Source organism: Nodosilinea sp. P-1105, assembly GCF_012911975.1.
Taxonomy (GTDB): domain Bacteria; phylum Cyanobacteriota; class Cyanobacteriia; order Phormidesmidales; family Phormidesmidaceae; genus Nodosilinea.
The window spans coordinates 57,672-115,342 of record NZ_SMDQ01000010.1; the positions used below are offsets into that span (position 1 = coordinate 57,672).

Annotated in this window: 46 protein-coding genes (2 of these 46 cut by a window edge); 40 read left to right on the forward strand and 6 right to left on the reverse strand. The window is 52.9% G+C overall.

From position 1 onward, the window contains the following. From E1H13_RS06680 to E1H13_RS06800, 25 genes are all read left to right on the forward strand, one after another. On the forward strand, positions 1–1,288 hold the 3' portion of the coding sequence (locus E1H13_RS06680; RefSeq protein ID WP_169612630.1) for an O-antigen ligase family protein. The gene continues 35 nt to the left of window position 1, outside the view; 1,288 of the gene's 1,323 nt are visible here — the last part of the coding sequence; its start codon lies off the left edge, out of view; its stop codon occupies positions 1,286–1,288. Between the two features lie 44 nt (positions 1,289–1,332). Next, positions 1,333–2,589, forward strand: coding sequence for a glycosyltransferase family 4 protein (locus E1H13_RS06685; protein ID WP_169612631.1), 1,257 nt, complete (start codon positions 1,333–1,335; stop codon positions 2,587–2,589). A gap of 108 nt (positions 2,590–2,697) precedes the next feature. Next, entirely contained in the window at positions 2,698–3,399 is a 702-nt protein-coding gene (locus tag E1H13_RS06690; RefSeq protein ID WP_169612632.1) for a hypothetical protein, read from the forward strand. A 48-nt stretch (positions 3,400–3,447) separates the two neighbouring features. After that, positions 3,448–4,392: a sulfotransferase gene (locus tag E1H13_RS06695; protein ID WP_169612633.1), complete on the forward strand. Its 945-nt coding sequence runs from the start codon at positions 3,448–3,450 to the stop codon at positions 4,390–4,392. Positions 4,393–4,504: 112 nt separating this feature from the next. Next, a complete protein-coding gene (locus tag E1H13_RS06700; protein ID WP_169612634.1) occupies positions 4,505–5,287 on the forward strand; it encodes a glycosyltransferase family 2 protein in 783 nt (260 codons plus the stop codon). Positions 5,288–5,312: 25 nt separating this feature from the next. Further along, a complete protein-coding gene (locus E1H13_RS06705; RefSeq protein ID WP_169612635.1) occupies positions 5,313–6,512 on the forward strand; it encodes a glycosyltransferase in 1,200 nt (399 codons plus the stop codon). A 46-nt stretch (positions 6,513–6,558) separates the two neighbouring features. After that, positions 6,559–7,755, forward strand: coding sequence for a glycosyltransferase family 4 protein (locus E1H13_RS06710; protein WP_169612636.1), 1,197 nt, complete (start codon positions 6,559–6,561; stop codon positions 7,753–7,755). Then, positions 7,727–9,295 carry a glycosyltransferase family 39 protein gene (locus tag E1H13_RS06715; RefSeq protein WP_169612637.1) on the forward strand — a complete coding sequence of 523 codons (1,569 nt, stop codon included), beginning with the start codon at positions 7,727–7,729 and terminating at the stop codon, positions 9,293–9,295. The genes E1H13_RS06710 and E1H13_RS06715 overlap by 29 nt, the downstream gene beginning before the upstream one ends. A 59-nt stretch (positions 9,296–9,354) precedes the next feature. Next, entirely contained in the window at positions 9,355–10,287 is a 933-nt protein-coding gene (locus E1H13_RS06720; RefSeq protein ID WP_169612638.1) for a decaprenyl-phosphate phosphoribosyltransferase, read from the forward strand. A gap of 47 nt (positions 10,288–10,334) precedes the next feature. Then, positions 10,335–10,658, forward strand: a complete 324-nt coding sequence (locus E1H13_RS06725; protein ID WP_240966506.1) for an SMR family transporter — start codon at positions 10,335–10,337, stop codon at positions 10,656–10,658. A 122-nt stretch (positions 10,659–10,780) separates the two neighbouring features. Next, positions 10,781–11,710: a cyanoexosortase C gene (gene crtC / locus E1H13_RS06730; protein ID WP_169612640.1), complete on the forward strand. Its 930-nt coding sequence runs from the start codon at positions 10,781–10,783 to the stop codon at positions 11,708–11,710. A 463-nt stretch (positions 11,711–12,173) separates the two neighbouring features. Then, positions 12,174–12,662 carry a lasso peptide biosynthesis B2 protein gene (locus tag E1H13_RS06735; protein WP_169612641.1) on the forward strand — a complete coding sequence of 163 codons (489 nt, stop codon included), beginning with the start codon at positions 12,174–12,176 and terminating at the stop codon, positions 12,660–12,662. A 400-nt stretch (positions 12,663–13,062) separates the two neighbouring features. Then, positions 13,063–13,362 carry a PqqD family protein gene (locus E1H13_RS06740; RefSeq protein WP_169612642.1) on the forward strand — a complete coding sequence of 100 codons (300 nt, stop codon included), beginning with the start codon at positions 13,063–13,065 and terminating at the stop codon, positions 13,360–13,362. Between the two features lie 157 nt (positions 13,363–13,519). Then, positions 13,520–15,433 carry an asparagine synthetase B gene (locus E1H13_RS06745; RefSeq protein ID WP_169612643.1) on the forward strand — a complete coding sequence of 638 codons (1,914 nt, stop codon included), beginning with the start codon at positions 13,520–13,522 and terminating at the stop codon, positions 15,431–15,433. 222 nt (positions 15,434–15,655) lie between these two features. Beyond that, positions 15,656–15,838 (forward strand): lasso peptide, encoded by a 183-nt coding sequence (locus E1H13_RS06750; RefSeq protein WP_169612644.1) that lies wholly within the window; start codon positions 15,656–15,658, stop codon positions 15,836–15,838. A 173-nt stretch (positions 15,839–16,011) separates the two neighbouring features. Then, a complete protein-coding gene (locus E1H13_RS06755; protein ID WP_169612645.1) occupies positions 16,012–17,196 on the forward strand; it encodes a PqqD family protein in 1,185 nt (394 codons plus the stop codon). A gap of 16 nt (positions 17,197–17,212) precedes the next feature. After that, positions 17,213–18,223 carry a hypothetical protein gene (locus E1H13_RS06760; protein ID WP_169612646.1) on the forward strand — a complete coding sequence of 337 codons (1,011 nt, stop codon included), beginning with the start codon at positions 17,213–17,215 and terminating at the stop codon, positions 18,221–18,223. A gap of 52 nt (positions 18,224–18,275) precedes the next feature. After that, the gene (locus E1H13_RS06765; RefSeq protein WP_169612647.1) at positions 18,276–19,421 is read left to right on the forward strand and encodes a class I SAM-dependent methyltransferase; all 1,146 of its coding nucleotides are present in this window, start codon (positions 18,276–18,278) and stop codon (positions 19,419–19,421) included. A 35-nt stretch (positions 19,422–19,456) separates the two neighbouring features. After that, a complete protein-coding gene (locus E1H13_RS06770) occupies positions 19,457–21,313 on the forward strand; it encodes an ABC transporter ATP-binding protein (protein WP_169612648.1) in 1,857 nt (618 codons plus the stop codon). Positions 21,314–21,333: 20 nt separating this feature from the next. Then, positions 21,334–22,623 carry a nucleotidyltransferase family protein gene (locus tag E1H13_RS06775; RefSeq protein WP_169612649.1) on the forward strand — a complete coding sequence of 430 codons (1,290 nt, stop codon included), beginning with the start codon at positions 21,334–21,336 and terminating at the stop codon, positions 22,621–22,623. Between the two features lie 72 nt (positions 22,624–22,695). Continuing rightward, positions 22,696–22,953 (forward strand): hypothetical protein, encoded by a 258-nt coding sequence (locus tag E1H13_RS06780; protein WP_169612650.1) that lies wholly within the window; start codon positions 22,696–22,698, stop codon positions 22,951–22,953. Positions 22,954–22,994: 41 nt separating this feature from the next. Further along, complete coding sequence (locus E1H13_RS06785; RefSeq protein WP_169612651.1) at positions 22,995–23,963, forward strand: DUF3782 domain-containing protein; 969 nt, start codon at positions 22,995–22,997, stop codon at positions 23,961–23,963. A 653-nt stretch (positions 23,964–24,616) separates the two neighbouring features. Continuing rightward, positions 24,617–25,000 (forward strand): Uma2 family endonuclease, encoded by a 384-nt coding sequence (locus E1H13_RS06790; RefSeq protein ID WP_169612652.1) that lies wholly within the window; start codon positions 24,617–24,619, stop codon positions 24,998–25,000. A 119-nt stretch (positions 25,001–25,119) separates the two neighbouring features. Further along, entirely contained in the window at positions 25,120–26,046 is a 927-nt protein-coding gene (locus E1H13_RS06795) for a Uma2 family endonuclease (protein WP_206070140.1), read from the forward strand. A gap of 283 nt (positions 26,047–26,329) precedes the next feature. Next, the gene (locus E1H13_RS06800) at positions 26,330–26,959 is read left to right on the forward strand and encodes an HpsJ family protein (protein ID WP_206070142.1); all 630 of its coding nucleotides are present in this window, start codon (positions 26,330–26,332) and stop codon (positions 26,957–26,959) included. On the opposite strand, the gene E1H13_RS06805 is transcribed toward E1H13_RS06800, so the two are convergent. Then, positions 26,956–27,732 (reverse strand): Uma2 family endonuclease, encoded by a 777-nt coding sequence (locus E1H13_RS06805; RefSeq protein ID WP_169612654.1) that lies wholly within the window; start codon positions 27,730–27,732, stop codon positions 26,956–26,958. The two genes, E1H13_RS06800 and E1H13_RS06805, sit on opposite strands and share 4 nt — an antisense overlap. 209 nt (positions 27,733–27,941) lie before the next feature. Here E1H13_RS06805 and E1H13_RS06810 point away from each other — a divergent pair, with 209 nt between their 5' ends. From E1H13_RS06810 to E1H13_RS06825, 4 genes are all read left to right on the forward strand, one after another. Further along, positions 27,942–28,664: a Uma2 family endonuclease gene (locus tag E1H13_RS06810; RefSeq protein ID WP_169612655.1), complete on the forward strand. Its 723-nt coding sequence runs from the start codon at positions 27,942–27,944 to the stop codon at positions 28,662–28,664. Between the two features lie 97 nt (positions 28,665–28,761). Further along, a complete protein-coding gene (locus E1H13_RS06815; RefSeq protein WP_169612656.1) occupies positions 28,762–29,736 on the forward strand; it encodes a Uma2 family endonuclease in 975 nt (324 codons plus the stop codon). Positions 29,737–29,957: 221 nt separating this feature from the next. After that, positions 29,958–30,386, forward strand: coding sequence for a universal stress protein (locus E1H13_RS06820; RefSeq protein WP_169612657.1), 429 nt, complete (start codon positions 29,958–29,960; stop codon positions 30,384–30,386). 157 nt (positions 30,387–30,543) lie between these two features. Next, a complete protein-coding gene (locus E1H13_RS06825; RefSeq protein ID WP_169612658.1) occupies positions 30,544–30,720 on the forward strand; it encodes a hypothetical protein in 177 nt (58 codons plus the stop codon). A gap of 200 nt (positions 30,721–30,920) precedes the next feature. On the opposite strand, the gene E1H13_RS06830 is transcribed toward E1H13_RS06825, so the two are convergent. Continuing rightward, positions 30,921–32,420: an alanine/glycine:cation symporter family protein gene (locus tag E1H13_RS06830; RefSeq protein ID WP_278002500.1), complete on the reverse strand. Its 1,500-nt coding sequence runs from the start codon at positions 32,418–32,420 to the stop codon at positions 30,921–30,923. Positions 32,421–32,890: 470 nt separating this feature from the next. Between E1H13_RS06830 and gcvH the strand changes: the two genes are divergently transcribed. The 4 genes from gcvH (at position 32,891) to E1H13_RS06850 (ending at position 37,137) form a co-directional block, all read left to right on the forward strand. After that, positions 32,891–33,283: a glycine cleavage system protein GcvH gene (gene gcvH, locus E1H13_RS06835; RefSeq protein WP_169612660.1), complete on the forward strand. Its 393-nt coding sequence runs from the start codon at positions 32,891–32,893 to the stop codon at positions 33,281–33,283. A gap of 146 nt (positions 33,284–33,429) precedes the next feature. Then, positions 33,430–35,490 carry a chromosome segregation ATPase gene (locus E1H13_RS06840; RefSeq protein WP_169612661.1) on the forward strand — a complete coding sequence of 687 codons (2,061 nt, stop codon included), beginning with the start codon at positions 33,430–33,432 and terminating at the stop codon, positions 35,488–35,490. 6 nt (positions 35,491–35,496) lie between these two features. Further along, the gene (locus E1H13_RS06845; protein WP_169612662.1) at positions 35,497–36,270 is read left to right on the forward strand and encodes a ZIP family metal transporter; all 774 of its coding nucleotides are present in this window, start codon (positions 35,497–35,499) and stop codon (positions 36,268–36,270) included. A gap of 126 nt (positions 36,271–36,396) precedes the next feature. Continuing rightward, complete coding sequence (locus E1H13_RS06850) at positions 36,397–37,137, forward strand: protein-L-isoaspartate(D-aspartate) O-methyltransferase (protein ID WP_169612663.1); 741 nt, start codon at positions 36,397–36,399, stop codon at positions 37,135–37,137. A 96-nt stretch (positions 37,138–37,233) separates the two neighbouring features. On the opposite strand, the gene E1H13_RS06855 is transcribed toward E1H13_RS06850, so the two are convergent. Then, positions 37,234–38,385, reverse strand: a complete 1,152-nt coding sequence (locus E1H13_RS06855; protein ID WP_169612664.1) for a quinone-dependent dihydroorotate dehydrogenase — start codon at positions 38,383–38,385, stop codon at positions 37,234–37,236. Between the two features lie 503 nt (positions 38,386–38,888). Here E1H13_RS06855 and E1H13_RS06860 point away from each other — a divergent pair. Then, positions 38,889–41,771 carry a GAF domain-containing protein gene (locus E1H13_RS06860; RefSeq protein ID WP_169612665.1) on the forward strand — a complete coding sequence of 961 codons (2,883 nt, stop codon included), beginning with the start codon at positions 38,889–38,891 and terminating at the stop codon, positions 41,769–41,771. Positions 41,772–42,070: 299 nt separating this feature from the next. On the opposite strand, the gene E1H13_RS06865 is transcribed toward E1H13_RS06860, so the two are convergent. Next, on the reverse strand, positions 42,071–43,627 hold the full coding sequence (locus E1H13_RS06865) for an NAD(P)H-quinone oxidoreductase subunit N (protein WP_169612666.1): 1,557 nt from the start codon (positions 43,625–43,627) through the stop codon (positions 42,071–42,073). 825 nt (positions 43,628–44,452) lie between these two features. Here E1H13_RS06865 and topA point away from each other — a divergent pair. After that, complete coding sequence (topA, locus tag E1H13_RS06870) at positions 44,453–47,191, forward strand: type I DNA topoisomerase (protein ID WP_169612667.1); 2,739 nt, start codon at positions 44,453–44,455, stop codon at positions 47,189–47,191. Between the two features lie 520 nt (positions 47,192–47,711). On the opposite strand, the gene E1H13_RS06875 is transcribed toward topA, so the two are convergent. After that, on the reverse strand, positions 47,712–48,548 hold the full coding sequence (locus E1H13_RS06875; RefSeq protein WP_206070144.1) for a response regulator: 837 nt from the start codon (positions 48,546–48,548) through the stop codon (positions 47,712–47,714). Between the two features lie 706 nt (positions 48,549–49,254). On the opposite strand from E1H13_RS06875, the gene gghA reads away from it, so the two are divergent. Beyond that, on the forward strand, positions 49,255–51,726 hold the full coding sequence (gene gghA / locus E1H13_RS06880; protein WP_169612684.1) for a glucosylglycerol hydrolase: 2,472 nt from the start codon (positions 49,255–49,257) through the stop codon (positions 51,724–51,726). A gap of 103 nt (positions 51,727–51,829) precedes the next feature. On the opposite strand, the gene E1H13_RS06885 is transcribed toward gghA, so the two are convergent. After that, complete coding sequence (locus E1H13_RS06885) at positions 51,830–53,248, reverse strand: hypothetical protein (RefSeq protein ID WP_169612669.1); 1,419 nt, start codon at positions 53,246–53,248, stop codon at positions 51,830–51,832. 428 nt (positions 53,249–53,676) lie between these two features. Here E1H13_RS06885 and ureE point away from each other — a divergent pair, with 428 nt between their 5' ends. The 4 genes from ureE to E1H13_RS06905 form a co-directional block, all read left to right on the forward strand. Continuing rightward, entirely contained in the window at positions 53,677–54,138 is a 462-nt protein-coding gene (gene ureE, locus E1H13_RS06890; protein ID WP_169612670.1) for an urease accessory protein UreE, read from the forward strand. Further along, entirely contained in the window at positions 54,113–54,808 is a 696-nt protein-coding gene (locus tag E1H13_RS06895; protein ID WP_240966507.1) for an urease accessory protein UreF, read from the forward strand. Before ureE ends, E1H13_RS06895 begins: the two co-directional genes overlap by 26 nt. A gap of 80 nt (positions 54,809–54,888) precedes the next feature. After that, the gene (locus E1H13_RS06900) at positions 54,889–55,782 is read left to right on the forward strand and encodes an alpha/beta fold hydrolase (RefSeq protein ID WP_169612671.1); all 894 of its coding nucleotides are present in this window, start codon (positions 54,889–54,891) and stop codon (positions 55,780–55,782) included. Between the two features lie 468 nt (positions 55,783–56,250). Next, on the forward strand, positions 56,251–57,671 hold the beginning of the coding sequence (locus tag E1H13_RS06905) for a glycoside hydrolase family 15 protein (protein ID WP_169612672.1). 1,849 nt of this gene lie beyond the right edge of the window; only the first 1,421 of its 3,270 coding nucleotides appear in the window; it begins with the start codon at positions 56,251–56,253; its stop codon lies beyond the right edge, outside the window.

Sequence of the window (57,671 nt, forward strand, 5' to 3'; positions counted from 1 at the left end):
GTCTAAATCACAAAACAAGTTAAGTAATTTAATTTGTTTTTTTCTTGGGTACTATACAGCACCAAAGTTACCAGCAGGTTGGTATTCTGCCTGGGCAGCAATTTGTTATATTATATTAACTTTTCTTGTATATAAAAGAAGAGCCAATTTCTTGTACATAGCTTCAAAAGATTGGATTATTATATCTTTAGTTGGATTAGCTATTTTATCAGGATTCTGGTCAACCGATGCGGGTGTCACTTTAAGATATTCCCGTGCCTTAGTAGCTTCAACAGCGTTTGGCATATATTTATCCTCAGTCTTTAAGTTTGAAAAACAAACAAGAATACTTTTAAATTTTTTTGCTCTCATTATAGTTATCAATCTGCTCTTTCCTATTTTTATACCTTTTTATAGAGCTTCTATTACTCACTTTGGTTATTTCGCTTGGGTCGGTATTCAGAGACATAAGAATGAATTATCAGGAGCCATGTCACTAGCAACTTCCTTGTTATTGACTTTTGGATTATTTGGCGAAACATTGGCGATCAGGCGCAGAGCACTATTTTTTGCATTTTTAGGTTTTCTCCTTTTATGGTTATCTGAGGGAAAAGGAAGCCTTGCAGTTTTTTGTGGCTCTTTAGTTTTGTTGCCACTGTATAAAATAGTTTGTCAAAAACATAAAGAAAGCATATTGCTGTTAACGATATTCATTTATCTTTGTATTTCGGTGGCTGTAGCTACTATCTTAAGCATGGAATTTATCATCGTTGATTTGCTAGGGAAGAGTTTAGAACTGAATTCTAGAACTCCGCTTTGGGAACTCCTAATTGAGAGAGGTATGACTAGGCCCTTAGGTTTTGGATATGGTGGATTTTGGATAAACTTAGAAGAGGCCAAGATCGTAGCTGACCAATTTCACTGGATTGGGGGAGTTGGAGAGGGTGGTGGCAATGCCCATAATGGCTATGTTGAGTTATTTTTACAGTTGGGTTTTCCTGGAGTTATTTTGCTAGGAATTCACGTGGTTTCTACTGTGATCAGGGTAGTTTTCCTCTTTGCCAGAGAAAAAAAGATTGAGTACTTGTGTATGCTTCAGTTTTTAGTAGTTATGATTGTTACTAATTACTATGAATCGTACAGTGCGTTCTTGTCGTATAGAAACTGGTTTTGGGTTTTGTACGTAGCTATTTCTTACTCATCAATTATGGCCATAAAGAACCTTGCTAAGCCTAAAACCATTCCTCAACCTGAGCTTTATTTAATGGATAAGTTTGATCAAACCAGCAAAAATCCATGGCTGTATTAAATGAAGATAATCTCGATATGGTATTCCTTTGTTAGATTTTATTTATGAATCCTATTATCATCAGTGAAGCAGATTCAGCCGGTGCTGGTAAGGCTGCTCTACGATTACATCAGGGTTTGCAATTAAAGAAAGTTAAGTCTTCGATGTTAGTACAAACTAAAGCTGGTGACACTCCTGATGTATACCTACCAAGTCATAGACTGACAAATCTCCTATCACTAACTCGGGCCAATCGATACTTAGATTCCTTACCTTTGAAGGCGTATAGAAATCGTAAGAAAGGAGCTTATTCCTTAAATTGGTTCCCGGACAGCATGAAGACAAGGATTTTTAATAACTTTAAGCCAGATATTATTAATCTTCATTGGATTAATTTTGGGTACTTAAGATTAGAAACACTTGCCAATTTTGATTTACCAGTGGTTTGGACCCTACATGATATGTGGGCTTTTACGGGTGGTTGCCATTATACTAATGGGTGTGAAGAATATAAGAGGGCCTGTGGAAAATGTCCACAGCTAAGCAGTCATAGTCAGCTAGACTTATCTCGATGGGTGATGAATCGTAAGTTAAAATCGTGGAAGAACTTAAATTTAACAGTTGTCACTCCCAGTCGTTGGCTAGCTGAGCGTGCTAGAGAAAGTTCTCTATTTTCAGAGGTCCCTATTAAGGTTATACCTAATGGACTAGATGTTGAAACTTACAAGCCCATGTCTCAGCAGGTTGCTCGCGATCGCTTAAACCTACCTCAGGATAGAGATTTAATTCTTTTTGGGTCTGTGAATGCAACTAGTGATAATCGTAAAGGCTTTGATTTACTGAAAGAAACTCTATCCTGTTTAGAATTGTCTCAAGGTAAACATCGGCCTGAATTAGTAATTTTTGGCAGTACGCGAGGTGATGAATCAAATGACTTAAGTTTAAAGAGTCATTATCTTGGCAGATTAAATGATGATATTTCTCTTTCCATAGCGTATTCTGCTGCTGATGTTTTTGTTGCTCCATCTCGCGAAGATAATCTTCCTAATACAGTGATGGAAGCCTTAGCCTGTGGTACTCCTTGTGCCGCCTTTAAAATTGGCGGAATGCCAGACTTGATTGACCATAGAGTCAATGGTTATCTGGCTAAACCCTTTGATCCAAAGGATCTAGCGGTAGGGATTCAATGGATATTGAGTGATGATAGTCTATCACGTCAAGAACTGAGAAAAAATGCTAGAGAAAAAGTTGAAAGTAGCTTTTCTGATGCCGCCCAAGCTGAACAGTATATTGCTTTATTTGATGAACTTTTAAGTCAATAATTTTTTACGGTTCATTTATTAAGTAATGGTTTCTAGAAATATTGTCTTTTTGTTGGCAATATTTCATGTTTCCATATTTATATTGTCAAATAGTTTTTTATTCTTATTATGAGCTATTACGGACATATTGTTAATTCCTTTCCCACACGAATGCAGATTGGTTGTTATCCAGAGATTTTTTATCCTCTTTATAGCTTAGTTCCTATTAATCGGAAGCTATCTGTTAACAAAAAAACCCAAATTGTTATTGAGGGATTTCCTAGATCCGCTAATACATTTGCTGTTTTGGCCTTTGAGCAGGCCCAGTCGCAGCCTGTATCTATTGCCCATCACATGCATGTTCCTGCTCAGGTTATTCGGGCAGCTCACTGGCAGATCCCAACGTTGGTTTTAATACGTCAACCACAAGATGCTGTGGCTTCATACGTCCTGAGAAAACCCGAGTTAAGTGTTAGGGCAGCGCTACAGTGTTATATTCGTTTCTATAAAACTGTATCTAGATATCAAGGTAGCTATGTAGTTGCTACTTTTGAAGAAATTATTAGTCAAATTTCTAACGTTGTTATTAGAGTGAACGAGCACTTTAGAACTGAATTTACTGCGGCTACACCAACTGGCGACGATCTAGATTCGATTTTCAAGCAGACTGAGATCATGGCTAAAAAGAATGGCATGAATGAATTAGGATTTTCTCGCCCATCACTTCAAAAAGAAAACCGAAAAAAGGATCTTATTGAGATAATTAAATCACCAAAATACGATGAGTTACTTGGCGAAGCAAAAGCCATATACTCTAACTTTCTGATTTAGTAACTAGCTAAAGTAATACTTTGTACATTTTTGTGAGTATTTAATACTGTGAGTAACTCATCAAGACCTATTCTCGTCACAGGGGCTCATCGCTCTGGTTCGACATGGATCGGTCGAATGCTAGCATTATCCTCTGAAGTTGGATACATACAAGAACCCTTTAATCTGCACCATCGTCCTGGGATTTGTTCTGCCGAATTTAATTATTGGTTTCCTTATATCTCTCAAAAAAATGGGGAAGAGTACTACAGCTCATTGAAAGATACGATTGAATTTAAATATAAGGTTGGGCGAGAAATTCAAGCCGTCACCTCTTTTCGTGATTTTGGACGGATGTTGCGAGACTGCCGCAACTTCAATAAGTATCGGATGTTGAGATTGCGGCCTTTATTGAAGGATCCAATAGCTATATTTTCTGCTGAATGGCTAGCATCAAGCTTTGATATGGATGTTGTTGTTATTATTAGACATCCAGCTGCTTTTGCGGCGAGTATCAAAGCAAAAAATTGGACTTTTCCTTTTCAAGATCTTCTGAAGCAATCTTTGCTGATGGAGGAATGTCTTTATCCTTTTGCTTCAGAGATTAGTCACTATGCTACTAGCGAGAAAGATATTATCGATCAAGCCTGTTTATTATGGAATATTATTTACTTTAGAGTATCTGAATACCAAAAAAGAAATCCTACCTGGATATTTCAGAGTCATGAAGATATTTCTGTAGATCCCGTCTCTGCCTTTCAGGAAATGTATAAGCGCCTAGGTTTAGATTTTTCTGATGATGTGAAAACAACTATCGAAGAATATAGTAACCCTCAGAATCCACTTGATGCGAAGAAGAATGATCCTTTCTTGTTTTTAAGACGTCATCTTAAGCGTGATAGTAAGTCAAATATATTTAATTGGAAGAAAAGACTTGATTCTAGAGAGATCTTGAGAATTAAAGAAAAAACAGGGGGATTAGCGAGTGTTTTTTACGATGATAGCTGCTGGTAGCCTTATCTTTATTTCCTGCCTATAAGACTTAATATTGCTGAACTTATTACTGTCTGCGCTTATTTTTCATCTTTTTATAGGCCATTATTCTTTATAGCTAAAATCGTTTTATATGACCACTGCAATGAGCCTTCCTAAAATTTCTCTGATTACACCTTCATATAATCAAGGTCAGTATCTAGAAAATACTCTCAAAAGTGTTCTTGATCAGAACTACCCAAACCTAGAATATATTGTTATTGATGGAGGATCTCAAGATCATAGCGTAGACATTATAGAAAAATACTCAAGTCAGTTGACTTACTGGATTAGTGAGCCTGATCAAGGACAGACAGATGCACTGCAGAAAGGCTTCTCTAAAGCTACAGGAGATATTCTAGGTTGGCTATGTTCAGATGATATCTTACAGCCAAACACTCTCTCCGAAGTAGCTCAGTTCTTTGGGAAGAATCCGGATGCTCAGATTGTTTATGGTGATAGCCTCTGGATAGATCCCAAAGGCAACCTTATTAGACCTAGGAAAGAACATAGCTTTAGTCGCTATATCCTATTGTACAGTCATAATTTTATCTCTCAACCCTCAACCTTTTGGACACGTCAAGTCTATGAACAAGTAGGAGGGCTAGATTCTAAGTTTGATGTGGCTATGGACGCAGACCTATGGCTACGCTTCTCAGAGGTAGCTGAATTGCATCATGTTCAGAAGCTGTGGTCGTGCATGCGTATTTATCCAGAACAAAAAACATATCGCTTGTTTGAGCAACGAGAAGCGGAAAAAAAGCAACTTCGCGAGAGATATTACGGCTCTGAGCCTAATTGGCTTGTGGCTTCCAAACGGGCTGTTGCTAAATTTAAACGTACTACCCTGAAATTGAGTTCTGGTTGTTACTGGTAGTCTCAGCAGTTTTCCCCCCGTCCTTATGAAAATTTTGCAAGTTCATAACGAATACCAAACGCCCGGAGGTGAGGAGGCAGTTCTTGAAGCAGAAAGGACAATCTTAGAGCAGGATGGACATCAAGTTAAACAATGGATTGCGAGGAGCGCAGATATTAAAACTGCTTCTTCCGCTGAAAAACTAAGATTTTCGTTGAACTCTGTTTGGTCTAAGCAATCTTATCGTCAAGCTAAAACGATTTTACAAGATTTTTCACCAGATATTGTGCATGTTCATAATACTGTTCCTTTGATTACACCGTCTGTATATGCGGCTTGTCAGTCAGAAAAGATTCCGGTTGTCCAGACTCTTCATAATTTTAAATTTGTTTGCCCTGGTTCAAACCTTTATAGAGATGGTCAGGTATGCGAACAGTGTATTGGTAAGTCATTTACTTACCCAGCACTCTTAAATGGTTGTTACCGCAGGGATTACCTTAGTACAGCTTTCCTTGTTTCTGGCCTTACCTTTAATCGTATAAGGAAGACTTACTCTAAAGAAATTAATACTTATGTTGCTCTGACTGAGTTTGCACGCCAGAAATTTATTGAGGCGGGAGTAGAGGCTGAGAAAATATTTGTTAAGCCAAACTTTGTGACATCTGACATAACCCCAGGTAACCATGATGGTAACTATGCTCTTTTTGTAGGGAGACTCATTACTCAAAAAGGCATAGAAACGATGGTTAAAGCTTGGTCATTGCTAGAGGTAAAGATTCCTCTAAAAATTGCTGGCTCTGGATATCTTAGTGATTATATTACGGCAAACTTGCCAGAGAATGTTTCGTACTTAGGGCAATTACCTCGCCAAGAGATTATCAATCTAATGAGAAATGCTACGCTTTTGGTGTTTCCATCAGAATGGTATGAGGGGTTTCCGATGACAATTGTGGAGGCTTTTGCAACTAAATTACCCGTAGTTGCGAGCAGACTAGGTGGAATGGCAGAAATTGTTCAACCTGGCTATTCTGGTTGGCATTTTAATCCTGCTGATGCCTACAGCTTAGCTAGTGTGGTTCAGGATGCTTGGCAAAATTCAGCAGAGCTAAAACGTCGTGGAGAGTTAGCACGACAGCAATTTGAGTCAATGTATTCACCTCGCAGTAATCTTGAAAAACTATTGGATATTTATCAAGAAACAATCCATAGAGCTAGAAATTTAGAAACATCTGAATCTGTAGCTTGAGGACTAGATTTGTAAGCTCTATATTTTTCTTCGTGCCGTGAATTTTATGAAAAGTAAAAAAATCCTCATTCTTGTCGAAAATCTTTCTGTGCCTTTTGATCGCAGAGTTTGGATGGAGGCAACAACGCTTCAAAACGCTGGCTATGAGGTCTCTGTCATTTGTCCCCAGGGCAATGGTTTTGATAAAGATTTCGAGATTATTGATGATATCTATATTTATAGACACCCGCTGCCGCCTGAGGAAAGTTCTGTTATTGGCTATCTGAGGGAATATAGTTGGGCTGTGAGTTGGCAGTTTAAGCTAGCTAAGAAAGTTTGGAGAGAAAGACAGTTTGATACGATTCATCTTTGTAATCCTCCTGACTTATTATTTTTGATCGCAATTTGGTTTAAGTTGTGGAAAGGCGTGCGAGTAGTGTTTGATCACCATGATCTTGCCCCTGAGATGTATATAGCCAAATATAATCGTCAGGATATTTTCTATCATGGCTTGCGTGTGGTAGAACGCCTGACCTACGCGACAGCAGATTATGCGATCGCCACTAACCAGTCCCATCGTAACGTTGCTTTAACTAGAGGTGGCAAGAAAGACCATCAAGTCTTTGTTGTCCGTAGTGCCCCTGACCTATCTAAGTTCTATCCATTTCCACTCAACGAAAAGTATCGCAACGGACGCAACTTTTTAGTGGGTTATATGGGGGTTATGGGAGAGCCTGAGGGAATTGATTATCTCTTACGGGCAGTGCAGTACATTGTCAGGGAAAAGCAACGCCACGATATTCACTTTATGCTGATTGGCAATGGCCCAGCTTTTGATCGCCTTAGGTCTTATGCTAAAGAGCTAGAAATCGAGAGCTATGTCGAGTTTACAGGCTTCAAGAAAGGGGATGAGCTTCTAGAGCGACTTTCTAGTTGCGATGTCTGTGTGGAACCGTCCCCTACATCGGCCTATAACGAAAACTGTACTATGAACAAGATTCTGGAGTACATGGCCCTTGGTAAGCCTATTGTGCAGTTTGATCTACGGGAAGGACGGCATTCAGCGGGTTCCGCTTCTCTCTATGCCAGGCCTAATGATGAGACCGAGTTTGCTGATAAAATCCTGGAGCTTCTAGGAGATCCAGCCCAACGGGAAAAAATGGGTCAGGAAGGGCAGCGTAAGATGCGGGAAGAACTAGAATGGAAACATCAAGCACCTAAGCTATTAAAAGCCTATGAAATTGTGTTCTCACACAAGAAATAGGGGCTATCTGCCTGTATGTTTGATTTTAATTGGCTTTTTTCTGAGGTTCTTTCTCCTGACCAATCAAAGCCTGTGGTGGGATGAAGGATTTAGTATTGAAAATTCTCAGGCTGATTCATTAGAAGCAATTTTTTCTCAAGTTAGGCAAATTAGTAATGCTGACAAGTTTCAACCCCTTTACTACTGGCTGTTGTTTTTAGTAAGACATTTCTGGGGCGACTCTGAAAGGATTCTTAGGGGATTCTCTGCTTTCTTAAGTTCTATAAGTCTTCCTATTATCTATTTAACTGCTTTTCGTTTCTATGGAAGACGTCATGCCCTCTGGTCTTTAGTATTGGCAGTATTTAGTGCTTTTCTTGTTTACTATAGCCAAGAAGTCAGAAATTATTCATTATTATTTTTGGTGTCTGTCGCCCAAATCTATTTTATCAGCACGGCGATTATTGGTTTTTCTCAGGGGTGGCCAAGGCACTGGAGAAATCAGGATCGCTGGATATTTGCCAGCTTGACGGGTATTGGACTCCTGTGTAGTGTCCAAATGATTGTCGTTACCGCTAGTCTGTGTTTGTCTCATCTTCTGCTGAATACCAAAAAAATTAGGTTGTGGTTTGCTTGGTGGTGGCCTGCTGCTATTTCAGTACTGCCTGCGGCTTTTTATTATGTGACGTTGCCAGGGGAGAAAAATCCTGCTATAGTTTCTATTTCTCGGGCAACCCACTCCCTTTTACTTAATATTCTTTATGTACCCTATGGCACTTTAACGGGCTTGACCTACGGCCCTTCACAGAATGCTTTACGGGGGGGAGACTATGGTCAGTTACTTATAGACTATTTACCCCATATCTTAGTTTGGCTAGTCATTTTTAGCTTGCTGGTTTGGTTATCAGTAAATACCTGCTTACAACCAGAAAAAACCAGAAAATCAAGGGATATAAAAAAATTTCTCCTCTGTTTTTTAGTTTTTTCAAATGTTCTGGGTTTTTGCTTGGTTTTAGTGACTGGCATGAGCTGGCTGCCTAGACATGCATTTTATGTTTGGGTGATACTACCCTTCTGGTTGCCGACTCTCCTTTGCTCTTCCCACACTTCTGTTCGACAGAGTCAATCGCTGTCGAGTGGAAACCTTAGCAGGTTGGCGATCATGGGACTGCTAGCTCTGAATATTTATTCGCTCCAAAACTATTATTTAAACACTGAGCACTGGCGGGATGATTATCGAGGCTTGACAAGACATTTAGCTGTAGCCCAGGTCGATGGCTACAAAACAGTGCTGCTAAGTGGTGGCTCCACTGTGCTTAGGTATTATGGTGACCTAGATACAGCGTACCTGAGGGGTGGCTGGAACCGCCAAAACCAACCAACCTGGCTAACAAGGCTGCGGGAGGCTGTCAATGCAGCCCCACAGGTTGTTTTAGCGGTGTATCGACCACACCAAGCTATGCAGGCTAGTCTAAATCATGAACTTTCAAAAGAATATGAGGTTTTGAGTGAGGTTGATTCCTTTCATGGTTTCCATATTTATCATTTAAGACGTCGATGAGTTGTGATGTTTAATCTCGAGTTGTCGATTTAAGATGGTGTAATTTTATGCTTAGCGCCATGGCTGATAAAGGCCTAACTCCTTATTTAATGGCCTTAAGACCTCATCAGTGGTCTAAAAGCCTGGTTGTGTTTGCAGCTCCACTTTTTTCATTCCAGTTTAGTCATGTCATTTTTCTGAATTCCTTTTTAGCATTTACTCTATTCTGTGCGACCTCTAGTGGTTTTTATTTGATTAATGATAGTTTTGATGTTAAGTCTGATCGCCGTCATCCTGTCAAATGTAAACGTCCTATTGCTGCCGGGCTAGTTAGTATTCCTGAAGCGCTTCTTCTTGCTGCTCTACTTTTAATAATTGCCGTTGTTTTCGGTTGGCGACATGCTCACTTATTAGGCGCTACATTAGTCGCCTACGCTCTGTTACAAGTCGCCTATAACTTGAAGCTTAAGCAAACCGTAATTCTAGACATTGTGGCGATCGCGACTGGGTTTGTCCTACGGGCCTGCGCTGGGGCAGCAGCTACAGGCATTACTCTATCGACTTGGTTTTTAGTTTGCACAGCCATGCTGGCCCTGTTTTTGGGAGTTGAAAAGCGGAAAGCAGAGTTGCGTCTTGGGCAGATACAGGGTACCAACACGCGTAAAGTATTAAACCGTTACTCTTTACCACTGCTTAACCGCATTGAAAGTACAGTGACCACCGGTGCCGTGATGAGTTATGCCCTGTGGAGTGCAGGTCCAGTTCTCCAGGGGGCGCCCACCCCTTGGATGATGATTACACTGCCCTTTGTGCTTTACGGCATCTTTCGCTATCAGCTACTCAGTGATCCATCGGAAGTGGCTCGTCAGAGTCATGGGCCGTCCTATGGGGGGCGGGGTGAGCGGCCTGAGGAAATTTTGTTGACCGATCGCCCCATGGCTTTGGTTGTAGTGGTATGGGCGATCGCCGTAGTTGTGATCCTATTTCTTCATAAACAAGGGCTACTACCCTAGGCCACGGGCATCGTTGTCCAGTAATCAACCAATCGATGGGCACACTCATGCTAGTCATACTGCTGATCGTCGCTACGGTGACCTTAAACACCCTAGCCCAAGTTTTACTAAAATCTGGCTCTGATAAATTTTGGCTCAACGGTTATTTGCTGGGTGGGGTGGTAGCCTATGGGCTCAGTACATTGCTATACGTCAGCTTACTGAGCAAGTGGCATTTGTCCTTGGCCTATCCACTGATGATTGGCCTGACAGTAATTGCGACCACCCTGGCGGGTGCCTATTTTTTCCACGAAAAAGTGGACTCTGTTGCCTGGCTGGGGATTGGCTTGATGCTGAGTGGTATTGGAGCGATTGCCCTGGGGCGACATTAGGTCAAGATCTAAACTATGAAGTTCAGCCAAAGCTAATTGAGATTTTACGGACTTGGTAAAGGGGGGACGAATATTGGATGTAAAGCGGCGGTCTTAACCCCTTGTAGTAGCTCCATGCCCCTATGGTTAATCTCGTTAAACCCTTAAAGTCTCTGTCCCAGAGCGGCATTAGCCAGCTTAAAGTCGCCCTGGCGACCTGGCATGGGCGGTTTATTTTAGCTGGACTAACCCTGGGATTAGTCTATTTGCCTACTTGGTTTTCTCAGTTGTTTCGGCGATCGTTGATTCATGGGTCTACGGCACTGTCACTAATCCTGGTCATGGTGGCGCTAGGGGGATACCAGCTGTGGTCAAAGCGCTCTGAGCTAGCTCAGCTATCGGTTCTTGAGGCCGATCGCACCATTGGTTATGTGCTAATTTTGTGCAGCCTGGTGCTATTTCCCTGGTGTCGCTTTGCGGTGTGGCCTCAATCTATTCTGTGGCTAACCGCTTTGATCGGTATGGCCATCAGTACCTGGGGGGGGACATTTTTTCTGTGTTATCCCTTACCACCGCTGATGTTTGCAGCAACGGTTTATCCCCAGCCTGGGGCTTTGGCGCGTACCCTTTGGCAAACCCTAACCCCGGACCAATTTTTAGAACGGCTGATGGCCTACCTGGGGTCTGAGGCATTGCAGTGGATTGGTCAGCCTGCTATCTCAGAAGGTCCCTATATTGCGATTCCTCCCAGTGGAGCAGTCCATGTGGACTGGGGCTGCAATGGCTTTACCATGGCCGTTCAAATGGCGATCGCGGGCTTTTTTATGGGCGTGTTCCTAAAGCAAAACTGGTTCAAGACCGGGTTAATGATGGTGGTCGGGGCAATTTTGGCGCTGATTTTCAATATTCCCCGCATTATGCTGCTTACCCTGGCTTCGGTGTACTGGGGTGAAGGCTGGTTTGAATTTTGGCATGGCACCTGGGGTGGGCAGCTGTTTACAGGCGTTTTATTTACGCTCTATTACTACGCCATCATGGCCATGGTTAGCCGGCGGCCTAAAAAAGCAATCTGATCCCTGGTTGACTGACAAATCTTGTTCCCCTCATCCCCCAACCTCTTCTCCCACAAGGGGCGAAGGGGAACCGGAAAAGTAGCTTGATTTTCAAAGTCCCTCTCCCGCTCTGGGAGAGGGATTTAGGGTGAGGGCTATAAACTTTTGTCAGTCAATCAGATCTGATCCTTTCGAGTAGCTGATCACAAGTAACATCTCCTAGACTTATTTCCTTCAGCCCCAGGCCTCTTGGCTTGGGGCAATGTTGTGGTGCCTATTTTTTTTGATAGTCTCTTCTACACAATTCGCTGCCTTTGCATAAGGCTTTTATAAAGCTCCCGTGATCATCCGGATTATCTAAACTCCCTACGGAGAGGGGATGAGATATACCGACCTCACTCCCATGAAAAATGTTCCCAATGGCACCTTTTTCATAGGAGAGGAGTCATTGAATACTGTTTATAGAATGTTGTGGGGGTTGTCTATGGTTTTAGTGGGTGGCAGGCGTAAGTTAAAAATTCTTTGGCAACTGTCGTGGAATGAGCGCTGGATTACGGCGCAGTCGTTTATCTTACTCCCGGCGATCGCGCTATCCCTTTCTCTATTTGGCTTGCCAATTACCCAGCGCTACCTAGCCCAGTTATCGCCGGTTGATATAGCTAAAACCGATTTAGCCTTTGCTGATGTTAAGCGCATGGCCTTTGCCGTCAACCGAGCCGCTAACCATAGTCCCCTGTGGGGCAACTGCTTGAAGCGATCGCTCACCCTATGGTTTGTACTGCGGCGGCGACAGATTCTCAGTGATTTACGGATTGGGGTTCGTAGGCATGAAGGCGAGTTTCAAGCCCATGCCTGGATTGAGTATGAAGGTGCTGTGCTGAACGATCGCCCTACGGTCTACCAGCTCTATTCTGCTTTTAAAGAAACCTTTGACGATGGGATTTATGTCCAGCGTCCCCAGGGAAGAGCTTAGCTAGGATAGCGCGATCGCCCTATTTCTCAACAGAACACTGGGGTTTTTATCTATGGCGTAGTTTTGTGTAGAGTGTACCTAGCACAAATAAAATTGTTGCGTTTATTGTCTAATGTCATGGCAAATAAACCGGAATTTCGGAGGATTTTTTTGTCCATCATCTCTTTAAGAAGAATACCTATTTTCCTTATCAATGCTTTAATCTATTCCATTTCAATTTCGTCTAATTACAGTTAAGCTGTATTCAAGTTAAGAAAACGGCTGTCTGTTATCTGAGCCTAGTACTCAAAATCACAAGATGGCCACAGTTAAAACATTTTTCTGTTAGCAAGAAATTAATCAGCCCAAAGCTGTTAATTAATGCTCTGACAAGTAGTCGCTATAATTTTAGAGGTTTTATATGCCTTCTCAGTTGGATATAACAAGCACAACCACCCTAAAAGCTACGTCAAATCAGGTGTCATCTGAGGTGGGCGAAGAAGTTGTAATTCTTCAGCTCCAGTCGGGGCAATACTTTGGTCTAGACGGGGTTGGGGCTGTGGTCTGGGAGAAATTGCAAACCCCAGTCACCCCCACCGAACTTGAAGCGGGTTTGATCAATGAGTTTGATGTTGAACCCGAGGTTTTACGCCACGACCTACAGGTGCTGATTCAAGATTTAGCAGCGGCTGGCCTGGTTGACGTTAAGGGTGAATCCTAACCACAAACCCGGAGTCGATTTTAGATTCTTGGCTGCTTTCTAAGCATAGGTAGAGGTTAACCCTAACCGTTGCATCCAGGGGCCTCTTGTTACCTAAAAACTTTGCTGCCATTTATTGCATCTGAATCTAGCAAAATTTTAGAGGTCAGCACTGGTTATGAGCGGCATTTGCGGCATTATCCAGTTTAATCAACAGCCTGTAGACCCAACGGTGCTACAGGCCATGGCTGAAACCGTGGCCCACCGTGGCCCAGATGGCATTAACTATATTTGCCAAGAGGCCGTTGGTTTAGCCCATTTGGCTCTGCACATTACCCCAGAGTCAGTCCAAGAACAGCAGCCCCTGCGGAGCCCCGATGACAGCCTTTGGTTAACCGCCGATGCTCGCATCGATAATCGCTCAGAACTGATTGCTGTTTTGTCAGCTAAAGGGCATTTAGCTACCCCCAACGCCACCGATGCCGATTTAATCCTGGCGGCCTATCGCTGCTGGGGGCACGACTGTGCCGCCCACTTAATCGGTGACTTTGCCTTTGCCCTTTGGGATGCCAACCGTCAGCAACTCTTTGCCGCCCGTGACCCCATGGCGACTCGGGCCTTGTATTACCGATACACCCCCCACCAGCTCCTATTTGGTACGGAGGTCAAGCAACTGCTAGCGGTGCCTGGGGTGCCAACCCGAATCTTCGAGCCGATGCTAGGGGCCTGGCTGGCCTTTCATCCCGGCAATGCAGACTGGACCTTCTACGAAGGAATAAAGCAACTACCGGCCCGCCATGCCCTGGTCGCTGATGCCCAAGGCTGCCGAGTGTGGCCCTATTGGGATATTGACCCCAACCACCGCATCCGCCATCGCCATGCCGCTGACTATGCCGAAGAATTTCGGGAGATCTTTCAAGAAGCTGTGGCCTGTCGCCTGCGTAGCATCAAGCCCGTGGGCTTGTTTATGAGTGGTGGGGTTGACTCTGGCAGCGTGGGGGCTATGGCCGGCAAGCTGGTGCAGGAAAACCCAGGGCAGTATCCCGCTTTTCGAGCCTACTCCTATGCCTTCGAAACCCTAACCCAGTGCGACGAGCGCCACATCAGTGACCCGATCGCCAAGCACTATGGCTTCCCGGTTACCGATATTCCAGCGGAAACCGCCTGGCCCCTAAAGGACTTTCCGGACCACGGCCCCGATCGCGATGATCCCTGGATGGGCTGTTATCAAGCCCTGCACGACCTAACCCTGGCGACCGCCAAAGCCGAAGGCATGGGGGTAATGATGACCGGCTCCCACGGCGACTTATTGGTGGGGGGGGACATTGTCGATGGTCTCGGCATGCTGGCCGCTGGAGACCTGTCCGGGCTATGGGCTGAACTTAAAGCCTACGGTCAGTGGCATGGTTTACCCCTGGCCCAAGTCGTTAGACAGCAGCTGGTACGCCCTGGTCTACGAGCGTTGTGGCCCGCCCATCGAGCCGTCTGGCTGAGAAATCAGCTACAGCCTAGCCGTTCTCCATCGCGGACTGTGGCCTTTGCTGACTGGGTAAATCCAACCTTCATTGACCGCATTGACTTAGCTAACCGTTGTGTTTCGTCCCAGGTGCCTTCGGCGTTCACGGGAGCAAGACGACGACGCTATCAGGTTTTGTTTGATCCCGTATACGCCCGCTTAGGGACGTGGCACGAACGAAATTTTGCCCGCTTTAACCTTTGCTGTACCGATCCCTGGAGCGATCGCCGCTTAGCCAGCTTTATCATGGCAATTCCCCAGCATCGGGTGACCCGCCTGTTGGCCTCCAAGTGTCTAGCCCGTCAGGCCATGGCGGGGGTGGTGCCAGAGCCCAGCCGCCAGCAGATGGGCAAGATCTATCCCTCTGATCTTTGGCAGCAGGCTCTTAGCCATTCGGTCCAAGACACCATCACAGACCTAATCACAACCCCCCGTCTAGCAGACCAGGGATATATCAACCCAAGCCAACTGCAAGAACATTTTGACTCAACCGTCGCTCAGGGGGGAGACGAACACCCGAGCTTTTGGCCCACCCTGATGACCGAAGCCTGGCTCCGTCAATACAGTCTTACCTAGGGTGAAGTTCTACCAGATTGACTGACTCGTTAACCTACCTTGTTTGTCACTATGCAGCCCCCTACCTTGCTGGTTCAGCGGGCTTCGAGAAGTCCCCCTGCGGGACAGCTTGAAGCACCGCTAGGGCAACGCCCATCGGCCTTGCCCTGAGGTTAACCCAGGTTCACCCCTGGTGTTTAACCCTTGTCTAACGTAAACCCTTTTCTTTTAAGGAGAAAAACCATGAAAAAGTCCTACGAAACCCCTAAGCTCAGCACCTTTGGCAACGTGGCTGACCTGACAACTCAAGTGGGTATGACTTTCACGACGGATAGCTTTGGCACCGGTAGCATGGCCTTCCCTGGCCAAGGCCAAGGTAGTGGAAACAACCAAGCTGGTGGTGGTGGTAACCCTAATCGTCGGTAGGGTGTTTCACTATCAGCTAGTTCCAACTGCTAATGGTTAATTAGGCCTTGCCATTGGGGCATCTGGTACCGGGTGCCCCACTTCAATCAAGCACTTGGAGATGCTTTGCTTCCTATTTCTAGTTCTACTTATTAAATATTCCTCTTTAACTAAAACATTTATTTCTTCTCCCCATGGGCGAACCTGCCACGCCATCAGTGATCAAATTAGCCTCTGGGCAACTCTGGAGCCAGCTGCCGAGCGCTAGCCTCTATGGGGCCATGCCCCCAGACCAGGGGCTCCTTACCCTGGCTCAGGCCCTAGCGGTTAGCCCCTTTTGGCAACAGACGTTGGGGGCTACCCTGGTGGTACGTTCTGGGCCAAATCCGGCCTTGACTGTCATTGGCAAGTTTGACGCTGCGACCCAGGCCCGGCTGGACTTTCTGGCGAGTTGGTTACCCCAGGCGCTGGCCGCTGTGCAATATGTTAGCTACGACCAGGTGGTTAGGGATGGCGATCAACTGGCCGCAAACCTGACGGCTCGCCTGGGGGCCGACCTGCTGCAGCGGTGCCACTTTACCGCCATTCCCCGGGGGGGGCTGATTGTGCTAGGCCAATTGGCCTATGCCCTGCATCTGTCCCATCACCAGCTAGAAGGGGTGCCCGACCCCCAGGCCCCTGTGGTGGTGGTAGATGACTGTGCCCTGACCGGGGCGCGGTTTGCCGATTTTCTGGCCCAGCATCCCCATGACCAAGTGGTGTTTGCTTGCTTGTACGCCCACCCCGATCTGCGGCGGGCCATTGAACAGGCTGAGGACCGGGTACTGGCCTGTGTCAGCGCCCATGATTTGGCTGACTATGCGCCCCAGCGGTTTGGGGCCGAATACGAAGCCTGGCGTCAACGGGCCTGGCAACGCAGTGGCCGCCAACGCTACTGGGTGGGTCATCCGCCGCAGCTGTGTTTTCCCTGGAACGAGCCTGACCACAATTTCTGGAACCCGGTGACCGAGGAATTGGAGAGTGGCTGGACCTTGGTGCCGCCCCAGTTGTGCGTCAAAAATCGACCCCAGGCTGGCCAGGTGACCGCATCGGTGCAGGTGCACCCCCCCCCGGCAGGGGCACTGCGCCCAGGGCCAGAGGTGGTCTTTGGCTATTGGCAAGGGCAACTGGTGGTGGGCAATGGGGCCACGGGCCAGAGTGTGGTGTTGTCTGAGGTGGCGGCTGATTTTTGGCAAGCGCTGATTACCCAGACCACCGTAGATCAGGCCTTGGAGCAGCTCGCCACCACCTATGAGGTGGAACCCGCTACCCTGCACGGCGATCTCACTGACTTCATTACGTCCCTGCTCGATCAGGGGTTTCTGATTAATGCTGCTTGAATGGTTGGTATGAACAATGAGTCAACAAATTCTGCATAGCCCTGGGGCGGCGGCGATCGCCAGTCAGCAAACCTATAGCTTGTATGGGGTCACCCTGGGCAGCGATTTTGCCTTTGCCAATCGGTTAATGCCGGGGAGCGGTCAGCCCCAGTTGACGTTTCACTGCACCGAAACCAAGGCACCCACCCTAGATTGGCAAGCCACCGCCCCGGTTTATGCCAGCTCTACTCTAGATGCCGATGGCAACAGTGAGCTACAGCTGTTTCAGACCCCTGACTACAGCGTGCTGCATTATCCCAACTGTACAGACTACTACCTGTGGCGCGATCGCATCATTTGCCATTTAACCAACGACTTCCATCGCTACTGGGTGGAGGTGGGGTTGCTGGGGGGCGTCTTGTCCTTTTGGCTAGAGCAGCAGGGGATAATTGCCCTCCATGCGGCGGCGGTGGTGGTGAATGGTCATGCCATTGCCTTTGCCGCCACCAATAAAGGAGGTAAAACCTCCTTAGCCGCCTCGTTGATGCAGTTGGGTTACCCCCTGCTGACCGACGACATTCTGCCCGTGGCCGCCGATGGCCCCCAGATTTTAGGTCGACCGGGCTACCCACAAATGCGCATGTGGCCAGATCAGGCCGAGCATTTTTGGGGAGCCTACCAAGGGCTAGAGGCGGTGGTACCCCACCTATCGAAGCGGCGGATTCCGGTGGATGAGGGGGGCTTTGGTCAGTTTTGGGCAGAGCCAGTACCCCTGCGTTGCCTTTACCTGCCCGATCGCCGACCAGTGGACGATGGGGGTACAGCGGTGGAGATTACCCGCCTCTCTCCTCGGGAAGCCTTGCTGGAGTTAGTTAAACATGCCTTTGCGGCCCAACTCGTGGAAGCTGTGCCCCAGATGCAGCTCCATCGGTTTAGGCGCTTGGCACAGATTGCAGCCCAGGTTTCCGTGCGCCGCCTCAGCTACCCCAGTGGTGTAGCGTACCTGCCCCAGGTACGGGAGGCGATTTTGCAAGATGCCCAGACTTAATGTGTTTCCCTATTATCCCTATTAACTTTCCTTTACACAGAACTTTAAACCTATGATGTATAGCATTTCCTCCTATGGCCGCATGATTCTCGATCAGCCGCGCATGGATGCTTATTTGCAAGCGTTCAGGCATTCCATTCAGCCAGGAGCGGTGGTGATTGACATTGGTACTGGCACCGGCATCCATGCGCTGATGGCCTGTCAACTGGGGGCGAGCAAGGTCTATGCCATTGAACCAGCGACCGCGATTCATCTGGCCAAGCAAATTGCCGCTGCCAATGGCTATAGCGATCGCATCGAATTTATCCAGGGCATTTCCACCAAACTCACCCTGCCGGAACAGGCGGATGTGATTATCTCGGACCTGCACGGGGTCATGCCCTGGTTTGCCCAGCATATTCCGTCCTTAGTCGATGCCCGTCAGCGGTTGCTTAAGCCAGGGGGCATTTTGCTGCCCCAAAAAGATACCCTGTGGGGCGGGGTAGTCACGGCCCCCGAGTTATACCAGTCCTATGCTAGCCCGTGGAACGATGCCCCCTATGGTTTCGACTTGAGTGCTGGGCTCAAGGTTGAGCTCAATACCTGGGGTCGGGGTCGGGCTCATTTAGAACAGTTTTTGACTAACCCAGTGCAGTGGGCTGAGGTCGACTACCGCACCGTTGAAGAGCCTAACCTCAAGGCCCAAGTTAGCTGGACCGTTGATCGCCCCGGCCTGGCCCATGGCTACATGCTCTGGTTCGATACCCTGGTCACCGACGGCGTACCCTTGACCAGTGCCCCCTATGCCCCGGAAATTGCCTATGGCAGCGCCTTTTTTCCGTTCTTAGAACCCGTTGATCTCCAGGTTGGCGATCGCATTGAGCTGGATATTCGCGCTGATTTAATTAGCCAGGATTATATGTGGACCTGGCATACCCAGGTGACCCGTTCTGGGCTAGCCCAGCCACTGGCTGAGTTTAAGCAGTCTAACTTCTTTAGTCAAACCCTCGATCCCCAAAAGCTACGGAAACGGGTACCCAGTTACGTGCCATCCCTGAGCGAAGATGGTCAAGTTGATTGCTCAATTCTTCAGGCGATGACCCAGCAGCTCACGGTCGAGCAAATTGCCCAAAAAGTAGCCGCCCAGTTTCCGGCCCAGTTCCCTCAGGGGCAAGATGCCCTTGACCGGGTGCGAGACCTGGCGCAGATCTATGGTTGATGGTGGAAAAGCATGCAGTTGTGAACTACAAACCCATGGCATTTCTCTTACAAAAGCTGACAACCTTTAGGCAGCAGTTGATTTATATCCCCCAAGTTTTGGGGTTAATTTGGCAGGCGGCCCGGGGGTGGATGCTGCTGTGGGGAATGGTGTTAGTGATTCAAGGGTTGCTGCCAGCCATCACCATTTTTCTGTCGCGCTCATTGGTGGATGGCCTAGTTAATGCCACAGGCCAAGGGCTGAGTGCGGAGGCGCTGTATCCGGTGTTGATTCCTGGGGCGGCCATGGTCGCTGTGTTACTCGCCAGTGAGCTATTGAATGGCGTGTCCACCTGGGTCCGGACCTCCCAGTCGGAACTAGTGCAGGACTTTATCAGTGGGCTGGTGCATCAGCAATCCATTGCGATTGACTTTGCTTGCTATGAGTCCCCTGAATACAGCGATCGCCTAGAACGGGCGAGGGAAGGGGCCAGCCAACAATCGTTGTCTTTGCTAGAAAACCTCGGTAGTCTGCTGCAAAATGCCATTACCCTAGGGGCGATCGCCACGTTACTGTTAACTTATGGGCCATGGTTACCCTTAATTTTAGTCATTAGTGCTTTTCCGGCCCTGGTGATTGGGTTACGCCTCAACCTAGAGCAGTACCAGTGGTCACAACGTACCACCTCAGAACGTCGCCGACTGGCCTACTACGAATATTTACTCACCAGCAACTGGAGTGCGGCTGAACTCCGCTTATTTAATTGGGGCCATTACTTTGCCAAAGCCTATCAGCGGCTGCGAAAGCGATTACGAAAAGAACATATGCAGCTGATTCGTAAGCAGGCCCTGAGCCGTTTGCTGGCCAGCATGGTGGCCCTAGTGTTGTCTGGCTTGGCCTTGATTTGGATGAGCCAGCAACTATTGCTGGGGTTACTCACTATGGGTGATCTGGCTTTGTTTTATCAGGCCTTTAACCGAGGTCAGAGTATTATTAAAACCTTTCTAGGTAGCCTCGAAGAAATCTATAGAAACACCCTATTTATTAGTAACCTGTTTGAATTTCTAGACCTAGAGCCAGACGTCATTGATCCCCCTGATCCTCAGGTAATACCCCCCTCCTTAGCGCAGGGGATAGCATTTTCAAATATTAGCTTTATCTATCCAGGCTGCGATCGCGCCACCCTCACCAACTTTGACCTGGAAATCCCAGCCGGTAAAATTACAGCCATTGTTGGAGACAATGGAGCTGGCAAAAGCACCCTGATTAAGCTGCTCTGCCGATTTTATGATCCAACCCAGGGCAAAATTACCCTAGATGGCATTGACCTGCGGCAGTTTGCAGTAGCCGACTTGCGCCGCGCCATTACCGTTCTGTTTCAAAACCCCATACCGTACTACGTGACGGCCGAGCAGAACATTGCTCTGGGTGACTGTCATGCTGACTTTAGTCGGCAGCAGGTGATAGCGGCGGCCCAGGGGGCAGGGATTCACTCTAAAATTATGGACCTCCCCCAAGCCTATGAGTCGCAGCTAGGCAAGTGGTTTGCGGGGGGCACAGATCTCAGCGGTGGCGAGTGGCAAAAACTCTCTCTGGCCCGAGCTTGCATCCGCGCAGCCCAGCTGATCATTCTTGATGAACCAACCAGTGCCATGGATCCCTGGGCAGAGCATGAATGGCTGGCCCGCTTTCGCCACATGGCCCAGGGACGGACCACCCTCGTCATTACCCACCGCTTTACCCTCGCCCGTCAGGCTGACCTGATCTACGTGATGAAGGCCGGAAAAATCATAGAGTCCGGCAGCCACGAGACCCTCCTCCGCCAGCAAGGCCTTTATGCTCAATCGTGGTTCACCCAGACCGGCCATCTCGAAAAAGCGCCCGCCGTCGCCCACCAAGAGACCCATTCCTGACCCCTCTAACCACTGTTTCCATGACGTCAACCCCAATGGCCATCACAGCACCCGCTATCCCTAACTCCCTGGAAATGCAACTGCTGTTTTGCTGTGCTCGAACCCATCTCAATACTAAGACCAAGCAAGTGATTCGAGAGTTGCTACAGCAAGAGCTTGATTGGGATTATCTCCTACCCCTCGCGGCCCACCATGGGGCTATGCCGCTTTTGAGCTGGCATCTAAAGCGGATTGGTCCAGATTTGCTCTCGCCGCAGATCTTGTCCCAGCTAAAGGATTGTCTGCACAGGAGTGCTAGACGTAACCTTTTCTTAACTGGTGAGCTGCTTAATCTACTTGCTTTATTGAAGGAACATGGGATTCCAGTGATTCCCTTTAAGGGGCCGGTGTTGACCACATCCATCTATGGCAATATGGCACTACGCCAGTTTTCTGATCTTGATCTTTTAGTTGATCAACAAAACTTTCTAAAAGCGAAGGATCTCTTGCTTGATCATGGATACCATGCCACTACGCCTTGGTTTCTCAACGAAGCCCAGCGGATGTCCGTCATGCAGGGCTGGGGTGAGTATTCCTTGGCCAACCAAAATGAAACCGTGTATGTCGACCTCCATAAACGCTTAGTCGCCGGCTACTTGTTTTCATTAACAGCCGATTTAGATTACTTTTGGAATTTTCTTGAACCCGTAACTTTGCTTGGCCAAACCGTCCATAGTTTTCGGGCCGAGGAAAACCTCCTCTATCTCTGTATCCATGGCGCTAAAAGCTTCTGGGAGCGGTTGATCTGGATTGTGGACGTGGCTGAATTAATTCAGGCCCATGATCAACTAGACTGGCGGCGATTACTAGAACAGGCTAAAACCCTTGGCTGCCAGCGAATGTTTTTGCTAGGCTGCTTTCTAGCCTACGACGTACTGGACATACAGTTGCCTGGGGAAATTCTCTCTAAGGTTGAAACTGATCCCCAGATCAAAGCCTTGGCCGGTCGAGTGTATCAGCGCCTCAGTGGCGAGGCTCGCTATCCTTGCCAAGAGGACTACACCATGGCTAGTTTTAAGTTCCATGTTCAGGCTATGGAGCGCCCTAAAGATAAAATTCGCTATGGCTGGAAATGCTTAATTAGTCACACCATTTTTCCTCTATATAAGATATTTAGACCCACTGCTTTTGATCGAGATTTTTATGAGTTGCCACCGTCATTCTATGGGCTTTACTATTTCATCCGGCCCTTTCGGCTCATAAGAAATCTGGTTTTTATGAGCTGGGCCTCGCTGAGGGCGAGTACCCCGAAAGAGTCAGTCAATCGATAGGAATAATGTAAAGCTATCTTAAAGTCCATTGGAATTCTACGGAGCTTAGCGGTGTTCCGTAAAGGTAGTGCTATGGCCAGCTTATCTAATTCTTCTTCCATCGGCTTCGGCGGTCAATCGATCGCCCGGATTGTCGACTTTACCTGTCTGTTCGGCTTCCTGGCCGACATGCTCGCCCTGGCCCTGCCCTTTGGCGCTGGCGCCGCCTGGCGGGCGACCCTACTGCAACAAATGGGCGATCGCAGTATCGTTCTGTTAATGGGTTTAGCCCTCCTGGTCTACGGCTTTTGGTACCTTGACAGCCAATGGCCTTCCCCTGGCTTAAACTAAAAGCAGATTTTCATAGGAGAAGGTAAGCCACCTTCACCACGATGACACCCCCCGACCTGAAAAAAGCCGTACAAGACATCCTCCCCCAGCTGATCGCCGAAGACCCTCAGGTGAGAGACTTTGTGCTGCGCACAGTCTCCAATTACTACGACAGCCGCGCCGAGACCGAAAGCAAGTTTGATCGCGTTTTAGCCGAACTCGAGCGCGATCGCGAAGAGCAGTCCCGCAAATGGGACGAGCAATATCAACACAATCGGGAGACCTTAGCCAACCTCGAGCGCGATCGCGCAGAGCAGTCACGCAAATGGGACGAACAGTCGCGCCAGTGGAACGAGCAATATCAACACAATCGGGAGACCTTAGCCAACCTTGAGCGCGATCGCGAAGAGCAGGCACGCAAATGGGACGAGCAGTCACGCAAATGGGACGAGCAACACCAGCAAAATCAAAATACCTTCGCTACCCTCGAGCGCGATCGCGCAGAGCAGTCACGCAAGTGGGACGAACAGTCGCGCCAGTGGAACGAGCAACACCAGCAAACTCAAACCATGCTGGCTGAGATCCAGGATCAAAAGCGCCGCTACGACAGCTCTATCGGGGCGATTGGCTCTCGCTGGGGGCTTTACTCCGAGGAGAGCTTTCGCAGTGCGCTCAAGGGCATCCTGGAACAATCCTTTGGGGTGCAGGTGCTCAACATCAACGATTTTGATGAAGCGGGCGAGGTGTTTGGTCGCCCTGACCAGGTCGAGCTCGACATTGTGATTACCAATGGCTCAGTGATTGCCTGTGAGATCAAATCGTCGCTGAGTAAGTCAGACATGTATAGCTTTGATCGCAAGGTGGCCTTTTACCAAAAGCGCCACGAGCGCCCTGTGAGCCGCAAGCTGGTGATTTCGCCGATGGTCGACGAGCGAGCGCGGCCCGTGGCCGAAGCACTGGGCATTGAGGTCTACAGCTCTCCTCAGTCGATGCCTGGGTACCAGTACGGTGCAACAGATAATGTTTTATGACCGTCCGGTACCCATAGCAGGCCTGATGAAACACAACCCCCAACTTGCCCCAAGCCATCCTGGCCTGGGGCAAATTTGTCGTGCCTATTTTTTTACCGTCACCCTAGTGCAGCGTCAAGTCTTGAATTTAGGGTTTCCAGATGTAGAGATTTGGTGGCATCAAGGTCCGAAATCCCCTCCTTTGGAGGCTACTAAGTACACACATCTTGGCCCTCTCCCCAAACCCCTCTCCCAGAAGGGCGAGGGGCTTTGAAAGCTCTACTCCCCTTTCTCCCATTTTGGGAGGAAGGGGCTGGGGGATGGAGGGAAAGCCCTGCCCACAAGGGTCTCACAGGACTTATGTGTATCAAGTAGCCTTTGGAGGGGTAGGGGTGGGTCAAGCAAGCCCGAAGGGACCCACCCCGCCCTCCGGGCACCCCTCCCAGGAGGGGACCACCCCGCCCTCCGGGCACCCCTCCCAGGAGGGGACCACCCCGCCCTTCGGGCACCCCTCCCAGGAGGGGACATTGTGCACCACCCTCTGTGGCACAAGTGGCACAAGCGGCCAGACTGGTTTTTAGTTGTTGAATTTAGCAGTTGGCCATGGTACCAGCCTTGGGGCTGTAAGTTACCGCCCAGGCATTAGCGACTAAAATGGGAAGTGTTGTGAGGGCTTGCCGCTTGCAAGCTATGGCGGCTGGGCTATCGACCGTTGGGATACGGTTCGCATTCCTGACCTATCGGTACTGACCTTGGAGCAGTGGGACTCGCTGCAATCCCGAGAGGCGGTGATTCGATTGAATGAACCACCGCCGTTACTGGTGGTTGAAGTGGTTAGCGAATCTACTAAAAGTACTGATTACCGAGCTAAGCGAGCCGAGTACAGTGTGTTAGATATTCCGGAGTACTGGATTGCAGATCCATTACTGAATCAGCTGACCATTTGCACGCTTTTAGAAGGCTGGTACGAGGCTACGGTCTATAAAGGTCAAGATGCGATCATGTCACCAGTCTTCCCTGCGATCGCATTGACCGTCGAAAACATTTTGCAAGGCTAGGCGTCTCGATCGATTGGTGACAGGCGATCGCTTTTTGTTTGCCGTGAACGACTGGCATGCCAGGCTCTATGGAAGCCTGTAGCATAGGGATGTGTCACTTGATGATGGGTTCTCTCACCATGGCATTCGCAACGGGTTATTCCATTCCGCAGAGTGATCCGCCCCGGCCGCCTCGGGAAACTCTGCCAACCATGTATGATTTGCCGAGTGAGTTTCCGGAGGAACCGGGGTTGCCGGATGAATTTCATGATTTGCAGCCGCAACTGCTGAGCCGCACCCTGGCTCTGCGGGATTACACCCGGGAAAACTGGTTTTGCGGGTCAGACTTAAATGTGTATTACGATGTCCAGCATCCCTTGTGGCACAAGCGGCCAGACTGGTTTTTAGCCGTAGGCGTGCCCCGACTTTATGACGGGGAAGACCTGCGGCGGAGCTATGTGGTTTGGCAAGAGGGGCGGTCCCCAGAGGTGGTGGTGGAACTCCTGTCGCCCGGCACAGAACCAGGGGATCTGGGTCGCTTTTTTGCCGGGGCCGAGGCTGCCGAACCCGCTTCAGCTGCAATGGCCCTGGCCACCAATGGTAGTTCCCAGGCAGAGCTGCCCCCGGACAAATTCACCGTGTACGAACGCTATCTGCGAGTCCCCTACTACGTGGTGTTTAACCGCTACTCTGGGGTGTTGCGGTTCTTTCAGCTGGTGGGAGGTCGCTACCAAGAGCAACCCCTGCTGTCGGCAGGGAACCTGAAAATTTGGCTGCCGGGGTTAGCCATTGGGTTGGGAGTTTGGCAGGGAGAGTTTGAAGGGGTGACCCGGCTCTGGTTGCGCTGGTGTGACCCGGATGGCCACTGGTTGCTGTTGGATGCGGAGCAAGAACGTTTGGCTAAAGAGCAGGCGCAGACGCAGGTCGTGATGGCAGCCCAAGCCATGGTGACCAGGGGGATGGCACTGGACGACGTGGTGGCGTTGTTAGGGCTGAGCGATGAGCAGGTGAAGCAGGTGATGGCGGAAGTAGATGACGATCGCGGCGAAAGAGCTGACCCGTCGTAAATCGGGCGGCGACTCATGGCCTACCTGGTGTGGTAGTGGGTCACCTCAACAGACCTCGGAGGTCACTAAGACCTCCGAGGTCTGTTGCTGTCACCGGTTGACCTAGAATACTGTTCTCCCAAAAGCACAATTCTGTAAAGCTCCCCTAAAGCCTGCCGAAACCCTACGGAACCGATCGCTGGCCCCCGAATACATATAGGTAACGTGGCCCTGCCCTCAAGGGGCCATAGCTATGGCTAATCTTCACCTTGTAGTACTGGGATAACAACGGATTATGGCCAACATGCCTACGCAACCCTCTACCGGCTTTGGCGGTCAAGCGATCGCCCGGATTGTCGGCTTCACCTGTCTGTTCGGCTTCCTGGCCGACATGATCGCCCTGGCCCTGCCCTTTGGCGCTGGCGCGGCCTGGCGAGCTACCCTACTGCAACAAATGGGCGATCGCAGTATCGTCCTGTTAATTGGTTTAGCCCTCCTGGTCTACGGCTTTTGGCAAAACGCTAGCCTGCGCAAACCCTTCTCCTACGCCGCCCTGGGGGTAGGGGTGCTGTTCTTACTCTCCTCTATCCTGGTGATTCGCGACGGCCTCACCCTGCAAACCCAGACCGTCGAGCAAATTAACCAACAGGCCAGCCAACTACAAACCCAGATTGAAGCGGGGCGCAATAACCCCGAGATTACCGCCAACGCCACCCCCGACGACTTCGCTCAGGCCCTGCAAGCCCTGGACAGCGAAGCCGCCACCCTGAAGCAAAACGCCAGAACCAGCCTCACCCGGGCCAGCCTAGCCAGCGTCAGCAACCTGGTGGTAATCGGCATTGGCCTGCTCAGCCTGGGGCGGGTGGGCATTGGCGGGGCCACCGCTGGCCCCAGCGGTCACAAGTCTCGCAAACAGCGCCGGGTCAACGCCTAAAGGGCCTTGACTTGCTCTATCGGCAAACCCAGCACCGCCGCCACCTGCCCTGGTGCCATGCCCGTAGCCAGCAGGTTGGCAGCGGCGCGTAGGAGCTTAGCTTGCTCTTGCCTTACCTGCTCTGCAGCCGTGGGTACCCAATCCCCCTGCCCGTTGTACCACCGGAGCCAGCTCCCCTCGGTTTGCTGATAGGCCCCAGCCCAAATTCCCAGACCCAATTGCAGCGGCTCAAACCAAAATCGCTGCTCTGGTAGGGGTAGCGGCTGATAGCGATCGCCTACCAGTTGAAACAGTCGAAACTGGTTTTGATACCGATCAAAAATGCCGTAGTAGGGAATACGTAAAATCTGCTCATAGACCTGCCACTTGGTGGGGGGCTGATTCACCTCTCGCAAGGTTTGTCCCAGGTCTTCGGCCTCGGTGCCTGGCGATAGCAGCTCGATCACTAAGAACGGGGCAATGGTCTCTTGCCAAACCACATAGCTCCAGCGCAGCTCTTCCTGGCGTTGAGCCCGCTCAATGCCCAAGACTAGGAACCAGTCAGGGCGCTTATACCAGGCTGGGTGGCGGCCATCATAGTACAGATTCAAATCTGTACCGATAAAGGTCTGCTCCTGAGGTACCGCTGGTAATTGACAGGTCTCGCGCAGCAGTTGCGGCTGAAAGTAATGAAATTCGTCTGGCAACCCCGGCTCCCCCGGATCTTCACTGGGCAGATCATACATAGTAGGCAGGGTTTCTTGAGGAGACCGGGGTGGATTGGTTTGATACATGATGTATAAAACGACCTTAGCCCATAGTTATATCTTACTTGCTAGTTCAACGCGATCGCCTACCAAAGACTAGACTAAAATAAACCAGATCCAGGTCCAGACTTGGAGTTCTGCCTGGGGGAAAACTCCAGATCCTGAGCTGGACTTGGTATAGGTCGTCAGGACAAGTGACACAGGATAAGTGACACAGAGGCTATTGCGAAAATCCTATGGCAGCGATCGCACATCACCCTTCCCTGGCCCTGCCTCCCATCACCTGGGAAAAGTTACCTGCCGATTTTCCATTGCCTGATGACCCAGTGGATAATACCCTGCAACCCCTACTGGCCGCGGCTCTGCGAGAGAGCCTGGAGTTGGCCGGGCTGATTCTAGAGTCAGCCCTAATTGCTTCCAATTTTGGCCTTTGTGCCACCGTGGGCGACAAAACCATTGTCAAAGCTCCAGATTGGGTCTATGTGCGCTCGGTTGATCCTCTCCCCGAAGGCACCATCCGACGCAGTTACACCCCTCACGCAGAGGGGGAGATACCCACCCTGGTTATAGAGTTCATGTCCGAAACCGAAGGCGGTGAATATTCCATCAACCCCTACTACCCCTATGGAAAGTGGTATTTCTACGAGCAGATTCTGCAAATACCTCTCTACGCGATCTTTCACCCCCAAACCGGCACCTTAGACCTGTACCGACTGATCAACGGCCAATATCAGCCCCAAGCCACTGATAACAACCGGCGTTATTGGCTGGAGGAACTGGGATTATCTCTAGGGGTGTGGTACGGCAAGAAGGCCGAGACGACCGCCCACTGGCTACGCTGGTGGGACCAAGGGGGAAAGCTCTTGCTGTGGGGTAGCGAGCAGCTGCAGCAAGAGCGGCAGCGGGCCGAACGGTTGGCCGAGCAGCTTAGAGCATTAGGCGTTGCTCCAGAAGCTTAATGTTGGCTATCTGACTGGCCTTGCCAGGACTATCCACTCCCCAGCTAAAGTGGCCTGTAGAATTGAAGCATGGCCCCTGATGGTTGACGTTTTCACCATGACCCTAGCAACTGGGTATTCCATTCCGCAGAGTGATCCGCCCCGGCCGCCTCGGGAAACCCTGCCGACCATGTATGATTTGCCGAGTGAGTTTCCGGAGGAACCGGGATTGCCGGACGAATTTCATGATTTGCAACCGCAACTGCTGAGCCGCACCCTGGCTCTGCGGGATTACACCCGGGAAAACTGGTTTTGCGGGTCAGACTTAAACGTGTATTACGATGTCCAGCATCCCTTGTGGCACAAGCGCCCGGACTGGTTTTTAGCCGTGGGCGTGCCCCGACTTTATGACGGGGAAGACCTGCGGCGGAGCTACGTGGTTTGGCAAGAGGGGCGGTCCCCGGAGGTGGTGGTGGAACTCCTGTCGCCCGGCACAGAACCAGGGGATCTGGGTCGCTTTTTTGCCGGGGCCGAAGCGGCCGAACCCGCTTCAGCTTTAAGCGCTCCGGCCACCCATGGTAGTTCCCAGGCAGGGTCGCCCCCGGACAAATTCACCGTGTACGAGCGCTATCTGCGCGTCCCCTACTACGTGGTGTTTAACCGCTACTCTGGGGTGTTACGGTTCTTTCAGCTAGTGGGAGGTCGCTACCAAGAGCAACCCCTGCTGTCGGCAGGGAACCTGAAAATTTGGTTGCCGGGGTTAGCCATTGGGTTGGGACTTTGGCAGGGAGAGTTTGAAGGGGTGCCCCGGCTCTGGTTGCGCTGGTGTGACCCGGATGGCCACTGGTTGCTGTTGGATGCGGAGCAAGAACGTTTGGCTAAAGAGCAAGAACGTTTGGCTAAAGAGCAAGAACGTCAAGCCAAGGAGCAGGCGCAGACGCAGGTCGTGATGGCAGCCCGAGCCATGGTGGCCAGGGGGATGGCGCTGGACGACGTGGTGGCGTTGTTAGGGCTGAGCGATGAGCAGGTGAAGCAGGTGATGGCGGAAGTAGATGACGACCGCGATCGCGGCGAAAGATCTGACCCGTCGTAGATCAGACGGCGAAGCCATGGCCTACCTGGTACGGTGATTATCTTTCTGCCAGATAGCACCAAGTCACAAGTCATTAAAATCCGTATTAATTGATCCAGTTAACATCTGACTTAGCTTTAAACTATAGCTAGGAGCAGTTCAGTGCATAATGTGGTGATTCACCACAGATGAGAACGATTGCTCAGGCTGAGCTTAAACATAAAATCACCCCTTTTTTAGCCATGGCTTTATTCACTACAAATAATGTCCTAGTACCCATCGACTTTTCTGACGCAGCCAAGCAAGCTCTAGACGAAACCCTAGCGTTTGTCGGCGATCCAGCCAAGGTGCATGTGCTTCACGTCATTCATCCCCTAGAACCCACTGCCCCCGGGGTGATTTGGGAAACCGTAGACGATCCTACCCGCATCAGCAATGTGGAAGCGGCATTCCACAAAACCTTTTCTGGGGCCGCCTATGAGGGCATAAAGTTCTCGGTGAAAGTGGGTAATCCTAGCTCTGAAATTATTGACTATGCCGAGGACAATGCCATCAACTTAATTATCATTCCGTCCCATGGGCGCACGGGGATCCCCCGATTTTTCCTGGGTTCTGTGGCGGAACGGGTGGTTCGATTTGCCAAGTGCCCAGTGTTAGTGGTGCGCCGCTAGACTTACGAGTACTTGACCAACCATCGCTCCCGCTGTTCACCTATGAAAATTTTGCATAGATAGTATCGACCCTATCTTTTGTTATCGTCCTGTGGGCTTTCTAAAATCAACCTACACACGGACATGACAAGGCTAACCCTAGCCGAAGGAGGTTGATATGTTTTGGCTATCGATGGTGCAAACCTCAGCTGCTCTACAGCCGATCGCGGCTCACAGCCGCCCTTGGTCGCACCTGAAGCAATTTTGGCGGTTCTGCTGCTTCTATGGGGAGTATCAGGCACAGCCGCCGAGCCGACGGCGGCGATTTATGCTGAACCACCCCCTCAATCGATAAGGGGGCGATAGACGGGAGCGACAGATGGGCAGCCTGGCCATGCACCAGGGAGGTTACTCCCTGGTGACTGTAGCCCTTAGGGATCTGCGGGTTAATAGTGTACCCAGTGGCCAGGTTTCGACTTCGCTCAACCTTCAGGGATCGAGGGCTGAGCGAAGTCGAGGCCCGATCAGCGGGTAGTTTATTTTCCTGCACGTCCCTTAGGGATCTTTAGAGGCGGCGACAGCCACAGGCTCGTAGGTTTGCATTTCACCTGAGGTCAGCCGCTGCCAGTAGTCTTTCAGGTCGGCAGCCAGTTCATTGGAGAGGATGTAGCAGCCCACCAGGTTGGGGAAAGCCATGCCTAACAGCATCAAATCACTGAAATCAATAATCATCCCCAGACTGGTCATCGCCCCCAGGAAGGTGCAAAGCACATAAATCAGCTTAAAGACAATGGTGCTGCGCTTACCAAACAGATAAGCCCAGGCCTGGATGCCGTAATAACTCCAGGAAATGATGGTGGAGAAGGCAAAGAGGCAGACGGCGATGCTCAGCACAATCGGAAACCAGCCAATCACTGATTCAAAGGCGCTAGCTGTCATGCCCACGCCGCTCAGTTCGGCACCGGTATCTTGGTAGACCCCGGTCAAGATGATCGCGATCGCAGTCATATTACAAATCACGATGGTATCGATGAACGGCTCCAACAGGGCCACAATCCCTTCCCGCACATGTTCATCGGTGCGAGCCGCTGAGTGGGCAATGGCGGCAGACCCCACCCCGGCCTCGTTGGAAAAGGAACTGCGGCGAATCCCCTGCACCATCACTCCGACGACACCCCCCACCGCAGCAGTGGGAGCAAACGCTTCGCTGATGATGGTACCGATGGCCGCAGGGACCTGGGTAATGTTGACCCCAATTACAAACAAACAGGCGATCGCATAGATGATCGCCATAGCTGGCACCAGCTTTTCGGCCACGGCACCAATGCGGCGAATGCCACCAATAATCACAAACCCAGCCAAGAGAGCCAAAATCAACCCAAACAGCCAGGCTGGCATTCCTGGAATCAAGTTAGAGACCGCCGCGTAGGCCTGGTTGGACTGGAACATATTGGCTCCCCCCAGGCTACCCCCCAGGCAGAGGATACAGAACAGCACCGCCAACCCCTGGCCCAGGGGTCGCATGCCCTTGGGGGTTAGGCCTCGGGTGAGGTAATACATCGGCCCCCCCAGCACAGTGCCATCATCTTCAATGCGGCGATACTTCACCGCCAAAGAGCACTCGGTAAACTTAGTCACCATGCCGAAAAAGCCAGCCAGGGTCAGCCAGAACATCGCCCCCGGCCCCCCCAGTTGAATGGCCACAGCGACCCCAGCAATGTTACCCAGACCAACGGTGCCCGAGACGGCGGTGGCCAAAGCCTGAAAGTGAGACACCTCGCCGTCATCATGGGGGTCATCGTACTTACCCTGCACGACATCAATGGCGTGGCGAAAGCCCCGCAAATTGATAAATCCCATGCGAAAGGTAAAGAAAATGGCGGCTACAAACAGCCATAGCACAATAAACGGGAAGCCATTTTCCCCACCAACATTAAAGAATAGAAGCAGGGCCATCAGGTTCACAATCGGCTCAAAGATGGCGTCTACGCCAGTAGCTCCACCCTCCTGGGCCAGCGCAGGGGAAGCGATCGCCCCCAGCAGCAGAATAACCAGCCCGATCACGATCCAAGGGGAGCGCTGAGTAGAGGGTGACCTAAATTTGAGCCCCTGGGCTGACAGCCAGGGCTGAGGGGGATGTGTTTTGATTGGTTCTCTCATAGGATTAGGGCAGTAACGGCTTTACAGACGGCTGTACGGTTTGCAGATTCGCGGGCCAATCTGGCTATACCAGATCTAGAAGAAGGACTTTTCCACCGACGAAACGCCACATCTGGACCTGAATTTGATTGATTACGGGCTAGATGTAGCAAATTCCCCCAACTCGTACTGTCACGTTAGACACCCTCGGGGCAGTCATTCCAGGAAAATAGGGCGGGAAACAGGGCAACGTGAAAATGTGAAGTCAGCCGGGAAATCTCCGGAAAAAATGCGCTAAATTGTTGGTCTCATGGCACACTGGCACTGAATCAAGCTGTGTTCTGGCAGCTTAGCTGCTGTTCCTTGGGGTGATGTGAGGGCCCACTATGGCGTTTGAATTTCCTGACAACCTGAAATATCTCGATAGCCACGAATATGCTCGGGTCAACGAAGACGACGATATCGTCACCGTTGGCGTGACAGCGTTTGCCATTGATCAACTCGGGGATATTGTTTTTTTGGAGCTGCCGGACGTAGGGGACACCGTTGAAAAGGGTGAACGCTTCGGCACAGTGGAGTCAGTGAAGGCGGTCGAGGATCTGAAATCTCCCTTGAATGGGGAAGTGCTAGAGCGCAACGATGTGCTGGTTGAGTTCCCAGAGCAAATTGGCGATGATCCCTACGGGGATGGCTGGTTGATTAAAGTCAAGGCTGATGACCTGGACGACTTAGACGATGCCATGTCAGCTGATGAATATAAGGATCAAGTGGAGGGGTAGCCGGGGATCTGGCTCTGGTTCTGAGGCGTCCTGTTTCTGGCGCCTATGGTTATACTGTGGCTGACTAGTGAGACTGACTACTGGGGTTGACTTTCGTCGTTATTACCATTGCCTAGATCACTAGGGCCGCATTACTGGGAGTGGGCATGGCTCAACACCGTCAAAAACCACGGCAGAATACCAATCGCCGCCCTGATTCGGGACTCAGTTCCCGAAAGCCGAGCGATCGGTCATGGGAACCGGCCCATGGCCCCACGGTACCGGCTGATCATGCCCAGGCTTGGTCCCTTGAGCCTTTAGGCTCCGGCGACGACAGTCGGGCGGCGGCCCCGCCACCCCCCCGTTACGATCCCCTGGCCGATTTACGCCGTCCGCCTCAGGCGGCGGCCCCAAAAACTACAGAGCTAGGCAAACCCTCCCTGGGGCAACGACTGGCACGGCATTGGCCAGTGTGGTCCCTCGGCCTATTAACCCTAGTGATGGGAGTCGGGGTGGTTTCTGCCATCAGCTTGTTTCGAATTCCCAACCTGCCCAACTGCCGGGCCATTTTTTGGCTGACGGCTTCGGCCACTACCCGCCTGCAATGTGCCGAGGCCTATGCTGAACAGGGCAGCGTAGAGGGGTACCTGGAGGCGATCGCCCTGTTAGAATCCCTGCCCCCTGACCATCCCTTGCGGGGCGAGATCAACCAGCGGATTGAGACCTGGTCTGAAAAGATCCTGGATTTGGCAGAAAACACGTTTCAGCAGGGGGATTTGTCCCAGGCGATCGCCATGGCGCGCCAAATTCCTGACCACACGGCCACAGCCCAGGGGGTAAATGAGCGGATTGATCAGTGGAATACCATCTGGCAGGAAGCTGAAACCATCTATGACGATGCCGTCAGCGACCTAAAAAACCTGGAGTTCCAAGATGCCTTTAGTAAGGCGATTCGGCTGTTGGGGGTGAACAACACTTACTGGAAGACCGTCAAATACGACGAGTTGACCACGAAAATTACCGTGGCTCGGGAAGATTTGAACCAACTGGGCGAGGCGAAGCAACTGGCCCGGCGGCGTACCCTATCCGCCATGGAAGAAGCCCTGGCATTGGCGATGGCGATCGAGAGCGACAGCCCCGTCTATGCTGAGGCCCAGCGGGTGATTCGAGAGTTCGGCCATGACCTGCTGGCCATGGCTGAGGCCGCCCTCGATCGCCAGGATGCGACCGCAGCCGCCCAAATGCTAGGGGCAATTCCAGCCCAGTTGCAACTGGGGGCAGAAATTGCCGATATGCGGGTGTTAATTGATGCTAACCAAATTGCCTGGCAAGGGGGAATTAGCGGTTTAGAAGGGGGCATTACCCGCCTGCAAAGCATTAGCCGCGATCGCCCCCTATACCAAAAAGCCCAGGCCCAAATTAATCGCTGGCAGACCGAAGTACAGGGGCGATCGCAGTTGGAACTGGCCCGTCAAGTGGCGGCCCCAGGCACCATTGCCGACCTGCAAGCCGCCATCGCCGAAGCCAACCAAATTTCCCGCAACAACCCCGCCTGGGATGACGCCAGGACCCAGATTGGTCGCTGGCGCAGCCAAATCGAGACCACCCAGGACCGACCGATTTTGACCCAGGCCCAGCAGCTAGCCCAAATGGGAGACTTATCTGGTGCCGTGTCCACTGCCCGCCAGATCAGCTCCGGCCGCGCCCTCTACGACGAGGCCCAGGAGCAGATTGGCCGCTGGCGCAGCGAAATTCAGCGGTCAGAAGACCGTCCCCTACTCACCCAGGCGGAACAGTTCGCCCGCCGGGGTCAGCTATCCGAGGCGATCGCTGTGGCCTCTCGGATTGGTGCTGGCCGAGCGCTGCACAGCGAAGCCCAACGTAATATTGACACCTGGCGGGGGCAAATTCAGGGGCAGCAGCAACTACAGCAGGCCTACAGCACCGCCCAGCGAGGCACCGTCACCGCCCTGGCTGAGGCGATTCAGGTGGCCCAACAGGTGCCCGACAGCAGCACCCAAAAAGCCGAAGCCAACCAGGCCCTAACTCGCTGGAGCTGGGACATGCTACGCCTGGCCGAAAGCGAAGCCCAGATCAGCCTCAACCGGGCCATCGACATTGCCCAGCGGGTGCCGGCCCAAACCGACGCCTATGCCCAGGCCCAGTTACGGCTGCGGGAATGGCAAGCCCAGCTAGACCAGGTCAGGCCCGATGGCCAGGGCTTGTAAGAGCTGATGCACCCGATTGCCCTAGGTTTTTTGGCCAGCTTACTGGCGGGGTTAGGTACAGGGATAGGCGCCTTACCGGTGCTGCTGCCGGTTCAACCTTCCGAGCGGCTGCAAGGGGTACTGCTGGGGGTTGGCGGCGGCGTCATGCTGGCGGCCACCTCGTTTTCGTTGATTTTGCCCGGCACCGACGCGGCGATCGCCCTGGGCTATGCACCCCCCAGTGCAGCCCTGATTATGGTGGCTGGGGTGCTGCTGGGGGGTGGGTTTCTGTGGACCGCCCACAACATTTTTCCCCACGAGCATTTCTTTAAAGGACACGAAGGTCCTGCGGCCCAAAATATCAAGCGCATTTGGTTGTTTGTGATCGCCATCGCCCTGCACAATTTCCCGGAGGGATTGGCGGTGGGGGTCGGGTTTGGCGGCGGCGAACGAACCGGGGCGATCGCCCTGGCCCTAGGTATCGCCCTCCAAAACCTACCAGAGGGGTTTGTGGTGGCGGTGGCCCTGCGAAATTTAAACTACAACCCCCGCCATGCAGTAGGCATCTCGACCCTGACGGGTCTGGTGGAACCCATCGGCGGGTTAGTGGGGGCCGCCGTAGTCAGCGTCGCCGAGACCATGCTGCCATGGGCCATGGGCTTTGCCGCCGGGGCCATGTTGTTTGTGATTGTGGATGAAATTATCCCTGACATTGACCAAAAAGCCTTTGGCCAACGGGGCACCCTGGGGCTGATGGGGGGCTTTGTCGTGATGATGTTCCTCGATATTGCCCTAAGATAAGCCCCGTTAAGGGGTGGATTTACCGGGGAGGAATGGGGGAAAACCCTCCCTAGCGACGATCTAGAATTTAAATAGCCATGCCATAAAACCGCAGTTCATCCCTAAACTCTAGGGCAGGAGGTCGCGATGACCAATGCCAACACAGTATTTGATCGGTTGAAATCACTCACAGAAGGACCAGATCAATCCCTCAACCGCAATAGTAAGAGGCGGTGTCGCCCAGAGACCGCTGAACAGGCCTTTACTGACCAGCGACACCAAATGGTCCAGCGTCAAATCATCGCCCGGGGGGTGACGGATGACCGGGTACTCCAGGCCATGGAAACCGTGCCTCGCCATCGATTTGTTGCCACCGATTTGATGCACCTGGCCTACCAGGATGCCCCCTTACCCACCAGCCATCGTCAGACGATTTCTCAACCCTATGTGGTCGCGTTTATGACCACTGCGGCTGGGTTATCGTCCCAAAGTCGGGTTTTGGAAGTGGGGACGGGGTCAGGGTATCAAACGGCGGTGCTCGCCGAACTGGCCGCTGAAGTCTATTCCGTAGAACTTTTGCCAGACCTGGCCCAGCAAGCCCAGGCCACCCTGGCCCAGTTGGGCTATGACCATGTCCATGTCAAACAGGGGAACGGCTACGAGGGATGGTCAGACTACGCCCCCTACGACGCCATCGTGGTGACGGCAGCCCCCACCCGCATTCCCACAGCCCTGGTGGATCAGCTGACCCTGGGGGGACGGTTAGTGGTGCCGGTGGGCTATTCCTCCCAGACCCTGCTGGTGGTGACGAAGCGGGCTACCGGCCTGGCCACCGAATACACGATTCCAGTTCGATTTGTGCCGATGGTGGGAGAGGGAGAAGGGTAGGGAAGAGGGAAGAAGGTTTCTTTTTTCTTTTTTCGTTCTTCTTTTTTCTTTTTTCGTTCTTTAACTCTCTGGTGGTTGAGGCTCGCTGCTTTTGGGCTAACGGTGGCTCAACCCCACCGCTTCAGAAAGATCAGACAACTGGTGTTCATCCAACTTCGCCAGCAGCCCCTTCAACAGTCGCTTCACCATCCAGGGACCTTCATAGATCCAACCCGTATAGACCTGCAGCAGGGTGGCCCCGGCGGTAATTTTCTCCCAGGCGTCCTCGGCGGTAAAGATACCCCCTACTCCCACAATCGGTAGGGTCCCCTGGGTACGGTGATAGATGTGGTGGATCACCGCCGTCGATCGCTGTCGCAGGGGGGCACCGCTAATGCCCCCCGCCTCTTGGTCGATGGGGTTACCGGTCTGGGGCAGTACCTGGGTTTTTAGACCCTCCCGGGCGATGGTGGTATTCGTGGCAATGATGCCCGCCAAGCCGTGGGCCTGGGCCAGGTCTACCACGGCATCAATGTCAGCCCAGGCTAGATCCGGGGCAATTTTCACCAGCAGGGGTTTAGCCGCTGTGTTCTCTTGCTGCAAGGCTGCCAGGATTGGCGCGAGTTGGTCTGTGGCTTGCAGCGATCGCAGCCCCGACGTATTTGGGGACGACACATTCACCACAAAGTAGTCCCCATAGGGGTATAGCTGCTGAAAGCTAAAGCGATAGTCAGCGGCGGCATCGGCCAGCTCCGTCAGCTTCGACTTACCCAGGTTAATACCCACCGGAATGGCCGGACGTTGATCGGGCCAGTGGGTGGCCAGGCGCTGGGCCAGGGCCGCCGCCCCTTGATTATTAAAGCCCATGCGGTTGAGGGCAGCATTGTCCTCCACCAGGCGAAACAGGCGGGGCTTGGGGTTGCCCGGCTGGGCTAAGCGGGTGACGGTACCCAGTTCAGCAAAACCAAATCCCATCAAGGGCCAGGCCAAGGCCGCTTCCCCATCTTTATCGAACCCGGCGGCCAAGCCCAGGGGGTTGGCAAAGGTCAGCCCCCAACAGGTTTGCCTCAAGCGCGGATGCTCACAGCACAGCTGCTGCCGTAGCCATCGCTGCCGTTGTTCAGCCCAGGTTTTGCCCAAGCCATTGGCCGGAATAGGCTGACCGAGCCACGCCAATGTAGCGATCACGGTGCCATGCAAGCTCTCGGGGTCAAGCTTGAGCCCAGAAAAAATCAGTGGACGGACAAATTGGCGGTAGGGATCTGTCACGGCATGGGGGTGGTAAATGCCAACGACGGCCGGGTACACTAATGTTAAGGCTGGGCAAGTTGGAACATCTCCTTACCCTGCCCAGGAGCACACATGGCTTGCCTTAATCACAACTCCCCATGGGGGGGTGGGCAGCGGTGCCTCTTGTGCCTGGCCCTTCTCCATTAAAGCAGTCCTGGGGAGCCTTCGGGTCAGGACTGAAGGGCATCGGGCTCTAACTTTGGGTGCCATCATCTACAGTATTGCTACCGTCATAGCTTGGGTCTTACCCGATGGGTAGGTAGTTTTCATGGGTTCATCGGTAATTGGGCTGCCAGCACCAGGTTTGGGCCTGTGCCCCTTGGTTGGCTGGTCTACCCATGGCGCCAACCCATTGATTTGAACCTATGATGCCTACAGGAACAATCCGGCAGATGGCTGGTAGTCCTGGGAGCTAACCCGCAGCTCCCCAGGGTCAAGCTATGCTTTTTCCTATCTTGCAACCGAGGAGATCGCTGACGCCGATGGCGCAATCGTACCCCACCGACCCCCCTTATGATCAACAGATGATGTCGTTGTCCCGCATCCTCAAGGCGTTGCGGGGGGCAACCACTGCGGCAGAAGCGATCACCCTGGCGTTAGACCATGTGCATCAAGAGCTAGATTTTGAAGTGGCTTGGGTGGGGCTTTACGATCGGATCAATCATCGACTGCTAACCAAGGGCTGCCACAGCCCTAAGCAAATGCGCTCTATTCGCACCATTGTCAACCTCACCCCAGGGGATGTGATGGAGCAAGCGGTGGTGCAGCTGCGTCCCTTGATTGTGGCTGATTTACAAAACGAAATTCGGGCTGGGGAGTGGGGGGCGATCGCCAAGCAGTTGGCGTTGCAAAGTGCGATCATTTTTCCGATCAAGCGTCAAGAGGTGTGTTTCGGGCTGCTGCTGCTGGCGTCCCCCGCCTGGGGTAAAACCGCATCCTTAGGGGAGCGATCTTATTTGGCGATTATTACCGGTGGCCTAGCAGAAGTCCTGCACCACTTTGAGGCTGAACAGCAACGCCAACAGGCCAAGCGGTTAGAACAGCCGCTATTGAATCTGCTGGGCAAGTTTGGCCAACTGCCAGACACCGACAGCCAAATTCGCGATTTAGTGCACGAAACCCAGCGTTTTATTGCCCCTACCCGCACTCGCGTCTTTTGGTTTGAGCCCAAAGGCAACTATTTCTGGCAACGCTGGCCCAGCCATTCAACCGCCATCACCGAAGCCGGGGCCAAGACCCTGCAGATTGCTGTTGAGGAGGTTCGTGGCCTTTATCAGGCTCTGGCTAATCAGCAATTAGTGGTGGTGGGTGCAAGTCGAGGCGCCCACAAGGCGATCGTGCCCGATCGGTTGATGCAGCAGTTTAAGGCCCAGTCGTTGATGGTCGCCCCCATCACTCGCCAGGGGGATCTGGTGGGCTTCTTGGCGGTGGAAGGAAACGCACCGCGTATCTGGCAGCCGGGGGAAAAGCAGTTTTTATTGGGGGCGGCTCAATTGTTAAGTCTGGCCATGCCCCTGGCAGCTAACCAAGACCTGGTGCGCCAGGTCAAACTAGACCAACACCTGACCACGGGGATGATCCAAGGCATCTACGGCGATGTGGATTGGCACCAGACCCTAAACCACTGTTTCCAGGTGCTGCGGGATCGCCTGGGGGTACAACAGTTTTTGGTCCTGCTGTTTAACCCCGATCGCAATGGCTATGATCTTTGTTTTCAAAGTCAGGCCAGCCGCCCCCGCAGTGTGCCGATGCTGTGGCCCTGCCTGGATGATGTGGACTGGCAAATGCTAGAACGTAGCCCAGCCGCTATTTCCATTGATAATCTGGCCCAAGACCTGAAGCTAATGGCCTGGCGTCCCTATCTGCTGGACCTGGGCACCCAGGCGGTGCTGGCGGGCAATGTGGCCCCTGGCAATGCCCCAGAAGGCATCGTCATGATTGGCGATCGGATCAGCCGACAATGGACCTCCGAGGAGCGGGGTCTATTTGAGTCCATGGCTCGGCAAATTGGCGTCATTCTGCACCAGTGGCAACTGCAACGGCAGTTGGATCAACAACAGCACATTTATGAGTCCCTGCAATGGGGGCTGCAAGCACTGCATCGGGGCTTTCAACCCGAGCAGTTAGAACAAACGACCCTGCGCCATATCCTGCAACTGCTGCAAGGGGCGATGGTACTGCTAGTGAGCTGGCAACCCGGGGATAGTGTGGCCACCATCAGCCAAGTGATTAACCAGGACAGCAGCATGGGGGTAGATACCCACCACCCTATCCCCATCGGATCTGATGCCTTGCTCAATTGGGCCATGCAGACCGATGGCGTCCTACCCCTGAAGGCGGCTGACCTGCCAGAGCCAACCCAAGCCTGGTTTCAGGTCCCCGCCAGCTGTCGGCTGCTGGTTACAGCCCTGAAAACGGCCCCCTCTCACTGGGTGACGGGGGTAGTGGTGGCAGTATCCCTGCCCCATCGTCAGTGGGGGAGCCACCACAGCACCATTTTTAAGTTGCTGACCGGCCAAATGGCCTGGTCACGGCGGCACTTAGCCGCTACCAACATGTTGACCCAACAGCGCCAAGACCTGGAGCAACTTAACTGGTACAAACATCACTGTTTAGATGGGATCTACGACCAACTCGCCCAGATTAGTCAGACCCTAGAGGACCTACAAGATCGCCAAGCCCCCCGTCCTCCAGATCAACTCGGGCCAGATCAACTGGGTCCACTGCATAGCCAGATCCAGGCCCTAATGACCGACGCCAGGCAGGTGCTGGATCAGGAGCGCTGGCAACTACAGCAGGCGTATCAAACCACCCCTCTGATTAGCCTGCTCAATCGCCTGATGGAACGGGTTAAGCCCGTATTTGAACGGCGTCAGCTCTGGTCTAAGGTGCACCACGACAGTAATGCCATTTTAGGTGGAGACCTGGCCAAGATAGAGTTGATGCTCTATGACGTGATGACGGCCGCCTGCGATCGCTCTCCCATCGGTGGCCGGATTGATGTCTGGTGTCGGGGGCTGACCGCAGATTGGTTAGAGCTATCCATTACTGATGATGGCCACTGTCCACCGGGCTTACTGGAGGAACTCAACCAGGGGCAGCCCATGGATGTGTTAGCCCCATCCAGCTTAGACGAGCCCCCTGGGCTACACCTGGCAATTTGTAAGGGGCTGATCGACCAACTGGGGGGAGAGATCAGCTTTTCCACCCTGGACGATGGCCGCACCCACAGCCGGGTACTGCTGCCCCTGGCCACTTACACCGAGCCCAAGAAGCAGCGCCACCGAATCGGCCCTCAGCTGAATGACGCCGGGAATGACGCGGCCCCATCCAACCAGTTACTAGCCCAGGAGGACAGCTTCTAAGCTCCCCATTGACCAGGGCCAGGGGTTAGTACTGCCTGGCAGCAATATGACCACCGTTGCTGAGGGTGCCAGGTATAGGCATCCCCTCCTGGGAGGGGTGCCCGGAGGGCGGGGTGGGTCCTTCAGACTTGATTGACCCACCCCTACCCACTTCGACACGTTGCCCCTCCGGGGCCGCTACGCGCTAGCGAAGCCATGCCGCAGGCTATACAGCGCAGGCCTCCAGAGGAGGGGATTTCGGACCCTGAAGATGCTAGGCCTCTCTAACTATCTACCCTAGATCAAAACCCGACGCTGCACTAATCGAGGGTCGGCGGTAAGGCAGCGGTCGCGACGGTAGGGGCGATCGCGCTACTTTGCAGCATCGGGGTTTGCACCACCGCCTGGTTGGCCAGGGTAAACAGCGGGTTAGACAAAATCCCCGCCAGGGAGGTGGCCACCACCGCCAAAATTAAACTCACCTGCATGGGGCGCAGCCCAGGCAAATCCCAGCGGATAGCGGGATAGCCCTTGACCGCATCCGACATTTCTTGGGGCTCTTTCACCACCATCATCTTGATCACTCGGATGTAGTAGTAAATCGAAATCACGCTGGTGACAAGACCCACCAGCACCAGACCGTAGGCCCCAGCTTGCCAGCCCGCCCAAAAGATGTAGATTTTGCCAAAAAAGCCAGCCATCGGTGGGATTCCCCCCAGTGATAGCAGACAAATGCTCAGTGCCAAGGTGATCAGGGGGTCCTTTTGGTAGAGCCCGGCATACTCGCTGATCTGGTCAGTGCCTGTGCGCAGGGAAAACAGAATCACACAGGTAAAGCCCCCCAGGTTCATGAACAGGTACACCAACAGGTAATACAGCATGCTGGCATAGCCAGCGTCGGTGCCCACCACCAGGCCAATCATTAAAAAGCCCGCCTGGCCAATGGATGAATAGGCCAGTAGGCGCTTCATGCTGGTTTGGGCCAGGGCCACCACGTTACCCAGCACCATACTCAAGATCGCCAGGGCGGTAAACACAAAGTGCCATTGTTCTGACACCAGGGGAAAGGCGGTGACCAGCAGGCGAATGGCCAGGGCAAAGCCAGCGGTCTTAGACCCCACCGACAAAAAGGCCACCACCGGAGTCGGCGACCCCTCGTACACGTCCGGGGTCCACTGGTGAAAGGGAACGGCGGCAATTTTAAAGGCGATCCCCGCGATCACAAACACCAGGGCCACCACTAAGCCAATCGGGGCATCACTGCCGTCAGACAGAATTTGAGTCGCGATCGCCCCCAGGCGAGTTTCCCCACCGGACAGCCCATACAACAAAGAGGAGCCATAGAGAAAGATGGCTGAACTGGCGGAACCAATCAACAGATACTTCAGGGCGGCTTCATTGGAACGGGGATCGCGCTTCATGTAACCCGTCAGCAAATACGACGAGATACTCAGGGTTTCCAGGGCCACAAAGATGGTGACCAGGTCACTCGCCCCGGACAGAAACATGCCCCCCAGGGTGGCAGTTAATAAAATCACCATGAACTCAGCCAAGGACGTGCCCGACTGTTCCACATAGCGAATGGACATGGGCACCGTCACCGCCGCTGACAGCACAATAATGGCGCGGAAGGCCACACTCAGGGTGTCGGCGTTGAACGATCCCAAAAAGCCGATGGGGTCCGCTAAGGTCCACTGAAAAGCCAGGGCGACCACTGATCCCAGACAACCTGCGATCGCGACATAGGGCGTCCAACTCGAGGATGAGCGTCCCTGAATCAAATCCCCCACCAGAATCACCAGGATGGTAGCCAGCACAATTCCTTCCGGCAAAATAGTGCCGACATTGAGCTGAGCCCCAAGGTTAACCAGATCCATGCGCGCTTACCCCTTGACGTAAACTAAACCGTTTAAAAACGCTGAATTCTACAAGACTGTACGAGTGATTATGCACGAGCCATTGTGTACCTGTGTAGGTTACCACAAGCGCTTCAACGGCTGATGGCCTTAACCCTTTCAAATTGATTGGCCACAACCCCTTTATCCTAAGGCATTGACCTGGTTATGGTTAAGCTGTCTCGGCAATCCGCTGCCGTTAAGTTGACCCACCCCTGCCGACTTCAACCCATTACTCCTCCTTCAACCAGCCTAGGACATCGCCTGGGGTCGCTGCGCGAACGACGATTAACCTGGACGCTTTTGGGCAAATTGGTTTATCAATAGAGTCAGTGGTCCATGGGATCAATCAGGACTGACAGAGCTGCCTACTGCTGATCAAGTTGTCCCTATTACCATCCCTCCAGGCATGGCTAGGATTGAGCTTGGCCAATGGTCGGCTATCGGCGGCTTCTTTAGCCACTCATCCATGGCAGCAACCCATAACGGCAATAATTAAGTTTCTCTAGAAAATCTGGGCAACTGACCCAAAAGGGTGGAGTAGAGTGTTAAACACTGGGTAACCCCAAATCTAGATTTTGCGGCCGCTCAGGCTTTCTATCTGGTCCCTAAGTTGCTTGAGGAAGCGGGTTCAAGCCCCTGAATTCAGTCATCTTCAGGGAATAACCGACTCAGTTTCAGTAGTTCAGTGGGTTTTGGGCCTACTGATATCAGTGTTAAGGTTCAGTGTTATTAGTTTTAGCTACAGATACTGCTTCCAGCTAACCATCATCGATAAATAACTGTTTAAGACGCTCTGCCAGCCCTATGTCAACCCTTGTCATTGTTGAATCGCCGACTAAAGCTAAAACCATCCGCAACTACCTGCCCCGGGGGTATCGGGTGGAGGCGTCTATGGGGCATGTGCGAGATTTGCCGCGATCGGCCAGTGAAATTCCGGCCAAGGTCAAAGGGGAGAAGTGGGCTCAGCTGGGGGTAAACCCAGAAGCAGACTTCGAGCCGCTGTACATTGTCCCCAGCGACAAAAAGAAGGTGGTTAAGGCTCTCAAGGATGCCCTGAAGCAGGCAGACGAGCTAGTTCTGGCCACTGACGAAGACCGAGAAGGGGAAAGTATCAGCTGGCACCTGCTGCAAGTGCTGAACCCCAAGGTGCCTACCAAGCGCATGGTGTTCCATGAAATCACCCAAGAGGCGATTCAGGCGGCCCTAGACAACTGTCGCGACATTGATGACCAACTGGTCCATGCCCAAGAGACCCGGCGGATCCTTGATCGGCTGGTGGGGTATACCCTATCGCCGTTGCTGTGGAAAAAAATTGCCGGGGGACTTTCCGCCGGGCGGGTACAGTCGGTGGCCGTGAAGGTCGTGGTCAACCGTGAGCAGGAACGCCGTGCCTTCCGCCAGGGGTCCTATTGGGATCTCAAGGCCACCCTGCTGAAACAGGCCAATGCCAAACAGACCAACGCCTTTGAAGCCAAGCTGCATACCTTGGGTGGGGTTCGCCTGGCCACTGGCAGCGACTTTGACGAATCCACGGGCCGGATTATCGAGGGGCGTCAGGTGGTCTTGCTGGACGAAGTCCAGGCCCAGGAATTACAGGGGCGACTGCAGGCCAGCCCCTGGACGGTGAGTGGTTTAGAGGAGCGTCCAGCCACCCGCAAGCCCGCTCCCCCCTTCACCACCTCCACCCTGCAGCAGGAGGCCAACCGCAAGCTGCGCCTGTCGGCCCGCGACACCATGCGGGTAGCCCAAAACCTCTATGAACAGGGCTATATCACCTACATGAGAACCGACTCGGTGCACCTGTCCCAGCAGGCGATCGAGGCAGCTCGGGCCTGTGTCACCAGCAAGTATGGCACCGAGTATCTAAGTCCCAAACCCCGCCAGTACGCCACTAAGGCCAAGGGTGCCCAAGAAGCCCACGAAGCCATTCGCCCCGCTGGTAGTACCTTTAGGACTCCCCGGGAAACTGGCCTGAGCGGTCGGGAAGCGGCCCTCTACGACTTAATTTGGAAACGCACGGTGGCCAGCCAAATGGCAGAGGCTCGTCAAACCCACATTACCGTTTCCATAGAGGTAGACAACGCGGTTTTTCGCGCCACCGGTAAGCGGATCGACTTTCCGGGGTTCTTTCGGGCCTACGTGGAGGGATCTGATGACCCAGATGCCGCCATCGAAGACCAGGAGGTGTTATTGCCAACCCTGGCCACCGGAGATGCGGTTGACTGTTCTGATCTGCAGGCGATTGGTCACGAAACCCAACCCCCAGCTCGCTTCACTGAAGCGACCCTAGTCAAAACCCTGGAAAGCGAGGGCATTGGCCGTCCCAGCACCTATGCCACCGTCATCGGCACTATCATCGATCGCGGCTATGTGCGTCTGGTCAACAATAGCCTGATCCCCACGTTCACGGCCTTTGCGGTCACCGACCTGCTAGAAAAGAACTTCCCGGACTTGGTGGATGTACACTTCACGGCCCGCATGGAGCAAACCCTGGACGATATATCCACCGGGGAAGCGGAGTGGCTGCCCTACCTGAAGACCTTCTATGCCGGAGAGCAAGGGCTGGAACACCAGGTGCAGGAGCGGGAAGCCCAAATCGACCCGGCCGAAGCCCGTACCGTCCGCCTCAACGACCTGGAAGCTAAGGTGCGGATTGGCCGCTATGGACCCTATGTGGAAATTGATGGGGAAGAGGGCTCGGTCAAGGCTTCAATTCCGGTGGATGTGCCCCCAGCCGACTTAGACGCCGACCAGATCGAGCGCATCATCAAGCAAAAGGTGGAAGGTCCCGACAAAGTGGGGCTGCATCCAGACACAGGGGAACCGATTTATTTACGGATTGGTCCCTATGGCCCCTATGTCCAGCTGGGGGATAATAGCGACGATAACCCGAACCCGAAGCGGGCTTCTTTGCCTAAAGGGATGCAACCGGAAGAGGTCACCCTGGAGAAAGCGGTGGGGCTGCTGCGGTTGCCCCGAGCCCTAGGTCATCACCCTGACACCGGAGCCCCGATTAAAGCAGGACAGGGGCGGTTTGGTCCCTACATTGTTCATGATCAGGGCAAGGAAGGTCGCGACTATCGCTCGTTGAAAGGGGACGATGACGTTTTGACCGTCACCCTAGAACGAGCCCTGGAGCTCTTGGCCCAGCCCAAGGCCAGTCGAGGGCGACGTAAGGCGGAACCCTTGAAAACCCTAGGCAACCACCCCGACGACAACGAGCCCATAGGGGTCTTCAATGGCCCCTATGGCCACTATGTGAAGCATGGTAAAGTCAATGCCTCAGTGCCGGAGGGAACTGAAGTCGACACCATTTCCTTAGAACAGGCCCTGGAGTGGATCAACGCCAAGGCTGCCACGAAAAAGACTAAGGGGAAGGGAGGCCGTAAATCCAGTTCAACCGGTCGGACCACGAAGACCGCTGCCGCCAGTAAAACCACAGGGACCAAGAAAAAATCGACCAAAGCCAGTGGCACGAAAGCCAGTGGTACGAAAAAATCAACCCGCAAGTCCACCTCTAGCAAAGCCCAGAAAACGGACTAGTACCGCAAGACAGAAGAACGAAGACAGAAGAACGAAAAGGAATCCAAGACACACAAGGGGTTCCGCCTGAGCAAACAGGCAAGTTACTTCTGCCTCAGAGTACGAGTACTCTGAGGCAGAAGTCGGCCAGCCACTTTTGATAAGTGGGTGGACAAAATCAGTAGGTGGACAAAAATAAAGGGCTCAATGTTGCTGGTTTCGACTCCGCTCAACCAGCGATGAGGCCTGTTCGCAAAGCGGCTCCGGAGGAGTAACGGAGTCGATGAGGCCTGAGCGGAGTCGAAGGCCGGATCAAGGATCAGTCAGTCATTGTGTCCATGTACTTACCTGACACCTAAAACCTGACAAACCCGCCCCTGCCTACTTCGACAGGTTACCCCTGCTTCGACAAGCTCAGGACATGATCTGGGGTCGCTGCGCGAACAGCACAGGCCTCCCAGGAGGGAATTCTGTCACCTAAAACCTGACAGCTTCAACAACGGTGATTAGGGCGATCGCGCCCGCCGCCAAGCACAGACCCTTAGTAGACAGTTCCACGATACCGACGGACAGCTTTACCTGAGGCTAGACGATCAGCCTCCCTTGGCTTAGGTAGAGTACTGGTTGCTACCGTCGGAGGCGGTGTAAACAGGCTCTTAGGTGAGGCTTTCCCATTGCTGTTGGCCCGATCTCCCTCTAGGGGGGCGGTCCCTGACGTCACCCAGCTGATGTCATTCAGAACATCATGTTTGGCCCGATCTGGGCCGAGGCTAGGGGCTTCAGAGGGCGACGATGCCTTACCATTAGCTGATTCTAGTTGTTTCATGGGCTCGGACACGGCAGGGTTGTGGCCGTTGGCCCTTGGCACTGCGCCAGAGGGGGCACCTAGAGCCGGCTGGGCCGCACGCAGCTGACGACGAATGTTCAGCAGGACGGTGAGTAAGGCCTTTTCATCCAGGAAGGGATGTTCTAAGGCGCTCAGAATACACCGCATATTATCGGCGGCGCTGCTCATTAAGTTATCCCGTTGAAACCCCTCTAAAAAGTCCGTTGCTCCTTGCTGGGTGGCCCAACGCCGTTCGGTACTCGAAATTTCTAAATTGCGGAACCGAGTCAAGAAAATTGGCATCTTGGGGAAAGCGTCGCGACACCAACGACAGAATTCATAGGGATTGAGTTCTGAGGCTTCTGCATCCAGGATGATCACATCCGGTAGGGTAAGACCCGCCATGGCAATCTGGTTGATGCATTCAGCCAGATCAGCACTGCCGGGCTCTAGAATTACGGCCACTCTTTGAGATTTGAGCAAGGCCTGCCAGATTAACCCCTGAAGCCGATTAGACTGGACAATGAAGGCTAGTTTCTGTGGCGCATCCACGGTAGTTGTAACCCCTTAGCGTGTGTCTAACGTAAGTCTAGGGAAGCCGCATCATACCCAACTGGCACTGCGATCGCCAACTTAAGCATCAGCTCATTAACAAAGCTTATGCCAGAATCACCATCATTCCCAGGCATTGGCAGCTTGCCTATGTCTTGATGTCCCATATCTTATAGGGCGGTTAACTTAGGAAGATGCCACCTGTGCTACACAACACAAATTTAAGCAATGATGTCGTCAGGCCTAATGTTCCGGATACCCAGTACTGCTAAAAGTATAGGGAAGGCTAACGGTTTTGGATATGCCTGAGGTTGGGGGCTAAGGCTCGATAGCCATCAGTCCCAACGGTAGCGGCGCAGGTAGGGATGGGGGCCTGATCAGAACTGTGGGGCAATCATTTATTAATTTATGAAGATTCTATGCCTTGCGATATAAATTTAAGGGGAGGCTTACCCCTGGGTTATCGTTACCCCTGACTAGGTTGTTAGACTTGATCTCTAGTCGTGTGGATAAGTCGTATGAATAGCCATGTTGCCCCTTAGCCCTCTCGACTGCTTGGTGATTCCGTTTAGCGATTCCGAATTCCGAATATAGTCATGTCGAATGGCTGACTTAACCTGCAAACAGCATTTGTGGACCTGTTGTGGCCGTTAAAGATTCCCCCAAACCCTCCTCTGCACCCGTTGCCAAACCCCAGTACCAGCCACTGGTTTATCTGGTTGAAGATGAAACCCAGACCGTGGTCAACTGGGCCCATGGGGTGGCCCAATCGGACGACACCTATTTTCATCGGGGGCAGCGCCTGGCCCGCCGCCTGGGGGTCCACTATCGGCGGGATGGCCTTACCGAGTTTGGCTTTTGGACCCCAGAGCTGATGGCCGACGTGATTCAGTCAGAGCGGACGCTGGAACTGGAAATTTTGACGCCCCTACAGCCAATTAATTTCAGTCAACCGCAACAGACGGTGTCTTTTCAGCGCGATCGCATTCCGGTCATGCCCCAGGGGGAATTTGTCTGGGCCGTTGTGGCTGGGGTAAAGCCGGGAAGCCGCGATCGCGCCGGTAGCTTTTACTGGTTACGCTATGTGGATGCCGAAGGTCGGCTGCACTCCATCCGTGACCCCCTGGCCTATTCCTTGCCCTATGGGGTTTTTGCCCCCGCCGAGGTCTATGACATGCGGCGGTTACAGCAGCAGCGGGCCGACCTCGGTTACTTTCGTCGCACCGCCGCCCCCAAGGGCCGGGTGGAAGTGGAAATTCCCCGGGTGCCCACCCCCACCAACATTCTGCAAATTCATCCCAAGACTGCATCCCCCGAAGGCACCCTGGAAGGGTTAACCAAGCTTTTCAAGCAGATCTCAGACAAGTTGGCCGTTGGAGAAGCGCTAACCGCCGCCGAGGCCGCCTACAGCGGCTACGATGCCGTCCAGTTGCTACCGGTGGAACCCACCATCGAATATCGGCGAGAAGACACCAATATCGAGCACGAGTTCTTCGCCATCGTTGAAGGGGATGGGGATGACAACACCCCCTTCACCGTTACCCTGCGCAAGCCCAATACCCAAAACTGGGGGTATGATGTGCCCATTCTGGGGTCGGCGGCCACTAACCCAGCGGTGCTAGGCAGTCTGCGCCCGGATGAGGTGGTGGACTTTATCGCCACCCTGCACAACTTTTCCCAGGGGCCAATTCACCTGATCTACGACCTGGTATACGGCCACGCCGACAACCAGGGCCTAGAACTGCTAGGGCAGCAGTTTTTCAAAGGCCCTAACATGTACGGCCAGGACTTGAACCATCAACTGCCCCAGGTGCGGGCGATTTTGCTAGAAATGCAGCGGCGTAAGCTGAACACCGGGGCCGATGGCATTCGGGTAGATGGTGGTCAAGATTTTCGCTTTTTTAACCCCCTCAGTGGCCGGGTGGAGCAAGACGATGTCTACCTGTTGGCCATGAGCGACGTGGTCCAAGACATCTACGGCTACCGGCGGTTGATGTTTACCATTTTTGAAGACGGTCGCCCCTGGCCCGAACCAGGCTGGGAAGAAAAATCCACCTATCTGGAATTGGCCGAAGCCAAACCGGGTGCCTTTCAGTGGGGCCCGCTGGTATTTGCCCATAACACCCCCACCCTGAAGGGGTTCTGGGACCGCAAGTGGCGGCGGGTCTGTGAAGTCATCTTTCAGGGAGATCACTGGATTACCGGCTGTGGTAACCACGACACCGTGCGCCGGGGCAACCAAATCGACCTGGATGCTAACATCAACTGGAATTTAGGGGACACCCTGCCCCAGGTTCTCAACCGGGCCTACAACAATCCGGCCACCCTGCTATGGGTGCATGGTTTTAGCCCAGGTCTGCCCATGGACTTTCTAAATGCCAGCCTGGAAACCCCCTGGGGCTTTTTCCGCAACACCGACGACCGCTATGGCGTGAAGGTGGTATCTGAGGAGGTGGGTTTCTTGGATTGGCAGATCGAGCCCGATCTCTACCAGCAGCCCCAGGCCTTCCCCCAGCTGAAAGCCCTAGGGTTTGAAACCCTCGATCAGCTAAAGGGCTTTGCCCGAGCCCTGCGGGACGCCATGGTAGAAACCGACTACAACCTGGAAGAGGTAGCCCAGATCTGTCAGCACTGTCTGGGGGAAAATGCTGACAAAGGCATTTGTGAAGTGCCCTCTCTAGAAGAACTAAACCAGCCAAGCCTGCCTCGGTTCTTGGCCACCTTAAATGTGCCCAAGCTGAAGCAGTTTGCCATGGCGTTCATGGAAGATGGCCATGATATCTGCAATGTCGGTCACTATTTTGATACCGCTAACCTTGACACCTGCACCTTTGGACTGGCCCTGCGTCAGTTTCGTCGCCAAAACCCCTGGCTGCGGGACAATCTGACAGGCCGCGATCGCTTCAACCGCATCAGCGACGACGAGCGCACCATTTTCTATGGCTACCGCAGCCAGCCCCACCCCCCCAGTGATGCCACCCCCCAAGAGGTGGTGATGTTGGCCCACATGGGCGGCGACCCGATGACTGTCAGCCCCGGCGACTGGCTACAGTTGGATATTGATCGGTGGCAGGTGGCGTTGGCCAGCCCAGGGCTGAAGCTGACTGGCAAAAAGGCCCTTCACAGTTTTGAGCTGAAGGACAGCCAAGGGTTATTGCTGGTGCCCAAAAGCCGCTAGTACACTAAGGCAGAAATCGACCTACTGTTCAGGATGCTTAAAATCCTGGCGCAGCAACAATTTTGCAGCTTGAACTTTGCATTTTGAATTCCGCGTAGCGGTACTAGTCATCCCCTGCAGGCATCTCCCGGCTATGGGGCGACAATTCTGGGGGTTGTTCAAAAAGCTGGTCTGCCTCTTCTAGGATAGTCTCTGGATCTTGATACTCCGCCTGCTGAATGTACTTGTACTTAAATTCTTCTAGGAGATCGTTCAGCAGCTGCCTCACCTCCGCCGAAGTCTCTTTGTCTTGGAGGCCTTGCCCCAGGGCAGCACGGAAATTCTGACTCAGCTGTTCGATGATCACCCGCCCCTCTTCATCGGCGTAGGATTCGGCCAAGACATCGCAGGTGGCCTGGGCCAAGTAAGTGGATAGACCGTCTAAGGCACCGTTGGGCATGGCGCTTAGACCCGGGATCTGTTTCAGGCCACCATAGATCTCGTTACGGGTGAGGGCACCCTTTAAGCTATGATGCAGCAGCTCCTGCAGATCGGGTTTTACCGTGGGCAGTGCCTGGTAAATGGCCAGCTGAATCAGGCGGTCACTCAGGCGATCGAACTTGCTGTCTGCTGTGGTGCCGACTTGAGAGGACTGCCACAGGCCGCCGAAATCACCGGTCTTGACGTTTTGCTGAGTTTGATTAACAAAGCGAACCAGCACAAATTTAGACACCCGGTCTGACAGATAAGCCGCTGGTTCATGGGTGATTTGGGCCAGCAGTTTCTCAATGTTCAGCAGCCCGCTATGGTGAAGTTTGACGGTGGTGGGTAAGATCCTCAACCAGCGCCATAGGGGCAACACTAGGGGGAGTTCGTACCATTGCCGGGCGATCGCATCTCCCCAACTAACGCCAGACCGGCGACGGCTCGTGCCATAGGTGCGCCCCAGCAGTTCGATACCAAAGATCACCATAAAAATCGAGTCGATGCGCCAAAACTCATCGACATACTGCCCCATCTCATTGATTTCCCGGTAGAAGTTGCGCTCCAGCAGCGGCCGGATCCGGCCTTGAAAAAATCCGATGGCGGGCTCCCAGCCCATCTCGGCTAAGTAATCCGCCTGCCAAAAGCGGGCAAGGGCTGCCTCCGCCGAAGAGGTCCCCACGTATCCCCGCAGGCGGCGCTTAAGCTTGGCGAAAACCGGCATCTGGTTCGATACCAGATAGGGATTTTCGCTAATTAGCAGGTGACTCTGGCCCCGCAAATCGATCAAAAGTGCCTGGGTTGAGGCCGACTCCAAGCCGGTTTGGGCAACGCTGTCGATCAGCTGATCGACAGCACGGAGGTAGTTCTGAGTCAGAGGTTGGGGCTCAATACCCAGTACTGGGTCGTAAAAATGTACAAGGGCTGGGGTGTAGCGTAGATAGAGCCCCCGCAGGGTGACGTAGCTGAGGTTAAAGCCGACTAGGGCAAGATTCACCAGCATCAAAATAGCCATTAGCTGATGCCAGCGTCTGCCCCAATTAATTGTATGTTCTGCCATGGAGGTCTTAATCTTAAGCGGCCGCTAAAAGAACCATAGCGAGCGCCTGCAACTGGCACATCAGTCAAAGTGCACAGCCACAACTCTTCCCATTGACAGAGTCATCTCCGGCCCTATGGACAAGTCTCCCATGCCTGCACCACGCATTGCTGATATGCCAACCCCAACGACTGGAGCGATCCCCCCTACCAGTGCCCCAGGATCTTCCACTATCCTGGGGCGACCTAAAGGCAGAACCCTGGACTCTGTACCGGCGTTCTAGTCATCCGGATGGATGCATGCCGGTAGGACGGGCAGCTTGTCCGTGCAGAGGTCTGCCTACCACTCCTGCAGATTTCACGATTCACGCAGGATCGCTATATACTGTGCTGACTATCGCTGCTTCTTGCAGTAGTCAATCCTTATAGAAATTCCAATTCCACGCCCCCGTGCTAACCCTAACTCGCCTGTTGCCCGCCGATGCCAGTGCTAAGGTGCTAACGACTTTATCCTTGACCGCTAGCCAGAGAACGCGATCGCGCCATCGGTTTTTAGCTGACGACGGCACTTCCCTCTATCTGAATTTGCCCCGAGGGACTGTACTGCGGGGGCAAAGTTTGCTCGGCGATGACCAGGGGACCTTGGTGCGGCTGTTGGCCAAACCCGAGCCGGTGATTGTGATTACGGGCCACAGCCCATTTGACTTGATCCGGGCCGCCTACCACCTAGGCAACCGCCACGTTCCCCTAGAGTTAGCCCCCGACACCCTTAAACTAGAGCCCGACCCCGTCCTGGAAGCGATGGTGCAGCAGTTGGGCGGTCTCACCCAAGTCCACGCCCACCTACCGTTTGAACCAGAGGCAGGAGCCTACCACCGTTCACCCCATGCCCATGCCCACAGCCATGGCTAACCCTCAAACCCTGTTAAAGCTAATGCAGCTGGTTAGTCCGACCCTACCGGTAGGGGCCTACAGCTATTCCGAAGGTCTGGAAACCCTGGTACAGCAGGGAATCATTGCTGAGGCTAAGACCCTCACCCCCTGGCTGCAACACGAGCTTAGCTTTGGTCTGGTGCGGGTAGATGCCAGCCTTTTGGTCCAGGCCCATGGTGCCGCCCTGGGGGAAGACTGGCCTGCCGTCGCCTGGGCTAACCAACAGCTATCGGCCCGGCGAGATAGCGAAGAAGGCCGTCAACAAAGTTGGGCCATGGGCCGTGCCCTAAGTCGCATGGCGGTACAGCTTCATCCTGACCTACAGCCCTGGTTTGCGGCAGCCGGTAGCCCCTGCAACTTTGCCATTGGCTTTGCCCTGCTGGCCAGCTACTGGGAGATTGATGCCGCCACCGCTGTACTAGGCTATCTGCATAGCTGGGCTAGCAACTTAATTACCGCTGCCGTTAAGCTCGTTCCCCTAGGCCAAACAGCAGGCCAGCAAATCTTGCTGGGCTTAACCGCCGATCTAGACGCCGCGGCCCAGGCCTGCCTAAGCCAAAATCCAGACGAGATTGAGCTGAGTAACTGGGGAACTAGCTTAGCCAGTATGCAGCACGAAACCCTCTACACCCGTCTGTTTCGTAGCTAAGGGTCGAGGCCCGCGCCATCTCCCCAGACCGCTGCCAGAAATTACCCTGGTAAGATTAAGAAACCGTTACATCTTTGACTATGGTTGCTGAACTGATTCCTCTGGCCCCGCCCAAACAAACCTGGTCCTGGCGCGGCCACACAATTACCTATACCGTGGCCGGTGCAGGGGATCCCCTGGTCCTGATCCATGGCTTCGGAGCTTCCCTGGGCCACTGGCGCAAGAATATTCCCAGCCTGGCCGAGGCCGGTTACCAGGTTTATGCCCTTGATTTGCTAGGGTTTGGTGACTCTGACCAACCGGCGATCGCCTATACCCTAGACCTGTGGCAAGCCCTGCTGGTTGATTTCTGGGAGGAGTTTATTCAAACCCCGACGGTGTTTGTGGGCAACTCCATCGGCGGTCTACTCACCCTGATGCTGCTGGCCAACCACCCAGATAAAGCCAAAGCCGGAGCGGTCTTGAACTGTGCAGGGGGTCTCAACCATCGTCCCGAAGAGCTACGCCCCCCCTTAACCTGGGTGATGGGGGCCTTTACCTGGCTGGTCAGTTCTCCCCAGGTGGGGCCTATCGTGTTTAATCAGGTGCGTCGCAAAGGCCGCATTCGCAGTTCCCTGCGGCAGGTCTACCGTAACCGGGCCGCCATCACCGACGACTTGATCGAGATGATCTACACCCCCGCCGCTAAACCAACCGCCCAAAAAGTGTTTGCCGCCATCGTCACGGCTCCCCCAGGACCTAAACCCACAGAACTCTTGCCCCACATTCAGCAGCCCTTACTGGTGCTGTGGGGAGAAAATGATCCCTGGACGCCGATTAAAGGGGCCGACATCTATCGCCAGCTAGCGGCAGACACCAATCGCCCCACCCCCGTCACCTTCCACAGTATTCCAGACACTGGCCACTGTCCCCATGACGAGCGCCCAGAGGTGGTCAACCCGTTGCTGGTTGATTGGCTCGCCGGTTTGGGGTGAGCCAGCCAATCGAGTGGACAGATTGGTGCTTTGGACCCATAGGGCTGCCCCATCCCTCGATCTGCTCATCAACCTACCCCCCATTCCCGTTACCGTTCCCCCCCAGGGCGGACACACGGGTCCGCCCCTACGTCTTTGAAAAACGAAAAACGAGAAAAACGAAAAGGGAAGAAGCCAAAAGCCAAAATCCAAAATCATCCCCCCGACCGGTGCATTGCGGCCCCAGGTTGACCACCAATGCCCAAACCCCGACTGCGAATGCACCCTATGATTTCAACTGGACCGGTGCATTGCGGCCCTAGGTTGGCGACCAATGCCCAGACCCCGACCGCGAATGCACCCTACGATTTCAAAATCCAAAATCCAAAATCCAAAATCCTCGTAAACCCACCCCTAGCCCCTCCCAAGAGGGGGACCGGACACCCCATCCCCCCACCTTCCCCATCCCCTAACCCCCCAACACCGCCTATGTCCTCCGCCTTCCTCCAAGAGCAACTCGATCGCTACTACCACCAGGTCAAGACCGTCATTTTGGCACGGCAGCATCCGGTCAGTGGTCTGCTGCCAGCCAGCACGGCGGTGAATACTCACGGTAACTACACAGATGCTTGGGTGCGGGATAACGTCTACAGCATTTTGGCCGTGTGGGGCGTGGCCCTGGCTTACCGCAAGCTGGACGACGACCTAGGCCGCACCGTGGAGCTCGAACAAAGTGTAGTGAAGCTGATGCGGGGGTTGTTGTTGGCGATGATGCGCCAGGCCCACAAGGTAGAGCGATTCAAAGAACGCCAGGCCCCCCTGGAAGCTCTCCATGCTAAGTATGACACCGCCAGTGGCGCGCCGGTGGTAGCAGACGATGAATGGGGCCATTTACAGCTTGACGCCACCTCTGTGTTTCTGCTGATGTTGGCCCAGATGACCGCCTCTGGGCTGCATATCGTGTTTACCCAGGACGAAGTCAACTTTGTCCAAAGTCTGGTGTATTACATCGGTCGGGCCTACCGCACCCCAGACTACGGCATTTGGGAGCGAGGCAACAAACTGAACCACGGCAAACCCGAACTCAACGCTAGCTCCGTCGGGATGGCCAAAGCGGCTCTAGAGGCCCTGCGTCAGACCAACCTATTTGGTATGCGAGGCGGGCAGTCCTCCATCTTGCATGTGCTGACCGATGAAATTGCCCGGGCGCGCATTACGTTGGAGTCTCTGCTGCCTCGGGAATCCGGTTCAAAGGAAGTCGATGCAGCGCTGCTAAGCGTTATTGGCTTTCCGGCCTTCGCCATTGAAGACGCTGATCTGGTGCGCCTGACCCGCCAAAAAATTGTAGACAAGCTACAAGGCCCCTATGGCTGCAAGCGGTTTCTGCGGGATGGGCATCAAACGGTGCTGGAAGACACTACCCGGCTACACTATGAGCCAGAAGAACTGAGACAATTTGAGCATATTGAATGTGAGTGGCCTCTGTTTTTTACCTATCTGTGGCTAGACAGTCTGTTTGCAGGGGATCTGCACCAAAGTCAGTTTTACCAACAGCGTTTAGAAAGCTTAACCGTCGAGCGGGCTGGCGTTGCTTTGCTGCCTGAACTGTATTATGTGCCTGAAGATAAACTCGATTTAGAGCGGCAAAAACCCGGTAGTCAAACTCGCCTTGCCAACGATAACTTGCCTTTGGTGTGGGCTCAAAGCCTTTATATTCTGGGACAGCTGTTGCACGATGGCCTGATTAAACCGGGGGATATTGACCCCTTAGGTCGCCATTTAACCGTAGGCAAAGAGCGCTACCCGATGGTGCAGGTGGCTCTGTTAGCCGAAGATAAAGCCCTGCAAGCGGAGTTGAGTAACTGTGGCTTACCCACCGAAACCCTAGAGGAAATCGACCCAGTCCAGGT

Bases quoted from the DNA above. Each gene is read 5' to 3' on its own strand.
- E1H13_RS06685 (WP_169612631.1), top strand. From the start codon at position 1,333: ATGAATCCTATTATCATCAGTGAAGCAGATTCAGCCGGTGCTGGTAAG.
- E1H13_RS06690 (WP_169612632.1), top strand. From the start codon at position 2,698: ATGAGCTATTACGGACATATTGTTAATTCCTTTCCCACACGAATGCAG.
- E1H13_RS06700 (WP_169612634.1), top strand. From the start codon at position 4,505: ATGACCACTGCAATGAGCCTTCCTAAAATTTCTCTGATTACACCTTCA.
- E1H13_RS06705 (WP_169612635.1), top strand. From the start codon at position 5,313: ATGAAAATTTTGCAAGTTCATAACGAATACCAAACGCCCGGAGGTGAG.
- E1H13_RS06710 (WP_169612636.1), top strand. From the start codon at position 6,559: ATGAAAAGTAAAAAAATCCTCATTCTTGTCGAAAATCTTTCTGTGCCT.
- E1H13_RS06715 (WP_169612637.1), top strand. From the start codon at position 7,727: ATGAAATTGTGTTCTCACACAAGAAATAGGGGCTATCTGCCTGTATGT.
- E1H13_RS06720 (WP_169612638.1), top strand. From the start codon at position 9,355: ATGGCTGATAAAGGCCTAACTCCTTATTTAATGGCCTTAAGACCTCAT.
- E1H13_RS06725 (WP_240966506.1), top strand. From the start codon at position 10,335: ATGCTAGTCATACTGCTGATCGTCGCTACGGTGACCTTAAACACCCTA.
- crtC (WP_169612640.1), top strand. From the start codon at position 10,781: ATGGTTAATCTCGTTAAACCCTTAAAGTCTCTGTCCCAGAGCGGCATT.
- E1H13_RS06735 (WP_169612641.1), top strand. From the start codon at position 12,174: ATGGTTTTAGTGGGTGGCAGGCGTAAGTTAAAAATTCTTTGGCAACTG.
- E1H13_RS06740 (WP_169612642.1), top strand. From the start codon at position 13,063: ATGCCTTCTCAGTTGGATATAACAAGCACAACCACCCTAAAAGCTACG.
- E1H13_RS06745 (WP_169612643.1), top strand. From the start codon at position 13,520: ATGAGCGGCATTTGCGGCATTATCCAGTTTAATCAACAGCCTGTAGAC.
- E1H13_RS06750 (WP_169612644.1), top strand. From the start codon at position 15,656: ATGAAAAAGTCCTACGAAACCCCTAAGCTCAGCACCTTTGGCAACGTG.
- E1H13_RS06755 (WP_169612645.1), top strand. From the start codon at position 16,012: ATGGGCGAACCTGCCACGCCATCAGTGATCAAATTAGCCTCTGGGCAA.
- E1H13_RS06760 (WP_169612646.1), top strand. From the start codon at position 17,213: ATGAGTCAACAAATTCTGCATAGCCCTGGGGCGGCGGCGATCGCCAGT.
- E1H13_RS06765 (WP_169612647.1), top strand. From the start codon at position 18,276: ATGATGTATAGCATTTCCTCCTATGGCCGCATGATTCTCGATCAGCCG.
- E1H13_RS06770 (WP_169612648.1), top strand. From the start codon at position 19,457: ATGGCATTTCTCTTACAAAAGCTGACAACCTTTAGGCAGCAGTTGATT.
- E1H13_RS06775 (WP_169612649.1), top strand. From the start codon at position 21,334: ATGACGTCAACCCCAATGGCCATCACAGCACCCGCTATCCCTAACTCC.
- E1H13_RS06780 (WP_169612650.1), top strand. From the start codon at position 22,696: ATGGCCAGCTTATCTAATTCTTCTTCCATCGGCTTCGGCGGTCAATCG.
- E1H13_RS06785 (WP_169612651.1), top strand. From the start codon at position 22,995: ATGACACCCCCCGACCTGAAAAAAGCCGTACAAGACATCCTCCCCCAG.
- E1H13_RS06795 (WP_206070140.1), top strand. From the start codon at position 25,120: ATGGCATTCGCAACGGGTTATTCCATTCCGCAGAGTGATCCGCCCCGG.
- E1H13_RS06800 (WP_206070142.1), top strand. From the start codon at position 26,330: ATGCCTACGCAACCCTCTACCGGCTTTGGCGGTCAAGCGATCGCCCGG.
- E1H13_RS06805 (WP_169612654.1), bottom strand. From the start codon at position 27,732: ATGTATCAAACCAATCCACCCCGGTCTCCTCAAGAAACCCTGCCTACT.
- E1H13_RS06810 (WP_169612655.1), top strand. From the start codon at position 27,942: ATGGCAGCGATCGCACATCACCCTTCCCTGGCCCTGCCTCCCATCACC.
- E1H13_RS06815 (WP_169612656.1), top strand. From the start codon at position 28,762: ATGACCCTAGCAACTGGGTATTCCATTCCGCAGAGTGATCCGCCCCGG.
- E1H13_RS06820 (WP_169612657.1), top strand. From the start codon at position 29,958: ATGGCTTTATTCACTACAAATAATGTCCTAGTACCCATCGACTTTTCT.
- E1H13_RS06825 (WP_169612658.1), top strand. From the start codon at position 30,544: ATGTTTTGGCTATCGATGGTGCAAACCTCAGCTGCTCTACAGCCGATC.
- gcvH (WP_169612660.1), top strand. From the start codon at position 32,891: ATGGCGTTTGAATTTCCTGACAACCTGAAATATCTCGATAGCCACGAA.
- E1H13_RS06840 (WP_169612661.1), top strand. From the start codon at position 33,430: ATGGCTCAACACCGTCAAAAACCACGGCAGAATACCAATCGCCGCCCT.
- E1H13_RS06845 (WP_169612662.1), top strand. From the start codon at position 35,497: ATGCACCCGATTGCCCTAGGTTTTTTGGCCAGCTTACTGGCGGGGTTA.
- E1H13_RS06850 (WP_169612663.1), top strand. From the start codon at position 36,397: ATGACCAATGCCAACACAGTATTTGATCGGTTGAAATCACTCACAGAA.
- E1H13_RS06860 (WP_169612665.1), top strand. From the start codon at position 38,889: ATGGCGCAATCGTACCCCACCGACCCCCCTTATGATCAACAGATGATG.
- E1H13_RS06865 (WP_169612666.1), bottom strand. From the start codon at position 43,627: ATGGATCTGGTTAACCTTGGGGCTCAGCTCAATGTCGGCACTATTTTG.
- topA (WP_169612667.1), top strand. From the start codon at position 44,453: ATGTCAACCCTTGTCATTGTTGAATCGCCGACTAAAGCTAAAACCATC.
- E1H13_RS06885 (WP_169612669.1), bottom strand. From the start codon at position 53,248: ATGGCAGAACATACAATTAATTGGGGCAGACGCTGGCATCAGCTAATG.
- E1H13_RS06895 (WP_240966507.1), top strand. From the start codon at position 54,113: ATGCCCATGCCCACAGCCATGGCTAACCCTCAAACCCTGTTAAAGCTA.
- E1H13_RS06900 (WP_169612671.1), top strand. From the start codon at position 54,889: ATGGTTGCTGAACTGATTCCTCTGGCCCCGCCCAAACAAACCTGGTCC.